The sequence below is a fragment of the Promicromonospora soli genome (genome assembly GCF_014653785.1).
In the GTDB taxonomy this organism is placed as follows: Bacteria; Actinomycetota; Actinomycetes; order Actinomycetales; family Cellulomonadaceae; genus Promicromonospora; species Promicromonospora soli.
The window spans coordinates 466,478-524,148 of sequence record NZ_BNAS01000002.1; the positions used below are offsets into that span (position 1 = coordinate 466,478).

Annotated in this window: 52 protein-coding genes (2 of these 52 running past the window's edge); 29 read left to right on the forward strand and 23 right to left on the reverse strand. The window is 72.4% G+C overall.

Annotated elements, in window-relative coordinates; translation table 11 throughout:
- The 3 genes from IE250_RS07900 to IE250_RS07910 form a co-directional block, all read right to left on the reverse strand.
- A protein-coding gene (locus tag IE250_RS07900) for a hypothetical protein (RefSeq protein ID WP_189668721.1) crosses the window boundary here: on the reverse strand, positions 1 to 252 show its start. The gene continues 663 nt to the left of window position 1, outside the view; 252 of the gene's 915 nt are visible here — the first part of the coding sequence; it begins with the start codon at positions 250 to 252; its stop codon lies off the left edge, out of view.
- A gap of 249 nt (positions 253 to 501) precedes the next feature.
- A complete protein-coding gene (locus IE250_RS07905) occupies positions 502 to 2,055 on the reverse strand; it encodes a hypothetical protein (RefSeq protein WP_189668722.1) in 1,554 nt (517 codons plus the stop codon).
- A gap of 172 nt (positions 2,056 to 2,227) precedes the next feature.
- Positions 2,228 to 3,706 (reverse strand): glutamyl-tRNA reductase, encoded by a 1,479-nt coding sequence (locus IE250_RS07910; protein WP_189668723.1) that lies wholly within the window; start codon positions 3,704 to 3,706, stop codon positions 2,228 to 2,230.
- Positions 3,707 to 3,755: 49 nt separating this feature from the next.
- Here IE250_RS07910 and hemE point away from each other — a divergent pair, with 49 nt between their 5' ends.
- The 10 genes from hemE (at position 3,756) to IE250_RS07960 (ending at position 14,849) form a co-directional block, all read left to right on the forward strand.
- Complete coding sequence (hemE, locus tag IE250_RS07915; RefSeq protein ID WP_229872253.1) at positions 3,756 to 4,841, forward strand: uroporphyrinogen decarboxylase; 1,086 nt, start codon at positions 3,756 to 3,758, stop codon at positions 4,839 to 4,841.
- A gap of 148 nt (positions 4,842 to 4,989) precedes the next feature.
- Positions 4,990 to 6,690: a protoporphyrinogen/coproporphyrinogen oxidase gene (locus IE250_RS07920; protein WP_229872254.1), complete on the forward strand. Its 1,701-nt coding sequence runs from the start codon at positions 4,990 to 4,992 to the stop codon at positions 6,688 to 6,690.
- A gap of 70 nt (positions 6,691 to 6,760) precedes the next feature.
- A complete protein-coding gene (hemC, locus tag IE250_RS07925) occupies positions 6,761 to 7,846 on the forward strand; it encodes a hydroxymethylbilane synthase (RefSeq protein WP_373301624.1) in 1,086 nt (361 codons plus the stop codon).
- Complete coding sequence (locus IE250_RS07930) at positions 7,843 to 8,628, forward strand: uroporphyrinogen-III synthase (protein ID WP_189668724.1); 786 nt, start codon at positions 7,843 to 7,845, stop codon at positions 8,626 to 8,628. The genes hemC and IE250_RS07930 overlap by 4 nt, the downstream gene beginning before the upstream one ends.
- 134 nt (positions 8,629 to 8,762) lie before the next feature.
- Complete coding sequence (gene hemB, locus IE250_RS07935) at positions 8,763 to 9,710, forward strand: porphobilinogen synthase (RefSeq protein ID WP_229872314.1); 948 nt, start codon at positions 8,763 to 8,765, stop codon at positions 9,708 to 9,710.
- An 11-nt stretch (positions 9,711 to 9,721) separates the two neighbouring features.
- Positions 9,722 to 11,134 carry a glutamate-1-semialdehyde 2,1-aminomutase gene (hemL, locus tag IE250_RS07940; RefSeq protein WP_373301625.1) on the forward strand — a complete coding sequence of 471 codons (1,413 nt, stop codon included), beginning with the start codon at positions 9,722 to 9,724 and terminating at the stop codon, positions 11,132 to 11,134.
- A gap of 144 nt (positions 11,135 to 11,278) precedes the next feature.
- Positions 11,279 to 11,578 (forward strand): hypothetical protein, encoded by a 300-nt coding sequence (locus IE250_RS07945; protein WP_189668726.1) that lies wholly within the window; start codon positions 11,279 to 11,281, stop codon positions 11,576 to 11,578.
- Between the two features lie 150 nt (positions 11,579 to 11,728).
- Complete coding sequence (locus IE250_RS24825; protein ID WP_189668727.1) at positions 11,729 to 12,103, forward strand: metal-sensitive transcriptional regulator; 375 nt, start codon at positions 11,729 to 11,731, stop codon at positions 12,101 to 12,103.
- Positions 12,104 to 12,186: 83 nt separating this feature from the next.
- On the forward strand, positions 12,187 to 12,495 hold the full coding sequence (locus tag IE250_RS07955; protein WP_189668728.1) for a heavy-metal-associated domain-containing protein: 309 nt from the start codon (positions 12,187 to 12,189) through the stop codon (positions 12,493 to 12,495).
- Positions 12,496 to 12,524: 29 nt separating this feature from the next.
- The gene (locus IE250_RS07960; RefSeq protein WP_268247793.1) at positions 12,525 to 14,849 is read left to right on the forward strand and encodes a heavy metal translocating P-type ATPase; all 2,325 of its coding nucleotides are present in this window, start codon (positions 12,525 to 12,527) and stop codon (positions 14,847 to 14,849) included.
- 84 nt (positions 14,850 to 14,933) lie between these two features.
- Here IE250_RS07960 and IE250_RS07965 read toward each other — a convergent pair whose 3' ends face one another.
- The 6 genes from IE250_RS07965 to IE250_RS07990 all read right to left on the reverse strand — a co-directional run bounded on the left by IE250_RS07965 (position 14,934) and on the right by IE250_RS07990 (position 18,655).
- Positions 14,934 to 15,770: an ABC transporter permease gene (locus tag IE250_RS07965; RefSeq protein ID WP_189668729.1), complete on the reverse strand. Its 837-nt coding sequence runs from the start codon at positions 15,768 to 15,770 to the stop codon at positions 14,934 to 14,936.
- Entirely contained in the window at positions 15,767 to 16,615 is an 849-nt protein-coding gene (locus tag IE250_RS07970; protein WP_189668730.1) for an ABC transporter ATP-binding protein, read from the reverse strand. Before IE250_RS07970 ends, IE250_RS07965 begins: the two co-directional genes overlap by 4 nt.
- Positions 16,612 to 16,914, reverse strand: a complete 303-nt coding sequence (locus tag IE250_RS07975) for a transcriptional regulator (protein WP_189668731.1) — start codon at positions 16,912 to 16,914, stop codon at positions 16,612 to 16,614. The genes IE250_RS07970 and IE250_RS07975 overlap by 4 nt, the downstream gene beginning before the upstream one ends.
- Positions 16,907 to 17,614, reverse strand: coding sequence for a hypothetical protein (locus tag IE250_RS07980; RefSeq protein ID WP_189668732.1), 708 nt, complete (start codon positions 17,612 to 17,614; stop codon positions 16,907 to 16,909). The genes IE250_RS07975 and IE250_RS07980 overlap by 8 nt, the downstream gene beginning before the upstream one ends.
- Before the next feature lie 92 nt (positions 17,615 to 17,706).
- On the reverse strand, positions 17,707 to 18,216 hold the full coding sequence (locus IE250_RS07985; protein ID WP_189668733.1) for a hypothetical protein: 510 nt from the start codon (positions 18,214 to 18,216) through the stop codon (positions 17,707 to 17,709).
- Between the two features lies 1 nt (position 18,217).
- Positions 18,218 to 18,655: a hypothetical protein gene (locus IE250_RS07990; RefSeq protein WP_189668734.1), complete on the reverse strand. Its 438-nt coding sequence runs from the start codon at positions 18,653 to 18,655 to the stop codon at positions 18,218 to 18,220.
- Positions 18,656 to 18,766: 111 nt separating this feature from the next.
- On the opposite strand from IE250_RS07990, the gene IE250_RS07995 reads away from it, so the two are divergent.
- From IE250_RS07995 to IE250_RS08005, 3 genes are all read left to right on the forward strand, one after another.
- Positions 18,767 to 20,260, forward strand: a complete 1,494-nt coding sequence (locus IE250_RS07995) for a S10 family peptidase (RefSeq protein ID WP_229872256.1) — start codon at positions 18,767 to 18,769, stop codon at positions 20,258 to 20,260.
- Between the two features lie 132 nt (positions 20,261 to 20,392).
- The gene (locus IE250_RS08000; protein ID WP_229872257.1) at positions 20,393 to 21,172 is read left to right on the forward strand and encodes a CPBP family intramembrane glutamic endopeptidase; all 780 of its coding nucleotides are present in this window, start codon (positions 20,393 to 20,395) and stop codon (positions 21,170 to 21,172) included.
- Between the two features lie 107 nt (positions 21,173 to 21,279).
- Positions 21,280 to 23,847: a lysylphosphatidylglycerol synthase transmembrane domain-containing protein gene (locus tag IE250_RS08005; protein WP_229872258.1), complete on the forward strand. Its 2,568-nt coding sequence runs from the start codon at positions 21,280 to 21,282 to the stop codon at positions 23,845 to 23,847.
- Positions 23,848 to 23,932: 85 nt separating this feature from the next.
- Here IE250_RS08005 and IE250_RS08010 read toward each other — a convergent pair whose 3' ends face one another.
- Positions 23,933 to 24,214: an HU family DNA-binding protein gene (locus IE250_RS08010; protein ID WP_020015632.1), complete on the reverse strand. Its 282-nt coding sequence runs from the start codon at positions 24,212 to 24,214 to the stop codon at positions 23,933 to 23,935.
- A gap of 274 nt (positions 24,215 to 24,488) precedes the next feature.
- Here IE250_RS08010 and IE250_RS08015 point away from each other — a divergent pair, with 274 nt between their 5' ends.
- A complete protein-coding gene (locus IE250_RS08015) occupies positions 24,489 to 25,922 on the forward strand; it encodes an MFS transporter (protein ID WP_229872259.1) in 1,434 nt (477 codons plus the stop codon).
- A 4-nt stretch (positions 25,923 to 25,926) separates the two neighbouring features.
- Here the strand turns inward: IE250_RS08015 and IE250_RS08020 are convergent, their stop codons facing one another.
- The gene (locus IE250_RS08020) at positions 25,927 to 26,574 is read right to left on the reverse strand and encodes a copper resistance CopC family protein (protein ID WP_189668735.1); all 648 of its coding nucleotides are present in this window, start codon (positions 26,572 to 26,574) and stop codon (positions 25,927 to 25,929) included.
- 135 nt (positions 26,575 to 26,709) lie between these two features.
- The gene (locus tag IE250_RS08025) at positions 26,710 to 28,785 is read right to left on the reverse strand and encodes an NAD(+) synthase (protein ID WP_189668736.1); all 2,076 of its coding nucleotides are present in this window, start codon (positions 28,783 to 28,785) and stop codon (positions 26,710 to 26,712) included.
- Between the two features lie 70 nt (positions 28,786 to 28,855).
- Here IE250_RS08025 and IE250_RS08030 point away from each other — a divergent pair, with 70 nt between their 5' ends.
- From IE250_RS08030 to IE250_RS08055, 6 genes are all read left to right on the forward strand, one after another.
- A complete protein-coding gene (locus IE250_RS08030) occupies positions 28,856 to 29,329 on the forward strand; it encodes a group II truncated hemoglobin (RefSeq protein WP_229872260.1) in 474 nt (157 codons plus the stop codon).
- An 85-nt stretch (positions 29,330 to 29,414) separates the two neighbouring features.
- Positions 29,415 to 30,650: an amidohydrolase gene (locus IE250_RS08035; RefSeq protein WP_189668737.1), complete on the forward strand. Its 1,236-nt coding sequence runs from the start codon at positions 29,415 to 29,417 to the stop codon at positions 30,648 to 30,650.
- Between the two features lie 117 nt (positions 30,651 to 30,767).
- A complete protein-coding gene (locus IE250_RS08040) occupies positions 30,768 to 32,261 on the forward strand; it encodes a sensor histidine kinase (RefSeq protein WP_189668738.1) in 1,494 nt (497 codons plus the stop codon).
- A complete protein-coding gene (locus IE250_RS08045) occupies positions 32,258 to 32,944 on the forward strand; it encodes a response regulator (RefSeq protein ID WP_189668739.1) in 687 nt (228 codons plus the stop codon). Before IE250_RS08040 ends, IE250_RS08045 begins: the two co-directional genes overlap by 4 nt.
- A 189-nt stretch (positions 32,945 to 33,133) precedes the next feature.
- Entirely contained in the window at positions 33,134 to 33,538 is a 405-nt protein-coding gene (locus IE250_RS08050) for an SHOCT domain-containing protein (RefSeq protein WP_189668740.1), read from the forward strand.
- Between the two features lie 203 nt (positions 33,539 to 33,741).
- Entirely contained in the window at positions 33,742 to 34,209 is a 468-nt protein-coding gene (locus tag IE250_RS08055; RefSeq protein WP_189668741.1) for a hypothetical protein, read from the forward strand.
- A gap of 72 nt (positions 34,210 to 34,281) precedes the next feature.
- On the opposite strand, the gene IE250_RS08060 is transcribed toward IE250_RS08055, so the two are convergent.
- The 4 genes from IE250_RS08060 to IE250_RS08075 form a co-directional block, all read right to left on the reverse strand.
- Positions 34,282 to 36,213, reverse strand: coding sequence for a penicillin-binding transpeptidase domain-containing protein (locus IE250_RS08060; RefSeq protein ID WP_229872261.1), 1,932 nt, complete (start codon positions 36,211 to 36,213; stop codon positions 34,282 to 34,284).
- Positions 36,214 to 36,554: 341 nt separating this feature from the next.
- Entirely contained in the window at positions 36,555 to 37,811 is a 1,257-nt protein-coding gene (locus IE250_RS08065; RefSeq protein WP_189668743.1) for an RNA polymerase sigma factor, read from the reverse strand.
- A complete protein-coding gene (locus tag IE250_RS08070) occupies positions 37,799 to 38,170 on the reverse strand; it encodes a YciI family protein (protein WP_189668744.1) in 372 nt (123 codons plus the stop codon). Before IE250_RS08070 ends, IE250_RS08065 begins: the two co-directional genes overlap by 13 nt.
- A 170-nt stretch (positions 38,171 to 38,340) precedes the next feature.
- A complete protein-coding gene (locus IE250_RS08075) occupies positions 38,341 to 39,048 on the reverse strand; it encodes a hypothetical protein (RefSeq protein ID WP_229872262.1) in 708 nt (235 codons plus the stop codon).
- A 305-nt stretch (positions 39,049 to 39,353) separates the two neighbouring features.
- On the opposite strand from IE250_RS08075, the gene IE250_RS08080 reads away from it, so the two are divergent.
- From IE250_RS08080 to IE250_RS08110, 7 genes are all read left to right on the forward strand, one after another.
- Positions 39,354 to 39,584 carry a hypothetical protein gene (locus IE250_RS08080; RefSeq protein WP_189668745.1) on the forward strand — a complete coding sequence of 77 codons (231 nt, stop codon included), beginning with the start codon at positions 39,354 to 39,356 and terminating at the stop codon, positions 39,582 to 39,584.
- Positions 39,585 to 39,649: 65 nt separating this feature from the next.
- A complete protein-coding gene (locus IE250_RS08085) occupies positions 39,650 to 42,685 on the forward strand; it encodes a helix-turn-helix transcriptional regulator (RefSeq protein ID WP_229872263.1) in 3,036 nt (1,011 codons plus the stop codon).
- Between the two features lie 90 nt (positions 42,686 to 42,775).
- On the forward strand, positions 42,776 to 44,971 hold the full coding sequence (locus IE250_RS08090; protein WP_189668747.1) for a SpoIIE family protein phosphatase: 2,196 nt from the start codon (positions 42,776 to 42,778) through the stop codon (positions 44,969 to 44,971).
- 72 nt (positions 44,972 to 45,043) lie between these two features.
- A complete protein-coding gene (locus tag IE250_RS08095) occupies positions 45,044 to 46,063 on the forward strand; it encodes a sigma-70 family RNA polymerase sigma factor (RefSeq protein ID WP_189668748.1) in 1,020 nt (339 codons plus the stop codon).
- Positions 46,064 to 46,087: 24 nt separating this feature from the next.
- Positions 46,088 to 46,549, forward strand: a complete 462-nt coding sequence (locus tag IE250_RS08100; RefSeq protein ID WP_189668749.1) for a universal stress protein — start codon at positions 46,088 to 46,090, stop codon at positions 46,547 to 46,549.
- A 50-nt stretch (positions 46,550 to 46,599) separates the two neighbouring features.
- Positions 46,600 to 47,067: a fluoride efflux transporter FluC gene (locus IE250_RS08105; protein WP_189668750.1), complete on the forward strand. Its 468-nt coding sequence runs from the start codon at positions 46,600 to 46,602 to the stop codon at positions 47,065 to 47,067.
- A 4-nt stretch (positions 47,068 to 47,071) separates the two neighbouring features.
- Positions 47,072 to 47,467: a fluoride efflux transporter FluC gene (locus IE250_RS08110; protein WP_189668751.1), complete on the forward strand. Its 396-nt coding sequence runs from the start codon at positions 47,072 to 47,074 to the stop codon at positions 47,465 to 47,467.
- A gap of 24 nt (positions 47,468 to 47,491) precedes the next feature.
- On the opposite strand, the gene IE250_RS08115 is transcribed toward IE250_RS08110, so the two are convergent.
- Positions 47,492 to 47,890 carry a hypothetical protein gene (locus IE250_RS08115; RefSeq protein ID WP_189668752.1) on the reverse strand — a complete coding sequence of 133 codons (399 nt, stop codon included), beginning with the start codon at positions 47,888 to 47,890 and terminating at the stop codon, positions 47,492 to 47,494.
- Positions 47,891 to 48,048: 158 nt separating this feature from the next.
- Between IE250_RS08115 and IE250_RS08120 the strand changes: the two genes are divergently transcribed.
- Entirely contained in the window at positions 48,049 to 48,981 is a 933-nt protein-coding gene (locus IE250_RS08120; RefSeq protein ID WP_189668753.1) for a 5'-3' exonuclease, read from the forward strand.
- 44 nt (positions 48,982 to 49,025) lie between these two features.
- On the opposite strand, the gene IE250_RS08125 is transcribed toward IE250_RS08120, so the two are convergent.
- Positions 49,026 to 49,808: a sirohydrochlorin chelatase gene (locus tag IE250_RS08125; protein WP_189668754.1), complete on the reverse strand. Its 783-nt coding sequence runs from the start codon at positions 49,806 to 49,808 to the stop codon at positions 49,026 to 49,028.
- 188 nt (positions 49,809 to 49,996) lie between these two features.
- On the reverse strand, positions 49,997 to 52,684 hold the full coding sequence (locus IE250_RS08130) for a phosphoenolpyruvate carboxylase (protein WP_189668755.1): 2,688 nt from the start codon (positions 52,682 to 52,684) through the stop codon (positions 49,997 to 49,999).
- A 95-nt stretch (positions 52,685 to 52,779) separates the two neighbouring features.
- Here IE250_RS08130 and IE250_RS08135 point away from each other — a divergent pair, with 95 nt between their 5' ends.
- Positions 52,780 to 53,655 carry a DNA/RNA non-specific endonuclease gene (locus IE250_RS08135; RefSeq protein ID WP_189668756.1) on the forward strand — a complete coding sequence of 292 codons (876 nt, stop codon included), beginning with the start codon at positions 52,780 to 52,782 and terminating at the stop codon, positions 53,653 to 53,655.
- 76 nt (positions 53,656 to 53,731) lie between these two features.
- Here IE250_RS08135 and IE250_RS08140 read toward each other — a convergent pair whose 3' ends face one another.
- The 4 genes from IE250_RS08140 to IE250_RS08155 all read right to left on the reverse strand — a co-directional run.
- Positions 53,732 to 54,595 (reverse strand): NAD-dependent epimerase/dehydratase family protein, encoded by an 864-nt coding sequence (locus IE250_RS08140; RefSeq protein WP_189668757.1) that lies wholly within the window; start codon positions 54,593 to 54,595, stop codon positions 53,732 to 53,734.
- Between the two features lie 43 nt (positions 54,596 to 54,638).
- Complete coding sequence (locus IE250_RS08145) at positions 54,639 to 55,424, reverse strand: deoxyribonuclease IV (RefSeq protein ID WP_189668758.1); 786 nt, start codon at positions 55,422 to 55,424, stop codon at positions 54,639 to 54,641.
- Between the two features lie 103 nt (positions 55,425 to 55,527).
- On the reverse strand, positions 55,528 to 57,183 hold the full coding sequence (locus IE250_RS08150) for an outer membrane protein assembly factor BamB family protein (protein ID WP_189668759.1): 1,656 nt from the start codon (positions 57,181 to 57,183) through the stop codon (positions 55,528 to 55,530).
- A gap of 75 nt (positions 57,184 to 57,258) precedes the next feature.
- Positions 57,259 to 57,671, reverse strand: the end of a protein-coding gene (locus IE250_RS08155; protein ID WP_189668760.1) for an outer membrane protein assembly factor BamB family protein. The gene runs 1,255 nt beyond the window's last position; only the last 413 of its 1,668 coding nucleotides appear in the window; the start codon falls outside the window, past its right edge — the gene reads right to left on this strand; its stop codon occupies positions 57,259 to 57,261.

Sequence of the window (57,671 nt, forward strand, 5' to 3'; positions counted from 1 at the left end):
CCCGTAGGAGTGGCGACCGGCCTCGTACCCGCGACCGCCGTCGGCCCCGTGGCCACCGTCGTAGGCGCGAGCGCCGTCGTGCCCACCGGCGTAGTCGACGGAGTGCCCGCCGTGCCCGCCTTGGCCGTGTCCTTCGTTCGCCATCGCCGGGCTGGCGACGGCGGTCGCCGCGGTGGCGAGCGCGATCGTCGCCACGACGCGGGAGGCCGCGGACTTAGCGGCGGACGTGGGCTTGATGGCGGCGTGCTTCATAGGAGCTGCTCCAGCTGGTCGGCTACAACGGCCCGGAACCCGGGATGGCACGACGCTACCTGATCGGGAATAGAGGGAAAAAGTGGTGGACCGGAAAAAGCCGGACTGCCTATAACGATTCGGTAACAACGGCCATGTGAATGGAACCTTCTCAAAGCGCCGGAAAACGCAAACAGGGTGGAGCGCCAATGGCGCTCCACCCTGCTACGTCAAGACCGAAGAGGCTGGGGTCCTCCCGGGGTTCTCAGATCAGGAGAGGCCTCCCAGCAGTCCGCCCACGGCACCGCCGGTGAGGCCGTCCACCGTGCCGGTCACGGTGCCGACGGTGTCCGTCACGGCACCGCCGGCAACGCCGTCGACCGTCTTCACGACGGGCTTGGCGACGCCGTCCACGACGACGTCCTTCACGACGGGCTTGGCGACGCCGTCCACGACGACGTCCTCGACGAGCGGCTTCGCGACGCCGTCCACGACGGTGTCCTTCACCGGGTTCACCACGTTGCCGACCACGCCGTCCTTGACGACACCGCCGACGACGCCGTCGAGCACGACGCCCTCCACGACCGGCTTGGCGACGCCGACGGCGCCCGGCACGACGTCGCCGGTCACGGTGCCGACGGCACCCGGGACGACCGAACCGGTCACGCCGCCCACGGTCGAGGTGACGCCCGGAACGACGCTCCCCTGCACCGAGCCGACGGCACCCGGGACGATGTCCGTGGCGACGGGCTTGACGACGCCGTCCACGGCGACATCGCCCACGACGGTCTCGAACGCACCGGCGGCCGGGGTGGTGAACTGGGCCACGACACCCGGAACGCTCTGGACCACGCCAGGAACGTTCGACACGACGCTGTTCACAACGCCGGCCACGCCACCGAGCACGCCCGGCAGGTTCGCGGCCAGGCCTGCGACCGGAGCGGTCGCGGCGCCCACGACGTTCGGCACGTTGCGGATCACGCCGGCCACGGTGGTCGGCGCGGACTCGACGGTGCCGATCGCGGCGCCGGTGGCACCGTTCACGACGTCGCCCGAGGTCACGCCGCTGACAACGCCGTTGGCGGTGCCCACGACGCCACCGGCAACGCCGGTAGCCGTGCCCACGGCGCCGGTCGCGGTGCCCGTAGCGGTGCCCACGACGCCGGTCGCGGTGCCCACGACGTTGCCGCCGAGCACGTTGGCCAGCGCCGAGTGAGCGGTGCCGGTCACGCCGGCAACCGTTGAGCCATCGGTCACGCCACCCACGACGCCGGTCGCGGTGCCGACAGCGCCGCCGGCAACGCCGGTAGCGGTGCCGACAACACCGGTCGCGGTGCCGACGACGTTGCCGCCGAGCACGTTGTTGAGCGCCGAGTGCGCGGTGCCGGTCAGGCCGCCTGCGACGGAGCCGTTGACGACGCCGTTGACAGTGCTGTTGACGGAGCCGTGGACAGCACCGTTGGCCACACCGAAGGCCGCGCCCGCGGCGCCCTGGACGGCACCGGACACGTACTGCGCCGGCTCGTAGTTCGGCGCGAGGGCCGTGGTGGGGGCGATGGAGGCGGGCAGCTCGCTCTTCACCACGTCGGTCGCGGGGAGCGACTTGGTGAGCTCGCTGAGGTCGATCGACGTCGACGAGAGGGCGGGGAGGCCCGACTTGAGGCCCTCGGCGGTGGTGCCGAGGTCGCCCAGGGAGTCCAGCGGCGAGGCCTCAGCAGCCATGGCCGGTGCGGCCATGCTCGTGGCCGCGGTCGCGATGGCGACGGTCGCGATGGTGCGCGCGCCCGCCGATGCGGTCTTCTTCTTGGGTGCTGCGTGCTTCAAAAGGTGCTCCAGCATCTCGTTGCGCAAATGCGCGTTCGGTCCTTGAGCCACCGAACTTAGTCTTCACCCCCGGGTGAATAAAATCACCCATGTTACGATTTGGTAACGATGGGCAAATTGGACACGTGAAATCGGTCCGTCCGGCTTGTTCCGGCGGCTTTGTGCTGGGGAATTATCGGCGTGCCGAGGGATCGGCGTCTCGCTGGGCGGACGCCTCCATCGTCAGGGCCTCGGCGCCCTGGACCAGCGCGGCCTCCGCGGCCCGCGCCCGCGCGGTGGCCTTCTCCCGGACGGCGACGATCTTGTCGTGCAGCTCGGCGTGCACCCGCTTGCGCACGTTGCGGGCGATGACGTCGAGGTCGGCCTCGTCCGGGGCGTGCACGCCGCGCAGGGCCAGCTCGTCGGTGAGCCGGCTCACGGCGTCGTCGATCTCCGCCACCACCCGGACCTCCGCCTCGTCCAGCAGGGCGATCACCGCGGCGTCGGCCTCCCGGCCCAGGCGCGTCTCCTCGAAGCGGCGGGCGGCGGCGTCCACGATCTGCTGCGCCTGCGCGACGACGTCGTGCGCCACGGCCGGCGCGTGCGCCTTCAGCGTGCCGAGGTCGAAGAGCAGCACGCCCTCGACGTCGGCGACCCGCGGGTCGACGTCGCGGTGCAGGGCGAGGTCGAGGATCACGAGCGGTCGGGGCTCCGGCTCGTCGCCCGCCCGGTCCGCGGCGCGCTCCCGTGCCCGCACCAGTGCGGCGGCGTCCAGCACGTGGCCCAGGCTGGCCTCGGGGGCGCTCTCGCTCACCAGGCCCGGGAGCGTCGTCGCGTAGCCGTGGCCCCCGGTCTCGCGCTCGTCCTGGGGCTCGGCGGGAGCCTCGGCCTGCGCGGCGAGGAGGCGGCCGCGGGCGCCGCTGCAGCTGACCACGAGGTCGGCGTCGGCCAGCGCGTCGACGAGCGAGGCAACGGGCTGCACGCCGTGCGACTCGGCGAAGGCTTCGGCGCGGCCGGACTGCGAGTAGACGCGGATGTCCTGGCAGCCGCGGGCTCGGAGAGCCGCGACGGACGCGCCCGCGTACGAGCCCGTGCCGATGAGTACGGCGCTCGCGCCGTCCCACGGCGGCAGCTCGCCCTCGGCGAGGTCCAGCGCGAGCGCGACGACGGATCGGCCGGCGGCGCCGAGCTCCGTGTCGGTGCCGACGCGCTTGGAGGTGCGCGACGCCGTCTGGAAGAGCAGCTCGAGCGTCTTGGACGTGGTCTCCTGTTCGCGCGCCTCCGCGAGCGAGCGCTTCACCTGGCCGGCGATCTCCCGCTCGCCCACGACCATCGCGTCCAGGCCGGACGCCACGGCGAACAGGTGCTCGGTGACCTCCGGGCCGGTGCGGACCGTGAAGCTGCGGGCGGCGACGTCGCCGGTCACGCCGGACGCGTTGGCCACGAGCTCGGCCACGTGCCGCGTCGCGTGCCGGACGCTGTCGCCGCTCAGGGGCGCGTCCACGTCCAGGTAGAGCTCGAAGCGGTTGCACGTCGAGATCACCACGGCGCCCGCGACGGGGCCGCACGTACCCACGACGACGCGACCCACTGACGACGAACCCGTGGACAGGCGTTCCAGCGCGTCGAGATCGAGCTCGCGGTGGCTGGCGGTGAGGGAGAGGAGAACCACAGTGCCCCAACTTTATGCACCCCGGCCCGGCAGGGCAGAATCGGGAAGCGTGAAGTCCACCACGATCGCCCCCGCTCATCCGCTCGCCGACGGGCGGACCTCTGCCGCGCCCCTGGTGCAGGCTCTCCGGGGTGAACGTCCTAGCCGCACGCCCATCTGGTTCATGCGCCAGGCCGGCCGCTCCCTGCCGGAGTACCGCAAGGTACGGGCCGGTACCGGCATGCTCGAGTCCTGCCTCCGGCCCGAGCTCGCGTCGGAGATCACGCTCCAGCCCGTCCGCCGGCACGGGGTCGACGCCGCGGTCTTCTTCTCCGACATCGTGGTGCCGCTCAAGCTCGCCGGGGTCGGCGTGGACATCAAGTCCGGGGTGGGCCCGGTGATGGACCAGCCGTACCGCACGGCCGACGACGTCGCGCGGCTCGTGTCCCGCGGCCTGGACGACGCGGCCCTGGAGCCGATCCGGGAGGCAGTCGCGCTGACCGTGGCCGAGCTGGGCTCGACGCCGCTCGTCGGCTTCGGCGGTGCGCCGTTCACACTGGCCGCGTACCTCGTGGAGGGCCGGCCGTCGCGCGACCACCTGGCCGCGCGCACCCTGATGCACGCCGACCCCGCCACGTGGGACGCGCTCGTGGCGTGGACCGCCGACCTCACCGGCGCGTTCCTCCGGGCGCAGGTCGAGGCGGGGGCCAGCGCGGTGCAGCTGTTCGACTCGTGGGCAGGGTCGCTCTCGCTCGCGGACTACACCTCGCGGGTCGCCGCGTCGTCCACCCGGGCGCTGGCGCACATCGCGGACACCGGGGTGCCCGGCATCCACTTCGGCACCGGCACCGGGCACCTGCTGCCCGCCATGCGTTCGGTCCTGGTCTCCGCGGGGATCGCGGACCACGCGGTGGGCATCGACTACCGGACGCCGCTCGACGAGGCGGCCGACCTGCTCCCCGGCGTTCCCCTGCAGGGGAACATCGACCCGGCGCTGCTCGCCGCCCCCTGGGACGTGCTGGAGGCGCACGTACGGGACGTCGTCTCCCGCGGGCTCAAGGCGCCCGGACACGTGGTCAACCTCGGCCATGGCGTGCCGCCGGAGACGGACCCGACGGTGCTGACCCGCGTGGTCGAGCTGGTGCACTCGTTGTGAGCTGCTGGGCGGCCGGGCCGGCGGCGGCCGGGCCAGCGGTCTTTGACCATGCACTTGCTGCCATAACCGGGCCTCGGCCGGCAGCAAGTGCATGGTCAACGAGAGCGGCTCTCGCGGGCCTCGGTCTCCGACGCGCGATCTGGCCGAGATGACCGAGATGACCGAGGCCGCCGACGCCGTCGTCGTCGGTGCCGGGATCGCCGGGCTCGTCGCCGCGCACACGCTTTCGGCGCGAGGGCTGCGCGTGGTCGTGCTGGAGGCTGCCGACAGGGCGGGCGGGCCGATCCGTGGCGGGTCGTTCGTGTCGCTGCCGGGGGTGCCCGTGGACCTCGGCGCGGAGTCGTTCGCGGTGCGAGGCGGCGTCGTCGAACGGCTGGCCGAGGAGCTCGGGCTGACCGTCGAGAGCCCCGCCGGGCTCTCTGCCTGGGGTTATGCGGCCGGCCGCGCCTTTCCGCTGCCCGCCGCCGGGGTCCTCGGGATCCCCTCGCGGCCGTGGGCCGCGGACGTGCGGCGCGCGGTCGGCTGGCCGGGGGCGCTGCGCGGCTCGCTGGACCGGGTGGTGCCGTCGCGGTTCGTCGACACCACCGACCTCGGGACGTTCGCGCGGTCGCGGCTCGGGTCCCGGGTGGCGGACCGATTGGTCACGCCGGTGGCGGCCGGGGTGCACTCGGCGCCGCTCGACCGGCTGGACGTCGCCGCCGTCGCGCCCGGGCTGCTGGACGCGTACGCGCGGACCGGATCCCTCTCGCGGGCGGTGGCGTCGCTGCGGGCGGCAGCTCCCCCTGGGTCCGCGGTGCGCGGGATCGACGGTGGCATCCATGCCCTGGTGAACGCCCTGGTGGAGCGCCTGGACGTCCGGTTGGGGGCGCGGGTCGTGGGCGTGGAGCGAGTGCCCGGCGGGGCTGGCACGACCGCGGGAGGCGGTGCTGTGCCCGGGGGGCAGGGCACTTCCGGGCAGGGCAGCTCTGGCCAGGACACTTCCGGCCAAGGCAGTGTGATGCAGGCCGGTGCCATGCAGGGCAGCGCCGGCCAGGGCACCACCGGCCACGGCACCACCGACTGGCTGGTGCGCACCGAGGGCGGCCAGGTGCTGCGCGCGCCGCGGCTGGTGCTGGCAACCCGCGCCGAGATCGGTCCGTTGCCCGCTGCCGGTCCCGAGGTCGGTCGGTTGCCTCGAGATCGGTCAATCGATGGACCGATCTCGAGGCAACCGACCGATCTCGAAGCGGACTCCCACCAAGGGACCGAGCTCGCACCAGCGCAGCCCGGCATGCCCGCCGCCGCAGAGCCGAGCGAACTCACCCCGCCGCGCGCCCCCGAGCGCGGCGCGGACATCCGCCTGGTCACGCTGCTCCTGGAGGCGCCCGAGCTGGACGCGGCCCCGCGCGGTTCGGGGATGCTCGTGGCCCCGGGCATGACGCCGGGCGATGTCCGCGCCAAGGCGCTGACCCACGCGACGGCGAAGTGGCCGTGGCTTGCCCGGCGGGTGCACGACGCCGTCGGGCCGGGCTGGCACATCGTGCGACTCAGCTACGGCCGCATCGGCGAGCCGACGCCGGACCCCACCGCCGAGGAGGCCGCGCGCGACGCTTCGGCGCTGCTCGGCGTCGACCTGACGGGGCGCGTGCGGGACAGCCTGCACCAGCGCTGGGACGGCGCGCTCCCCCCGCCGACGCCGGCCTATCGGGCCGCGATCAAGCGGTTCGAGCTGGCAGTCCTGACCGAGCCGGGCCTCGACGTCACAGGCGGCTGGATCGCTGGCACCGGCCTCGCGGCGATCGTCGGGCACGCACAGGCCACGGCCGAGCGGCTGGGCGAGCGAACAGCGCGTTCTGACACAACGTTCTGACAGCCCGCCAGCAACCCTGTGAGATGGGCCTTCGGGTTTCCTCCCGGCGGGGGTTCGGGTGGAGACTGGGATGGTGACCCCGCCCCCCCTGTCCGTCAGCACCCCTGGAAGCACTCCCGGAAGCGCCCAGGGCGACGCAGTGCCGATCCGCCTCGGCACGCGTGCGAGCGCCCTGGCCACGACCCAGAGCGGTCTGGTGGCCAGGCGCCTCGAGGAGCTGACCGGCCGTCCGGTCGAGCTGGTGCACATCAGGACCGAGGGTGACGTGAGCACCGGGAGCCTCGCGAGCCTCGGCGGTACCGGCGTCTTCGTGACGGCCCTGCGCGAAGCGCTGCTGGACGGCCGCTGCGACGTCGCCGTCCACTCCCTCAAGGATCTCCCGACCACCCCCGCGCCGGACCTCACCTTCGTGACGCCCGAGCGCGAGGACCCGCGCGACGCCCTGTGCGCGCGCGACGGGCTCACGCTCACGACGCTCCCGAGGGGCGGGCGCGTGGGCACTGGCTCGCCGCGCCGGGCCGCCCAGATCCGCGCCGCCCGGCCGGACCTCGACGTCGTCGACATCCGCGGCAACGTCGGCACCCGCCTCGACCGGGCGATCGGCCCCGACGCCGACCTCGACGCCGTAGTCCTCGCGTACGCGGGTCTGGCGCGCCTGGGCCGCACCGAGGTGATCAGCGAGGTGCTCGACGTCGACGTGGTGGCCCCCGCGCCGGGGCAGGGCGCGCTGGCCGTGGAGGTCCGTACCGCCGACATCGTGTCCGACCCTTTGACGGGCACAGGCAAGCGCGGCGGAGCGGCGCCCCGCGTACCCGATCTCGCCGAGGCGATCCACCTGCTCGACCACCGTCCGACCCGCCTCGCTGTCCTCGCCGAGCGTTCGGTGCTGGCGCGGCTGGAGGCCGGCTGCGCGGCCCCGGTCGGTGCTCACGCCAGGGTGTCGGGCACCGTCCTCGAGCTGCGGGCCCTCGTGGCCGCAGTCGACGGTTCGGAGCAGATGTCGCGCAGCGGGGAGGCGCTGCTCTCCCAGGACGTCGCGCCCGAGGCCCTCGACGACGCCGCTCGCAGGCTGGGCACCTCCGTCGCCGAGAACCTGCTGGCCGACGGCGCAGAGCGGCTCGCACCGCTGAGCACGACCGTCCCGGAGAAGGCGTGACCGAGCCGGTCCCTCCCACGGCCGAACCGCCCGGTCCGGCCGGGCAGCCCGCCGTCCTGGTCGCGCGCGCCCCGGAGCGAGCCTCCGGGCTGCTCGCGCTGCTGCGCGAGCGAGGGCTCGACCCGGTGGCGGCCCCCGTGATCGAGCGGGCGCCGGTCGAGGACCCGGCAGAGCTGGACGCCGCCCGCGAGCGCCTTGCCGACGGCGTGTACGCCTGGGTGGTGATCACGAGCGTCAACGCGGTGTACGCCCTGCTCGGCGCCCGCATCGGCGCCTCGCGCACCGACACCCCGCCCAGCGACGTCGGACGCACCACCTGGTGGGCCGCCGTCGGGCCCGCGACGCAGCGCGCGCTCGCCCGGTACGACGTCGCCGCGGACCTCGTTCCGGAGACCGCTAGCGCCGCCGGGCTCGCCGACGCCTTCCCCCGCGCCTCCGCCGGCGCCCCGCGAGTCCTGCTCCCGCTCGGGGACCTCGCGTCCGACACGCTGCGTACCGGCCTCGAGGCCAAGGGCTGGACGGTCGACACCGTCACCGCCTATCGGACGGTCGCCCGCGAGCTCCCGCAGGAGCTCCGGCGGCGGTACGACCTCGTCGTGGTCAGCTCGGGCTCTGCGGCCCGCCAGGTCGCGGCCCAGCTGGGCCCGCAGCGGGTGGTGGCGATCGGGGAGCCGTCGGCCGGCGCAGCGGGCGACGTCGGGCACACGGTGCTCGCGATCGCCGAAAGCCCCACGGACGAGGCCCTGGCCGACGCCGTGGCGCACGCACTCATCCGAACCTGATGCACCCGTCGGGCGTTCGGGTCACCGTGATGACCCGGGTGCCTGACGACTCCGTGAGCCAAACAGAAAGAGGGACAACCGTGAGCACCACCGGGATCGTGTACCGGCCGCGTCGTCTGCGTGCCACTCCGGGCATGCGCCGCCTCGTCGCCGAGACCCGACTGCACCCCGCCGACCTGGTGCTGCCGCTCTTCGTCAAGGAGGGTCTGAGCGAGCCCGCGCCGCTGGCGAGCATGCCAGGGCAGGTGCAGCACACCGAGGACTCCCTGCTGGACGCCGTGCGGGCCGCGCGGGACGCGGGGCTGGGCGGCGTCATGCTGTTCGGCATCCCCGCGATCAAGGACGCGAGCGGCTCCCAGGGCGACGCCGTGGACGGGATCCTGCAGCGGGCGCTGCGGGCCTCGCGCAAGGTGCTGGACGAGGGGCTCGCTCCGGGCGCCCCCACCCCGGTCCTCATGGCCGACACCTGCCTCGACGAGTTCACCGACCACGGCCACTGCGGGGTCCTGACCGGCGACGGCGCGGTGGACAACGACGCGACCCTCGCCCGGTACGCCTCCATGGCGGTGGCGCAGGCGAGGGCAGGCGCGGACGTGATCTCGCCGTCGGGCATGATGGACGGCCAGGTGGCGATGATCCGCGACGCGCTGGACGACGCGGGCTTCATCGACACGAGCATCCTGGCCTACAGCGCCAAGTACGCGAGCGCGTTCTACGGCCCGTTCCGGGAGGCCGTGGACTCGGAGCTCAAGGGCGACCGCAAGACCTACCAGATGGACTTCGCGAACGCCCGCGAGGGTCTGCGCGAAGCCGACCTGGACCTCGCCGAGGGGGCCGACATGGTGATCGTGAAGCCGGCCGGGTCCTACCTGGACGTCCTGCGCGCCGTCGCCGACCGGAGCGACGTGCCCGTTGCGGCGTACCAGGTGTCGGGCGAGTACGCGATGATCGAGGCGGCCGGCGCGAACGGCTGGATCGACCGCGACCGGGCCGTCCTGGAGTCGGTGACGAGCATCAAGCGGGCGGGCGCGGACGTGATCCTCACGTACTGGGCGCTCGAGCTCGCCGAGTGGATCAAGTGAGGGCGGATCAAGTGATCGAACCGATGAACGAGCCCGGGACCACCCTGGGGCAGGAACCGGCTGCCGAGGCCCACGGCCTGCGCCGCGTCCCGGAGCCGAACCACGCGGCGTTCCTGCGTGCGCAGGGCGCGATCCCGGGCGGCGTGAACTCGCCGGTCCGCGCGTACCGCAGCGTGGGCGGCGACCCGCGGTTCCTCGCCTCGGCCCGCGGCCCGTACGTCACGGACGTGGCGGGGCGCGAGTACGTGGACCTGGTCTGCTCGTGGGGTCCGGCGCTGCTGGGGCACGCGCACCCCGAGGTCGTCGCGGCGGTGCAGGAGGCCGCCGCGCTCGGCCTGTCGTTCGGCGCCCCGACGGTCGGGGAGGTCGACCTCGCGGAGGAGGTCCGCCGCCGCGTACCGGCTGCCGAGCGCGTCCGCCTCGTGTCCACGGGCACGGAGGCCACGATGACGGCGATCCGCCTCGCCCGAGGGTTTACGGGCCGGCCGCTGATCATCAAGTTCGCCGGCTGCTACCACGGGCACGTGGACGGGCTGCTGGCCGAGGCCGGGTCGGGAGTCGCGACGCTCGCGCTGCCTGGTTCGGCGGGCGTGACCGAGGCAGCGGCGGCCGAGACCCTGGTGCTGCCCTACAACGACCTCGCTGCCGTCGAGGCCGCGTTCTCGCAGCGCGGTTCCGAGATCGCCGCGGTCATCACCGAGGCGTCGCCCGCGAACATGGGCGTGGTGCCGCCCGCCGAGGGGTTCAACGAGGGCCTCCGGCGGATCACGTCGGCGCACGGCGCACTGTTCGTCATGGACGAGGTGCTCACCGGCTTCCGCGTGGGCCCGGCGGGCTGGTGGGGGCTGGAGAACGACGCCATCCGGGCCGCCGGGGGCGAGGGCTACACCCCCGACCTGTTCACGTTCGGCAAGGTCATCGGCGGCGGGATGCCCGTGGCGGCGCTCGGCGGTGCGGCGGAGATCATGAACTATCTGGCGCCCCTGGGGCCCGTGTACCAGGCGGGCACGCTGTCCGGTAACCCCGTTGCGGTCGCCTCGGGTCTCGCGACCCTGCGGCTGGCCGACGCCGCCGTGTACGCCCGGGTGGACGAGGTGGCCGCCGCGCTGTCGGACGCCGTCGGCGAGGCTTTGACCGCCGAGGGTGTGGAGCACCGCGTGCAGCGCGCCGGATCGCTGTTCTCGGTGTTCTTCGGGCCGCTCGCCGCGGCGTCCGGGGTGCGCGACTACGCGCAGGCCCAAGCGCAGGAGACCTTCCGGTACACGGCGCTGTTCCACGCGATGCTCGAGGCCGGGGTCAACCTGCCGCCGTCGGTCTTCGAGGCCTGGTTCGTGTCCGCGGCGCACGACGACGCCGCGGTGAGCCGGATCCTCGACGCACTCCCGGGCGCGGCAAAGGCGGCGGCTGCCGCCACCCCGAGGTAGCGCCTCCCGCTGGTCGAGCTTGTCGAGACCCCGGTCTCGACGGGCTCGACCACCGAGCCGCAGCCCATTGACCGCTGCCTGCCCTTCTGCCACGCTCTGCGCGCCGCGCGCACGGTGCGCGCGGTTCGAGATGAGGGAAAGAACATGGTCTTCTTCGGCTGGGGTAGCAAGAGCAAGACGGCGCCGCTGGACGCGGGGCGAGCCCTGGTGCTGCGGTACTCGTACTTCCACCTGTTCTGGTTGCTGCGGTTCTCGTGGGGCCTGAAGTACAGCCTCGCGACCGCCACCGAGGCAGGGTGGGCGACACGGCCGCTCTCGGACGACGAGGCCATGCAGCTCGACGCGCCCAACCGCCTGACGCTGAACCTGTGGTGGCGGTTCAGCCTCCTGCTGTTCGCGGCGCTGGCCGTTGTCGCCATCGTCATCGGCAACCTGACGCGCTGACCGGGCCAGGCGGCCCGGTCGGACCACTTTCCGGTGTATCCGATCCGCGGGGTGCGGCGGCCAGCCGTCCACGTACGGCGCGCCGTACGTGGACGGCAGCCGCCACCTGCACACTTGACTCACTACCCCCGTGGGGTATCTCATGGACGCATGACTGAGACGACGGAGACCACCGAGGCGGCAGTGGTCGCCGTCCCAGGCGGTCAGCATGAGCACGACGACGCGGCTGGAGAGCACGACGGGCCGCACGGCTACGCGTCCGACAAGACCGGGTACCTCAAGCGCATGCGCCGCATCGAGGGCCAGGTGCGCGGCATCGCGCGGATGATCGACGAGGACGTGTACTGCATCGACGTGCTCACCCAGGTCAGCGCCGTGACCAAGGCGCTGCAGGCCGTGAGCTTGGCGCTCGTGGAGGACCACCTGGGGCACTGCGTGGTGGACGCGGCGAAGGCGTCCGACGACGCGGGTGCCGCTAAGGTCCGTGAGGCGTCCGAGGCGATCGCCCGCCTCGTCCGCATGTGACCAGACGGCATGTCAACATCAGTCCGCATGCGACCATCGATCCGCGTGTGAACGCTAACCAGCCCGCAAACCGAGGAGACGACATGACCACCGTGACCAAGCTGGCCGTGACGGGCATGACCTGTGGGCACTGCGTGTCCGCCGTGACCAACGAGCTCCGGAGCGTCCCGGACGTCCAGGACGTGAGTGTCGAGCTGCGCGTCGGCGACGCCTCGCTGGTGCGCGTGATCTCCAAGCTGCCGCTCGCCGAGGCACCCCTGCGCGACGCCGTGGACGAGGCCGGCTACGAAGTGACCGACGTCGACGTCCTCGAGAACGCCGTCGCCGCCGAGTCCGCCGCGCAGGCCCCCGGGCGCCAGGCGCACCGCATGCTGCCGGTCATCTCGTCCTGACGCTGCCCAGAACAACCCTGCCCAGAACCGTGACCGCCGTTGAGCTGAAGCACCCGGTCGGCGAGGTCGAGCTCACCGTGTCGGGGATGACCTGCGCATCGTGCGTGGCCCGGGTCGAACGCAAGCTCAACCGGCTCGACGGCGTCACGGCGACCGTGAACCTGCCCCTGGAGTCGGCGCACGTGGTGCTCTCGGCGGAGGTCACCGACCAGGACCTGGTCGGCGCCGTCGAGTCCGCCGGGTACGGGGCGCGCGTGACGCGGCGTCGGGCGACGAACGGGGCCGGGGAGCCCCGGGCCGACGGCGAGGGCGGCGGGGCGCATGAGCCCGGCGCTGAGTACCGCGGCGAGGACCTGCTCCGCCGGCTGCGGATCTCGGCAGCGCTGACCGTCCCGGTGCTCGTGCTGTCGATGGTCCCGGCACTGTCGTTCCCCGGCAGCGAATGGGTGGTCGCAGCGCTCGCGCTGCCCGTCGTGGCGTGGGGCGCCTGGCCGTTCCACACCGCCGCCGCGCGGGCGGCCCGCCACGCGAGCTCCACGATGGACACGCTGGTGTCGATCGGCGTGATCGCGGCGACCCTGTGGTCGCTCTGGGTCCTGGTCGCCGACACGCTCCGGCCCGCGGAGGCCGACATGGGCCCCGGCCTGTACTTCGAGGTCGGCGCCGTGGTCACCACGTTCCTCCTGGCCGGCCGGTACGCCGAGCACCGGTCCCGGCGCCGCGCGGGCGACGCCCTGCGCGCGCTCCTCAGCCTGGGCGCCAAGGACGCCGAGCGCGTAGCCCTGGGCCCGGACGGCGCGCCCCTGCGGCTGCCGGACGGCGGCTGGCGGACGGCCGCCGTTCCCGTCGCCGCCCTGCGGGTCGGCGACGTGTTCGCGGTGCGTCCCGGTGGGACGGTCGCCACGGACGGGACCGTGGTGGAGGGCAGCTCCGCCCTCGACACCTCCCTGGTCACCGGCGAGCCGGTGCCCGTGGACGTCACATCGGGCGACGACGTCGTGGGCGGCACGGTGAGCACGTCCGGCCACCTGCTGGTGCGCGCCACCCGCGTGGGCGAGGACACGATGCTGGCCCGGATCGGGCGGCTCGTGGCCCAGGCGCAGACGGGCAAGGCCCCCGTGGCGCGGCTCGCGGACCGCATCTCCGCGGTGTTCGTGCCCGTGGTGCTGGCGCTGGCCGTGCTCACGCTGGCGGGCTGGCTGGCCCTGACCGGCGACGCCGAGGCGGCGTTCACCGCCGCCGTCGCCGTCCTGATCATCGCGTGCCCCTGCGCGCTCGGCCTGGCCACGCCCACGGCGATCCTGGTCGGCACCGGCCGCGGTGCCCAGCTCGGCGTGCTGATCCGCGGGCCGGAGATCCTGGAGAGCACGCGCCGCGTGGACACCGTGGTGCTCGACAAGACCGGCACGGTCACCGAGGGTCGCATGCGGGTGGTCGACGTGTGGGGCGCCCCCGAGGTGCTGCGGTACGCGGCCGCCGTCGAGTCGCTCAGCGAGCATCCGATCGCGCAGGCGATCGCCGCGGCAGGACAGGCCGCGCCCGACCAGGACACGGAACCGCCCCTCGAGGTCACGGGCTTCACCGCGCACGCCGGCGGTGGCGTCGAGGGCCTGGTCCGGAGCGCGCACGCCGGCCTGGCCCCGGGCGGCGCGCTGAACACCCGCCGCGTGCTGGTGGGCCGCCCTGACTGGCTCGCCCAGCAGGGGGTGACGGTCCCGGACGAGGTGCGCTCCGCCGTCGGGCAGCAGGAGCAGGCCGGGGCAACCGCTGTGGCCGTGGCGTGGAACGGCACGGCGGGCGGGGTGATCGCGCTGCGCGACCCGGCCAAGCCGACGTCGGCGCGGGCCGTGGCGGAGCTCCGGGAGCTGGGCCTGCGGCCCTACCTGCTGACGGGTGACTCCGCGGGTGCCGCCCGCGTGGCCGCCCGCGCCGTGGGCATCCCCGACGCGGACGTGATCGCCCGCGTGCTGCCCGCCGACAAGGCCGCGGTTGTGGCCCGGCTCCAGGCCGAGGGCCGCACGGTGGCGATGGTGGGCGACGGCGTGAACGACGCCGCCGCGCTCGCCACTGCCGACCTCGGCCTCGCGATGGGCACCGGAACCGACGTCGCCATCGAGGCGAGCGACATCACCCTGGTCCGCGGCGACCTGCGTGCCGCCGCGAGCGCCGTACGCCTGTCCCGGAAGACTCTGCGGATCATCAAGCAGAACCTGTTCTGGGCGTTCGCGTACAACGTCGCGGCGATCCCGCTGGCGGCGGCCGGCCTGCTCAGCCCGATGATCGCGGGCGGCGCGATGGCGGCGAGCTCGGTCCTGGTGGTCACGAACTCCCTCCGCCTGCGCCGCGCCCAGTGACCACCGCTCTTTGTTGTGGGCGCGATCGTTGCGCCTAAAACGGGCGCGTAGTCGCAACGATCACGCCCACAACCAAGGAGCGGGTCAGCGGAAGCGGCGGCCCTCGTCGTTCCGGTAGGACAGCACCGCCAGCACGACGAACAACAGGGTCCAACCGGCCAGGACCGGGAGCGCCAGGGGGTAGGCCTCGACGCCCGTTACGGCCTGGACCAGCAGGTCGCGGCCGGCGCGGGTGGGCGTGGCCTGCGAGATCGCGTCGAGCCAGTCCGGGAACAGCTGGGGCGGCAGGAACAGCCCGCCTGCGAAGGCCAACGGGAACAGGATGATCTGCACCACGGGCAGCGCCGCCTTGGCCGACAGTGAGTACCCGACAGCCATGCCGAGCAGCACGAACGGCACGGACACCGCCAGGATGGTCCCGATCCCGGCGAGCAGCTGCCCCGGGGTCACGGTGGCCGCCGTGAACAGCCAGCCGATGATGATCAGCGGCACCAGGCCGAACAGCGAGAAGATCCCGCCGTTCAGCACGCGCGCCACCATCTGCGGGCCGGGCCCGGCGGGCAGCGACCGCAGGAACGGGTAGAACGGCAGCTGCCGGTCCTCGGCCACGCCCAGCCCGTAGGTGAAGAGGCTGGCCGAGCACACGGCGAACAGCCCGAGGGCGGCGACGGCGGTCGTCGCGAACAGGGGGTTGCCCGCGACCGCCGTCTGCGGCACGACGAAGAAGAACATGGACAGCGACGGGAACAGCACGTTCCCGAGCACCGCTATGGGGATCCGGACCGTCTCCAGGAACTGGTACTTGAGGTGCAGCCATGCCAGCGCCCAGAACGGCTGGGTGCCCGACGTCGCCCCACCCCACGAAGCGTCCTCGCTTCGCTGCGGGTCTTCGCGGGGGTTCGAGCTGGTCGTTGCGCTCATCGCAGTGTTCCTTCCGTAGCCTCGTGCCCGACGAGCTGCCCGAACGCCTCCTCCAGGGATGCCCCGCGGATCTCCAGGTCGCGGAACTCGGTGCCGGAGGTGACCAGGTCGCGCACGAAGGCGTCCGAGTCGGCGACGAGGTGCTCCTGCCGCACCCCCGCGGCGTCGGTCAGCTGCACCCGGCGCGCGCCCACCCGGCTGAGGATGGTGCCGAGGGAGTCGTCCGCGAGCACGGCCCCGTGGTCGATCACGACCACGCGCTCGGCGAGCGCCTGCACCTCCTCCAGGTAGTGCGAGGTGAGCAGGACCGTGCCCCCGCCGGCGTGATACTCGCGGATGGCGTCCCAGAGCGCGGTGCGGCCGGACACGTCGAGCCCGGTGGTGGGCTCGTCGAGCAGCACCACGCCCGGCCGGCCCACCAGCGACATCGCGACGGCGAGCCGTCGCTTCTGCCCGCCGGACAGCGAACCGGTCTGGCGCTTGCCCAGGTCGGTGAGCCCGAACTGCTCCAGCAGCTCGGCCGTCGGCACGGGGTCGGGATAGTGGCCGCCCACGAAGTCGACCACCTCACGCACCCGCAGGGTTGCGGGTAGGCCCGTCTCCTGCGGGGTCAGACCGAGCACCGTGCGCGCCCGGGCATCCCGGGGGTCACGGCCGTGCAGGCGCACCACGCCGGCGTCGGGCCGTCGCTGGCCGCTGACCAGCGAGAGCAGCGTGGACTTGCCGGCCCCGTTGGGGCCGAGCAGGCCCACCAGCTCGCCGTGCCCCACCTCCAGCGAGACATCGTCGAGGGCGACGACGTCGCCGAAGCGCCGGGTCACCCCCCTGACCTCTACCGCACTCATCCCTGTGCTCCCTTCAGAAGGTCCATCAGTGCCGCCTGGTAGTCCGCGAACGCGGCGCGGCCGGTGTCGGTGAGAGCCAGGTAGGTCGCAGGCATCCTGCCCTCGTGTGTCTTGGTGACCCGTACGTACCCGGCGTCCTCCAGCTTGCGCAGGTGGGTCGACAGGTTTCCGGCGGTCATGTCGAGCAGCTTCCGCAGCTTGGGGAAGGCCACCTCGTCGCCGCGGCCCAGGGCCGCGAGCGAGGCCACGACGCGCAGGCGGGCGGGGGCGTGGATCACGGGGTCGAGACCGTCAGGCACCCCGCCCACCGCCCTCCGTCCTCTGCGCGGGCCCGGGTGATCGACGCCGGGTGCGGATAACCTGCTCCACCGCGACCATGGCCAGGAAGCCGCCACCGCCGGCGACGGCCATCACCAGGTACGTGTTCGGCATCCCCACCAACGCGGCGAGCACCGCCGTGACCAGCATCCACGCCCCGATGGCGAACATGCGGACCTCCTCGAAGAGCAGACCGCCCGCGATGTACATGAGGCCGACGATCAGGCACGCGAAGCCGTTCGCGGCGATCGCCTGGACCTCGGTCGACGCGCCCGCGTCGCCCATGGCGCCCAGCATGACGGCGTAGGCCGTGAACGCGAGGAACCAGGTCCACCCGTACATCGCGCCGACCCGGGCGCTCGCGCCACGCAGGCCCGCGGTCTTGGTCACGCTGTGCACCACGGTGAACGCCACGGCGCCGACGATGCAGCCGGCGAGCACCCAGCCGGCCCAGACCTCCGGGGATCCCGTGTCGCGGGCCGTGATCCACATGGCCAGGTACCCGATCAGCCAGGCGAGGCCCCACGCGCCGAACAGCAGGCGGCCGTCGGGTTCGGTGGCGTCCCGGGCCGCCTCCTGCTGCTGCTGGATCATGCGCAGGGTCTCGGCGGGATCGAGGCCCGCGGGGTCGCCGGGTTGCGCCGGATCCGCTCCGCTGCCCGACGTCGGTTCGCTTGTCATGGTGCACCTCACCTCTCAAACTGGTTTGCACTGCAAACCAGTCTCCACTGCGGCATGGCTGGAGCGCAAGAGGTTTCCGCGCGCCACTGCCCTCAGGCAGAAGCAAGGAGAGCGAGGTCCTCCGTGGGCGCCAACGCTCGAGCGCGCAGGATGTGCGAGGCGGCGGCCAGCAGGCGTGCGTTCGCATCGTGCGGCTGGACGACCACGCCGAGCTTCTCGGCGAACCAGTCCGACACCGCAGCCCACGAGTAGAGAGATGCATTGCCGGCGCCGACGGCGGCCGGGAATCCACCTGGCCCACGACGCCCAGCCGCAAGGAGCCTGACTGACTCGTGAGTTCGTCCCGAGCGTTCGGCGATCTGGCCGAGCGTAAGCAGGTCCTCCTCCTCGATCGCCACCGGGCGCAAGCCGGCACGGACCGTGTCGTGAACGGCCGACACGATCGCATCCAGCAGTCGGGGCGCTTCCCTGGTCACGGCGATATACCCATGACCGTTCTCGGAACCCGGGGAGCAGTCGTCGAGGCCCGCCTCGAACAGCCTGTCGTAGTCGTCGTCCGACAGGTCACGGTCGAGGACCATCGTGAACTCGTACACCGGCATGTCAGCCCTCCTCGTCGTGCAGGTGCTTCGCCACGAACCTGAGCAGGCTTCGCGCGTGGTTGTCAGCGTTCCGGGGTGTCGACCAGATCGCCTCGGTCGCATCGCACGTGGCACATTTCAGCGCGCCCCAGCGGTGTCCCTTGTGTATCGGCACCACCTCAACGTTGTGCGGCAGCTCTCCAATCACCGCGTTTATCGCGTTCCTGGGATGGCGGCCTGCGCTGACCACCCCTATGAGCCTAACCTGGCCGTTGGAGATTTCCAACAGGTTCCGCTCAAGCAGGGTATTGAAGACGGGGCCATGCTTGCGGACATACAGGTGTCTCCTAGAGGTAGGCGTCATGCAGGGATAAACAGATGTCAGAACGATGGATCCGCCGTCGAACATCATCACCGTGCCATCGCTGGATGGCATCTGTGGGAGCGTTTTGTTGCTCATGAGCAATAGGTCGGTGACCGCGGCGGCACACCACGCGGGCTGTCCCGTTGTGCTCGCAACCCCCGGATTAAGCCTGGAGACCGCCGGCCCCCGCGCGATAGGTTCCCCCGCGTGACCGACGACGAGATGACGAAGAAGACCGACGCCGCGACGAACGAGCCGGGGGTGTCGAAGAAGCCCGAGCCCGCCGACGACCTCGTCACCACGCGCCACACCCTGCACACGCCGGAGGGCGACCTCTCCTACTCCGCGACGACCGGCCGGATCGTGCTGCGCGAGGAGGCCCACAAGGAGGAGAAGTACGACGGCCGCAAGCCCAAGGCCGAGGTCTCGATCACGTACTACACGCTCGACGAGGCCGACGTGACGCGCCGCCCGGTGACCTTCGCGTTCAACGGTGGACCCGGCTCGTCGTCGGTGTGGCTGCACCTGGGCCTGCTCGGCCCGCGCCGGGTCGACTCGGGCGACGTCGGCAACCTGACCGCGCCCCCGTACGGGCTGCTCGACAACCCGGAGACCCTGCTGCGCGTCTCCGACCTCGTGTTCATCGACCCCGTCTCGACGGGGTTCTCGCGCGCCACCGAGGGCGAGCAGGCCAAGCCGTTCCACGGCTTCACGGGCGACCTCGAGTCCGTCGGCGAGATCATCCGCCTGTGGACGAGCCGCCACGACCGGTGGATGAGCCCCAAGTTCCTCATCGGCGAGTCCTACGGCGGCACTCGTGGGGCAGCCCTCGCCGAGTACCTCCAGCAGCGTTTCGGCATGTTCCTCAACGGCGTCATGCTGGTTGCTCCGGCGCTCAACCTGGAGGCCCTGTTCGACGGCGAGCACTCCAACCTGCCGCACCCGCTGTTCCTGCCGCTCTACGCCGCGACGGCGCAGTATCACGGCCTCCTCGGCGAGCGGACGCTGGACGACGTCGTGGCCGAGGCCCGCGACTGGTCCGAGACCTACAGCTCCGTCCTGGCGCGGGGAGCGCGTGTCCCCGACGACGAGCGCGCCGCCGCCGTCACCAAGATCGCGTCCCTGACCGGGCTCAGCGAGGACTACGTCGACCGCGCGAACCTGCGCCTGGAGCACACCCGCGTCTACGCGGAGCTGCTGCGCGCGCGCCGCCTCGTCACCGGCCGCCTCGACACCCGGTTCACCGGCGCGGCGGACCACTACATCCACGAGCAGATGCCGTACGACCCGTTCCTGACGGCGACCTCCGGCCCGTACACCGCCGCGCTGCACCACTACCTGCGCGGCGAGCTCGAGTACGAGCACGACGCGATCTACGAGGTGCTGTCCCGTCAGGTGCACCCGTGGTCGTACAAGGAGTTCGAGGGCAAGGCGGTCGACGTCGCCGACAAGCTCGCGACGGCGATGATCCTCAACCCCCACCTCCAGGTGCACATCGCCATGGGGCGGTACGACGGCGGCGTCCCGGTCGAGGCCATCGAGTACAGCCTCGACCAGATGGCGATCCCGGCGTCCTACCGCGACCGCATCGAGACCCGGGTCTACCCGGCGGGCCACATGATGTACATCCACCCTGAGTCGCGGGTGGCGCAGGCGGCGGACCTGGCGGACTTCGTCCGGCGCGCGTCCAACCGCGCCTGAGGCCAGAGTGCAGCGCAGGGTGAGGGCCGAGCGAGGCACTCGCCCGGAGCGGAACGTCGGTCTCAGGCGCCAACGGCATCGCCCTGAGGTCCCGCACGGCTCACGCTCAGCGGCGGCTGCTATAACGGGCGAGTGCTCTCCAATCGTCGCGTCGCCGCCGAGGTGTGGATAGTGCTCGGGCTCAGCCTGGGCCAGTCCGCGGTGTACGCGCTCGTCAACATCGCGGCCCGGCTCACGGCGGGCCCGCCGCTCGCCGAGCAGACCGCCACGCTCAACCCGAGCCAGTCCGAGCGCCCGTATCTGGACCTCGTCTACCAGCTGCTGAGCATCGGGTTCGCGCTCGTGCCGGTGGCGCTGGCGCTGTTCCTGCTCAGCGGGCAGGGCCGCAGCGCCGTCCGCAGCCTCGGCCTGGACCGGACCCGCCCTGGCCGCGACCTCGGGTGGGGCGTCGCGCTCGCCGCCGCGATCGGCATTCCCGGTCTCGCGTTCTACGCCCTCGGGCGGGCGCTGGGCATCACCGTCGAGGTGCAGGCCAGCGCCCTGGAGGCGTACTGGTGGACGGTCCCGGTGCTGCTGCTCAGCGCGTTGCAGAACGGCCTGCTGGAGGAGGTCGTCGCCGTCGGCTACCTGTACGAGCGCACGCGGGACCTCGGCTGGAGCCGGGTGAAGTTCATCGTCGCCAGCTCGCTCCTGCGCGGTTCGTACCACCTGTACCAGGGCATCGGGCCGTTCCTCGGGAACGTGGTGATGGGCGTGGTCTTCTCGTGGTTCTACACCTCGCGCAGGTTCCAGCCCGAGGGCCGGCACCGCCTGATCCCGCTGATCGTCGCGCACACGCTCCTCGACGTGGTGGCGTTCGTGGGCTACGCGCTCGTGCCCGCCGAGTGGCGCGAGGCCCTCGGCATCCGGTGAGGGAGCGCGGGCGCGCGCCTGGGAGATCCCCGACCTGACCGGGGCATCCCGGGCGTCACCCGTGGCCTTCCGGTCAAGGAAGAGCCAACCGTCCTAGACTCCCGAGTATGTCCAACTCGCGCACCGGCCGGGCTGACGCCGGTGCCGACGTCTCCGACGTGGCGCAGACAGTGCCCGAAGAGACCGGCCTCGTCCACGTCGTCGACACCCCGGAGCAGCGCGTGCGGCACCCCCGCGCGCTGGTCTGGATGATCGCGTGCGCAGTCGGCATCGCGGGCGTCATGTTCCTGTCGGTCGTCGCGCACGGCACCACGGCGGGGGTCACGGAGGACGTCCGGAGCTTCAACGACCTGCTGGCCGCGATCCTGTTCGTGCCGGTGGCGGTGCTGCAGGGTTTCGTCAGCCTGCTCGCACCGGTCGCCGTGACGATCGAGCTCGGCGTCCGGCGCCTGGGCCGGCAGATCGTCGAGTCCATCGTCGCGGCCGCCCTCGGGCTGCTGATCGGCGTGCTCACCACGATCCTGGTGCGCTACCTGGGCTCCGACGAGCTCGTGCGCGGCATGTCGGTGTGGGAGCGCGGCCCCGGGTACGTGCTGACCATCCCGGAGTACGCCGTGGCCCTGACCGCGATGCTCACGGTCGCCGGGCCCGCGACCCGGCGTCGGACCGTCCGCATCTCGTGGAACCTGATGTTCACCGCCTTGCTGATCGTGCTGATCACGGGCCAGGTGTCGCTGCCCGGTGTCCTTGTCGCGCTGCTGCTGGGCCGCCTCGCGGGCTCGACCGTGCAGTACGTGTCGGGCATCCGCAGCGAGCGCGCCTACGGACCCGACCTGGTCGAGGCAGTGCGGCGCGCCGGGTTCGCACCGATCTCGCTGGCCCGCGTGCACGCCCTGTCCGACCAGGGCGACGGCCATGCGTCCGTGTCCGGCCAGGCCGCCGACGCCGCGCCCGACGACGACGCGCCCGACCACGGCGCGCCCGACGACCCGGCGGCGCGTGCCCTGGGGCGCGCCGGCGCCAACCGCGTGTACGCCCTGTACTGCGACGACAACGTGCGCCGAGACGTCATGGTGCTCGACGGCGACCGCCAGGTGGTCGGCCTCATCACGCGCCTGTGGCGGGCCTTGCGCCTGCGCGGCATCGAGGGACGGGCCGCGATCTCGCTCAAGGCCGTCGCCGAACGCACGGCCCTGCTCTCCTACGCCGCGTCCGCCGCCGGCGTCCGTACGCCCCGGCTCCTGGGGATCGGCGAGTTCGGCGACTCGATAGCGCTCGTCCTGGAGCACGCGTCCCAGGCCGTCTCGCTCCGTGACCTGCCCGACGACGAGGTGCACGACGACGTGCTCGCCGAGGCCTGGGACCAGCTCGCCCGTGCACACGCCGTGGGCCTCACGCACCGCGCGCTCACGCAGGACGTCCTGCTCACGCACCGCGACCCCGATGGCAGGCCGCACGTCTGGATCACGGGCTGGGAGCAGGGCGACATCGCCTCGTCGCCGCTGTCGCGGCGCCTCGACCTGGTGCAGATGCTCGTGCTCATCGGGCTGCGGGTCGGCCCGCGCCGCGCCGTCGCCTCCGCGGTACGCGCCCTGCCCGGCGCCGACATCGCCGCGATCGGTCCTCTGATCCAGACGATCGCACTGCCCCGGACCACCCGCGAGGAGGTGCGCCGGGTGAAGGGACTCGTCGGGGAGCTGCGAGAGGCCCTGGTGGAGCGCCTGCCCGAGGCCAGCGTGCAGCCGCAGCGCATCTCCCGGTTCAGCGCGCGCACGGTCCTCACCACGACGCTGATGATCATCGTCGTCGCCGTGGTCGTCACCACCATCAACTTCGAGGAGATCGCCCAGGCGGTGCGTGAGGCCAACCCGTGGTGGATCGCACTGGCTTTCGCGCTGGTCATCCTCACCTGGCTGGGCGCCGGCCTGACCCTCGTCGCGTTCTCCCCGACCCGCGTGCCGATCAGCCGGGCCACGCTCACGGCCGCCGCCGGCTCGTTCGTGGCGCTGGCGGCCCCCGCGGGGATCGGTCCGGCGGCACTCAACCTGCGGCTGCTGACCCAGCGCGGGGTCTCGATGTCGATGGCCGTCGCCACCGTGGCCCTGGTGCAGGTGTCCCAGTTCGTCGTCACCGTGCTGCTGCTCGTGGGGCTCGCGATCTTCACCGGGTCAGGTGCGCTCGTCGAGCTGCCGTCGCCCGCGGTGCTGATCACGCTGGCGGGTGTCGCGCTCGCCGTCGTCGCGACGCTGCTGGTGCCGCCGGTGCGCCGGTGGGGGCTGGGATTCATCGGGCCGAGGCTGCGCCAGGTGTGGCCACGCCTGGCCCAGATGCTGAGCCACCCGGGCCGCTTGGCGCTCGGTGTGGCCGGGAACCTCATCATGACGCTCGGCTACATCATCGCGCTGTGGTGCTGCCTCGTGGCCTTCGGGGAGTCGCTCTCGCTGGTCGACATCGCCCTCGTCAACCTGGTCGGCAACGCCCTCGGCGCCCTCATCCCGACGCCGGGCGGCCTGGGCGGCGTCGAGGGCGCCCTGACGGCCGGCCTGTCGGCTGGGGGTGTGCCGGCCACCATCGCGTTCTCCGCGACGATCCTGTACCGCCTGTGCACCTACTGGGGCCGCGTCCCGATCGGCTGGGTGGCGATGCGGTACCTGGAGCGCAAGGGCGACCTCTGAGCCGCGTCCAGCTGCGAACATGCGAAGGCCCGGCCCCTTGGGGGGACCGGGCCTTCGCGTCGCTGTAAAGATCAGCGGCGAAGCGTCACTTCGCGACGGCCTTCTTCAGCAGCGAGCCGGCGCTGATCTTGACACCGAAGTTCGCCGGAATCGAGATCTCCTCGCCGGTGCGCGGGTTGCGGCCCGTGCGGGCGGCACGCTCGACGCGCTCGGCCGAGAGGAAGCCCGTCACCTTGACGGCCTCGCCCTTGGCGAGCGACTCGATCAGCACCTCCTGGAAGGCGTTGAGCGCGGCCTCGGCCTCGGTCTTGTTGATCTCAGCCTTGCTGGCGATGGCCGAGACGAGCTCGGACTTGTTGAGCGACATGCGGTTCCCTTCTTCGGTCACGTCGTGCGGCGGTACCCGCCCGACGACGAGGCCCCATACTGCCAGCAGATCGGCAGGAATTCGCGGAGAACGGGCACTTGACCGGCGAGTCGTGGATAACTTTCTGCTCTCAGAGCACGCGTACCTGTGTACGACCCTGTGGACGACGACGGTGAACCGCCTCCCGGGGCAGTGTCACCCCGCATTATTCGATGACTTCCGCAACCCATAGCGGTCTACCGTTCCAGTAGTGCTGCGCTAATGAGAGGAAATCGTGGAGAAACCGCCGTCCGAGGTCCCAGCCACCGTCGAGGGCGCTGTGAACACCGCCGACGAGGCCGCGGAATCCGTCGCACCCACCCCTGAAAACGCACCGCACTCGCGCCGCAACCTCGTCGTGCTGGTGTTCAGCAACCTCCTGGCCGGGGTCGGCGTCGCATCCGGTGCCGCCGTCGGCGCGCTGCTCGCCGAGAGCCTGGGTGGCACGTCCATGGCCGGTCTCGCGCAGGCCGTCGGCGTGCTCGCCGCCGCGGTCGCCTCGATCCCGCTGGCGACACTCGCGCAGCTCCGCGGACGCCGCTGGGCCCTGTCGCTGGGCTACGCGCTGTCCACGGTCGGCGCGCTGCTCATCGTGACGGCGGCCGTGCTGGGCCAGCTCGTCGTGCTGCTGGTCGGCCTCACGCTCTACGGCGTCGCGAACGCGACCAACCTGCAGTCCCGGTACGCAGCCGCCGACAACGCCGGTTCGGGCACGCGTGCCCGGACCATGTCGATAGTCCTGTGGTCCACGACCGTCGGCTCGGTCGTGGGACCCAACCTCGCGGCGCCGGGCGCGGTCGTAGGCAGCGGGTTCGGCGTGCCCGACCTCGGCGGCCCCTACCTGTTCTCGGTCGTCGCGTACCTCCTGGCCGGGCTCCTGCTCGCCGCCCTGTACCGGGATCCGGCCGGCGCCGTGGTGGGCCGGGTGACCGGCGGTGGGGCCGCCGGGCACGGGCGGACGACGAGCCGCGCCGTCGGGCAAGGCCGCGGGCACGACGACGGGGCGCTGCGTGCCGAACCGCGGACCGGCGCCCTCGCCGCGCTGCGGTGGGCGTCGGCGCACCCGCGGGCGCGGTTCGCCGTGGTGACCACCGCCGTGGCGCACAGCGTGATGATCATGGTGATGGTGATGACGCCCGTGCACATGCAGCACGGCGGGATGTCGCTGCAGCTCGTCGGCATCGTGATCAGCCTGCACGTGCTCGGGATGTTCGCTCTCAGTCCCGTGTTCGGGTGGCTGGCCGACCGCTTCGGCCCGCTGCGCGTCGCCGTCGGCGGCATGGTGCTGCAGGGTGCGGCGGTCACCCTCGGGTTCACTGCCGCGGCCCTGACCCCAGCCGCCGGAGTGCATGCCGGGCACGGTGCCACCGGCCCGGCCATCAACACGGAGGTGCTCACGGCGGTAGCGCTCGTGCTGCTCGGGCTGGGCTGGTCGGCGTGCGTGATCGCGTCGTCGGCGGTGCTGGCGTCCGTGGCGGAGCCGCACGTCAAGCTGCCGCTGCAGGGCGCGACCGACGCGCTGATGAACTACTTCGGCGCGGGCTCCGCCGCGCTCGCCGGGCCGCTGCTCGCCTGGGGCGGGTTCCAGGCGGTGAACACGGCCGGCGCGATCCTGCTGGTGCCTGCCGTCGTGACCGTGATCCTGGCCGCCCGGGCGCCGAAGCCCTGACCCGTCACGGCTTCGGCTTGTCTTCCGGGTTGTCGTTGGGCTTCTCGGCGTCCGGGTCCTCGGGGTCGGGCTCGTTGGCCTGGCGCAGCTTGTCGTTCTCGAGGATCTTGCGGCGCATCATCACCACGACGCCGAGCACGACGAGCACCGACGCGAGAATCCCGCCGGTCACCGCGAGCCCGCTGAGACCCGCGCCGTCTCCGGCACCGGCCAGCTCGGTCGGCATGCTCGGCTGGTCGGTCGCGTCGGCGGGCTGCGCCGCGTCCGGCTGGGCCGTGTCGGTCGGCTCGGCCTCACCCTCCACCACGTAGGTGAGCTCGCCTTCGATCGGGTGACCGTCGGAGGAGACGACGTGCCACGCGACGTCGTACTTGCCCGGGGGCAGGTCGGGGGCGAGCTGGGCGGTCACCACCTCGTCGGTGACCTGGATGTCGTGGCCCTGCGCCGTGGTGCCGTCGGGGCCGACCAGGGTGACCTCGATGCCCGTGTCGAGCGGCGGCGCGCTGAAGGTGAGCGAGATGCTCGTCGGCTGCTCGTCGAGCGTGGCGCCGTCCTCCGGGTCGGACGACAGGAGCTGGTCGTGAGCGCTCGCCGGGCCGGCCACCAGCAAGAGGGCGGCGAACGTCAGGACCGCCGCAAACACAGTGATCACTCGGACGACGAGACGACGGTTCACGGGCCGAGCAACGGAGACAGCAGGCATAACGGCACCCTACCCGTCCGTGTTGTGGGCGTGATCGTTGCAACCTTCTGTCCGTTGTAGGCGCAACGATCGCGCCCACAACGGTCAGGACAACGGGACCTTTTTCAGTTCTGCCAGCCAGGCCGCGGCCGTCGCGTCCGAGGGCATTCGCCAGTCGCCGCGCGGCGACATCGTGCCGCCCGGCGACACCTTCGGGCCGTTCGGCAGGGCCGACCGCTTGAACTGCGAGGCGAAGAACCGCCGCACGAACACATCGAGCCAGTGCCGGATCGTCGCCAGGTCGTAGGCGGTGCGCAGCGCGGCGGGAAAGCCGGGAGGCCAGTCGCCGGCGTCCACCGCACGCCAGGCGTGCCAGGCAAGGAACGCGATCTTGGACGGCCGGTAGCCGCGCCGCAGCACGTGGAACAGGGTGAAGTCCTGCAGGGAGTACGGGCCCACCATCGCCTCCGTGGACTGCGGCGTCTCGCCCTCCTCGTGAGGGATCAGCTCGGGCGTGATCTCCTGCTCGACGATCTCGGTCAGGACGGCGTTGACGGGGCTGCTCGCCTCCGCCGCGAACTGCCCGCTGTCGACGGTCCAGCGGATGAGGTGCTGGATCAACGTCTTCGGCACGCCCGCGTTCACCGCGTAGTGCGACATCTGGTCGCCCACGCCGTAGGTGCACCAGCCGAGCGCCAGCTCCGAGAGGTCGCCCGTGCCGAGCACTATCCCGCCGCGGTGGTTCGCGAGCCGGAACAGATAGTCCGTGCGCAGCCCGGCCTGGACGTTCTCGAAGGTGACGTCGTACTGCTTGGCTCCGTCGGAGAACGGGTGGTCCAGGTCGCGCAGCATCTGCTCGGCGGCAGGCCGGATGTCGAGCTCCTGGAACGTCACGCCCAGGGACTCGGCGAGCCGGATGGCGCGGTCCTTCGTCTCCTTGCCCGTCGCGAAGCCCGGCATCGTGAACGCGTGGATGTCGGTGCGCGGCCGGCCCAGCCGGTCCATCGCCTTGGCCGCGACGATCAGCGCGTGCGTCGAGTCCAGACCACCGCTGACGCCGATCACCACCTTCGGCTGCCCGATGGCGCGCAGGCGCTGCTCGAGCCCGGTGACCTGGATGTTGTACGCCTCGTAGCAGTCCAGGGCGAGGCGCTCGGCGTCGTCCGGCACGAAGGGGAATCGGTCCACCTTGCGGCGCAGACCGATGTCGCCCTGCGGCGGGTGCACGCTGAACGTGATCTCCCGGAACCCTCCGTTGGTCGAGCCTGTCGAGGCCCCCGCCGCTCCCATCCCCAGCCCGCGCCGGTTGTCGTCGAAGGTGCCCTGCCGCAGGCGCTCCTGGCGCAGCCTGTCCAGGTCGACGTCGACCACCGTGGCGCGCGCGCCGTCGGGGAACCGCTCGGTCTCGCCGAGCAGGTCGCCGGCCTCGTAGACCATGGTCTGGCCGTCCCAGGACAGGTCCGTGCTGGACTCGCCCTGGCCGGCCGCCGTGTAGACGTACGCGGCGTTGCAGCGGTAGCTCCCGCTGCGGACGATCAGACGGCGATCCTCGGCGCGCGCCACGGTGATGGGGCTCGCCGACAGGTTCAGCAGCACCGTCGCACCCGCGAGAGCCGCCAGCGCACTCGGCGGTACGGGCACCCACATGTCCTCGCAGACCTCGACGTGGACGTCGAGCCCCGGCACGTCGTCGGCCCGGAAGATGAGGTCCGAGCCGATCGGCACCTCCTCACCGAGCAGGGTGAAGGTCCCGCGGTGCTCGTCGCCGGACGCGAACTGCCGCTTCTCGTAGAACTCGCGGTAGTTCGGCAGGTAGGACTTGGGCGCGACGCCGAGAATCCGCCCGCGGTGCACGACGACGGCGACGTTCAGCAGGCGGCTGCCGACCAGCAGCGGCGCGCCGACGACGAGCATCGTGGTGAGGTCGCGGCTCGCATCCCGGATGACCCCGAGCGCCTCGAGCACGGCCTCCAGGAGGGTGTCCTGCATGAGCAGGTCGTCGATCGCGTAGCCGCTCAGGCACAGCTCGGGGAACACCGCGACGGCCACCCCGTCGTCGTGGAGCTGCCTCGCCTGGTCCAGGACCGCTGCGGCGTTGGCCGCGGGGTCTGCGACGGCGACGGGGATGGTGCAGGCCGCGACCCGGGCGAACCCGTGGGCGTAGGCGGAGTAGAAGTCCACGAGGTCGAGTCTATGGATCTGCGCGCTGGGCTCGCCGTGGTGAGAGTTCGGCCTGTCCGCAGGAGGTCCCGTGCGTAGGCTGATCGGCATGACGCCGGAGCCCTCGCTCTACGACTCACTGGGTGGCATGCCCGCCCTCCGCCGACTCAGCGACGCGTTCTACGAACGGGTTCTGGCCGACGAGCTGCTCGCGCCCGTGTTCGCGAACTTCAGCCCGCGCCACGTCGAGCATGTCGCTGTGTGGCTGGCCGAGGTGTTCAGCGGACCGGCGGAGTTCACGACGTCGCTCGGCGGCCACCAGTCGCTGTTGCACAGCCATCTCGGTCTCGGGATCCGCGACGAGCACCGGCAGCGCTGGCTCGAGCTGATGTCGGCGGCCGTAGATGACACCTTCCCGGACTCACCGGACCTGCACGCCCCGCTCATGTCCTACTTCGATTGGGGCACGGCCATCGCGCAGCAGGTCTCCCAGGACCCGGTCGGCACCGACCTCGGCGACCCAGGCCCGACGCCGCGCTGGGGCCGCGAGGGCTTGCAGACCTGAGGCTGGAGGCGACGTTCTGGCAGAGGTCCGCCCTCGCGACCATCGGCCGCTCGACCGTCTCGTTACCTGGGGCAATGATGTACCCATGACAACCCGCTCCAGCATCGCCATCACCCATGCCTACGTGGTCCCGGTCGCCGCCGAGCCCATCGAGGACGGGACGGTCCTCATCCAGGACGGCGTGATCACCGCCGTCGGGCAGGGCGTCGCGATTCCCGAGGGCACCGAGACCATCGACGCCCGGGGCAAGTGGCTCCTGCCGGGATTCGTCGAGGCGCACGGGCACCTGGGCGTCCACGAGGAGGGCGAGGGGTGGGCCGGCCAGGACACCAACGAGATGACCGACCCCGACGGCTCCGCGCTGCGCGCGCTCGACGCCATCAACGTGGACGACGAGGGGTTCCGCGACGCGCTGGCCGGCGGCGTGACGACGGCGGTCATCAAGCCGGGTTCGGGCAACCCGATCGGCGGCCAGACCGTCGCGATCAAGACCTGGGGCGGCCGCACGGTCGACGAGCAGATCGTCAGCGACAGCGTGTCGGTGAAGTCGGCCCTCGGCGAGAACCCGAAGCGCATCTACGGGGACAAGAAGCAGCTCCCGTCGACGCGCTTGGGTGTCACCAACGTGATCCGCAAGGCCTTCGTCGATGCCCAGAACTACGTAGCGAAGCGCGACGCCGCGGCGGCCGAGGGCAAGCCGTTCGAGCGCGACCTCGGCAAGGAGACCCTGGCCCGCGTCCTGGCCGGCGAGCTCGCCTGGGACCAGCACACGCACCGCGCGGACGACATCGCGACGGCGATCCGCCTGTCGGAGGAGTTCGGCTACCGGCTCGTCATCAATCACGGCACCGACGGCCACAAGGTCGCCGACGTCCTCGCAGAGAAGGACATCCCCGTCATCTACGGCCCGATGTTCACCTCGCGCTCGAAGGTCGAGCTCCGCGACCGTTCGATCGTCAACCTGGTCAAGATGGCCGACGCCGGCGTGCGCGTCGCCATCACCACCGACCACCCCGTCATCCCGATCAACTTCCTGGTGCACCAGGCGACGTTCGCCCTCCGCGACGGGCTGCCCTGGACCACCGCTCTGGCGGCGATCACCTCCAGCCCGGCGTCGATCCTCGGCCTCGACACCCGGGTGGGCACCATCAGGGAGGGGCTCGACGGCGACGTCGTGCTCTGGTCGGGCGACCCCCTCGACACCACCGCCCGCGCCGAGCGCGTCTTCATCACCGGCACCGAGGTCTACGCCTGGGACCCGGCCGCCGACGGCGGTCGCGGCGCCGGCCGCGTGGTCGAGCGCTCGGCGCGCTTCGCCTGAGGCCCGCCGAAGTAGAACCAGGGCGAAGTAGAACCAGGGCGAAGCGGCACTCCGGTACGACACGCGCCGGCACCGCGGTCCGACGCGGCGGGCCCGGGCGCGGCGTAGCGTGCGAGCATGCTGGGCACCACTCGTCCGAACAGCGCCGCACCCGCGGACCCTCCCCCCGCCGGGCCGTTCGACCGCATCCGGCCGCGCGCGTTCGTCGCTATCGCCGTGGCGGTCGCCTCCAACGTGGGTTCGCTCGGCGCCGCACGAGGCCAGTCGTGGACAACGGAGCCCGGCCTGGCCGGAGCGCTCCTGCTGCTGGTCGCGCCCGCGGCGCTGCTGTTCCTCCTGCCACGCCGCCCCGCGCTCGCGACGGCCCTGTCCGTCGTCGCGACCATCACGTTCCTGCTGCTCGGGTACCCGTGGGGCCCGGTCTTCCTCGGGCCGGTCGCCGTGCTGGTCGGCGTCATGCTCAGCGGTGACGCGCGCCGGGCCCGGCTGATCGCGTGGTCGGGCGCCGGCCTGCTCGCCGGGGGAGTCGCAGCGTCCGCCGTGCTGCTCGCCCCGCGCATCGAGCGGTCCCTGGTTGACCAGCCCGTGAACCCGCACGGCAACTGGGGACGCGGTCCTGGTTCCTACGGGCCCGCCTGGGGCGGTTGGGACGGCTCGTGGTTCCTGACGCCGGGCGCGCTCATCGCTGGGGCCGCGTGGCTCACCGTCGTGCTGCTGATCGCGAGCGCCGCCCGGGACCGGATCACACGCCGGGTGGCTGCCCGGGCCGCTGCCCGGGAGACGGCCGCCGAGCGCGAGCGCACCGCCGTCGCCTCCGAGCGCCTGCGGATCGCGCGCGAGCTGCACGACGTCCTCGCCCACTCACTATCCGCCATCAACGTCCAGGCCGGAGTGGGCCTGCACCTGCTCGAGAGGAACCCCGGACAGGCGCGCGAGGCCCTGTCCAACATCCGCGACACCAGCAAGGAAGCGCTCGCCGAGGTCCGTACGGTGCTGGGGATAGTCCGCGAGGGCACGTCCCCGCCGGCGCCCGGCCCGCTGCCCGACGCCGGAGTCGCCATCGGGGCCCCCGTCGGCCCCGGCAGCGAAGGGGGGAGGCCGACGGGGTGGGGCGACGCCGCGCCGCTCGCCCCGACCTGGGACCTCACCGGGCTGCGCCAGCTGGCCGACCAAGCCCGCGCGGAGGGGCTCGACGTCGCCGTCGACCTCGCACCGGACGTCCGGGACCTGCCCGACCACGTCGCCGGCGTCGTGCACCGCGTGGTCCAGGAGTCACTGACCAACGTGCGCCGGCACGCGCCCTCGGCCCGCCGGGTCACCCTGCGGGTGACCAGGGGCGACGGCGTCGAGGTGGTGGTGGCCGACGACGGCGTGGTCTCCGGCGGGCCGATCGAGCCCGGCTACGGGCTGCTCGGGATGCGCGAGCGGGTCGAGGGCGCCGGCGGCACGCTCACCGCCGGGCCCCGCGGGGACGGGACCGGCTGGGAGGTCCGGGCCAGGCTCCCGGCACCGCTGGTGGAGCCGGTCGAGACCCGGTCACAGGTTTCGACGGGCTCAACCGGCGCGCCCGCCACGCCGTCAGAAACACCGGAGACCGGAGAGACCGCATGATCGACGTCCTGCTCGCCGACGACCAGGCCCTGGTGCGCGGCGGGTTCCGCGCCCTGATCGACTCCGAGGACGACATGCGCGTCGTCGCCCAGGCCGCGACCGGCGACGACGCCGTGGCGCTCACCCTCGAGCACGTGCCCCAGGTGGTACTCATGGACATCCGCATGCCCGGCCTGGACGGGCTCGAGGCGACGCGGCGGATCATCGCCGAGCCCCGGGCGGCGGGTGTGCACGTCGTGGTCGTGACGACGTTCGAGCTGGACGAGTACGTCACGGAGGCGATCCGGGCCGGGGCCTCGGGGTTCCTGGTCAAGGACACCGAGCCGGCGGAGCTGGTGCGGGCCGTGCGGGTGGCGGCGTCGGGCAACGCGCTGCTCTCGCCCTCGGTGACGCGACGGTTGCTGGCCAAGGTCGCCGAGGCGACCCGCACCGTTCGGCCGGTGCCCGCGCTCGCCGACCTGACGCCGCGCGAACGCGAGGTGCTCGTCGAGGTGGCGGGCGGGCTCGCGAACGACGAGATCGCCTCCAAGCTCTACCTCTCGGAGTCGACGGTGAAGACGCACGTCTCCCGGGTGCTGATGAAGACCGGCTCACGCGACCGCGCGCAGCTCGTGGTGCTCGCGTACGAGGCAGGCCTGGTGCGCCCCGGGTGGGCCGGAGGTGCAGCGCAGGGTGGGGGCTGAGGAACGAGGCACCCGCCCGGAGCGGGGCCGCAGGCCCACCCGGTATCGGCGGAGCGTGGGCCGGAGGTGCCGACCCGGCACCACGGGGGTACGTGAGCAGGTACGCGGGGGTGACGACCCCGGCGTCGGGCAGCGGCAGCCTGGTGGTGTGGCCGGAACGACCGGCCGAACCGAATGCTGGAGGTCGACATGCTCACCGCGACGACAGAGGTCCTCGCCAACGGGCCCCACTACGGCTGGGGCGGACCCGGCCCGTTCTTCTTCATCTTCCCGCTGCTGTGGTTCCTCCTGTTCGCGACAGTGATCTTCCTGATCGCGCGGCGCGCCCGGCGGGGTCCGCGCGGCGGATGGGGCGGCCCCTGGGCCGCGCACGCGTCGGCGGGCGCCGACCCCGTGACGCTGCTCGGCAACCGCTTCGCCCGCGGGGAGATCGACGAGGCCGAGTACCGGTCCCGTCTCGCCGTGCTCCGCTCGGCGGGCCCCGCGCCGAGCGCAGGTCCGAGCCCCCACCCGAGCGCCGGCCCGACGGCGACCGACGCACCTCCCGCGGCCCCCACGCCGCAGGACCAGCCGCCGGCCGACGACAACCGCTGACGCTTCCCGCCGATGTGTCGGACGCTCAGGTCATCCCGATGACCTGAGCGTCTGGCATGTGGGACGGTTCGGGCAGAAAGCCGGTGCCCGAGCCGGGCTGTCACTGGGCAGCGATGGCGTTCCGCTGCGGCCGTGGCGCTAGACTCGCGGGCGAGTGCGCCGACCCGCACTGTTCTGAATCGTTGACGTGAGGGAAGTAGATCGTGAGCACCAGCAAGAACTGGGCAACCGCCGCACTGGTCTCCTGTGCACTTCTGTTGTCCGGATGTGCGGCCCTCGAGGACATGGCCAGCGACTTCACGCCCACCGGCGAGGAGGTCCCGCAGGCCGCCCCGTCGCCCGTGGCCGAGGGCCCCGTCAGCACCGGCGAGTACGACCTCGTCGAGTCGTGCAACGCGTTCTTCACCGGCCCGCTCGTGTCGAACATCACGGCGGCAGCACCGGCCGTCCAGGCCCCGCTGGACGAGGAGCGGACCGGCGCCGTCAGCGGTATCAGCCAGACCATCGGCCTGCTCATCGGCAAGGCCGACGAGGTCAGCATCGGCCACCTCGAGGCGGTCCGTGCGCCGTTCGACCAGGCGCTCGACGGCTCCATCGCCCGGCCCAGGGCGGTCACAGGTGCGATCAAGGACTACCAGGCCGCATGCAAGGAAGCCGGCTTCAAGGGCTGACGTGGGAGCCCCTTGGTCGGGCTTGTCGAGACCGGTCTCGACAAGCCCGACCCACGGATGGACCGGCCGGCCCTAGTTCCCCGTCAGGAACTTGTGCATCACCGGGCCCGCCGTCGTCGAGCCGAGCTCACCCTCCTCGATGAACACGACCGCCGCCAGGTCGTCCGCGATAGCGAGCATCCAGACGTGTGCCTTGTTGCCGTCGCCGAACTGGGCGGTGCCCGTCTTGGCGCCGACGATCCCGGGCACGTCCTGCAGCGCCGTGGCCGAGCCCTCGCGCACCACGCCGCCCATGAGGTCGCGCAGCGTGGCGGCCTCGTCGGCGGTCAGGTCGCCCGACGGCGTCTCGGCCGCCTCCTCGCCGGACGGCTCCACGAGCCACGGAGACACCGTGTGGCCTGCGGAGACGCTCGCGGCCACGGTGGCCATCGCGAGCGGGGTCGCCAGCACCTGACCCTGCCCGATCATCGACGCCGCATGCTCAGTGCCCGCCGCCTCGGCCGGCACGTCGCCGAACGTAGCCGCGGCGCCGAAGGCCTCGGCGTCGACGCCCAGGCCGAGCGACGCCGCGGCGTCGTGCAGCTGCTGCTGCGAGATCGCACTGTGCTGCGAGATGAAGGCGGTGTTGCACGAGTTCGCGAACACGGTCCGGAACGGCACGGCGTCGCCCATCGCGGACTGCGGGTACCCCGGCACGTTCTGGAACTCGCGGCCCTCGACGTCGATCGTCGCGGTGCAGGGCAGCGTGGTGTCCGGCGTCGTCCCGGAGCGGAGCATCGCCAGGGACGTCGCGATCTTGAACGTGGAGCCCGGCGGGTACTGCCCGAGGGTCGCCGTGTTGTACCCCTCGGAGCCCGGCCCCGACGCCACCGCGAGCACCTCGCCGGTCGACGGCTTGATCGCGACGATCGCGCTCGCCAGCTTGTCGATATCTGCCAGCGCAGCCTCGGCGCGCTGCTGCGTCTCCAGGTCGAGCGTGACCGATACCGGCTCGCCGTCCTTCTTCTCGATGGTGAACGCCTCGCGGCCCTCGCCGCCCTCGGTCGGCTCGATGGTCACCGCCAGGCCGGGTACGCCGCGCAGCTGCTCGTCGTAGGCGGCCTGCAGGCCGGAGAGCCCCACCGTGTCGCCCGGCTTGATCTTGCCCTTGGAGTCCTCGACGATCTCCGCCGTGGCCTCGCCGACCGAGCCGAGCAGTGGCTCCGCGAAGTCGCGCTCCCGCGCGAGCGGCAGCTCGTCCGGGATCCCGACCACACCGTCGATCGCCATGGCGGCGTCGAAGTCGTACTCCGGGTCGTTCTCGCGGATCGTGATGACCTCGACGAACGCCTTCGCACCGGCGGACTCGACCCGCGCGGCGATGTCGTCGGTCGTGGCCCGGTCGAAGTCGAAGACGTTCCCGAGCTTCGCCGCTGCGGTGTCCCAGCCCGGGCGGGTCTTGTCGATGCCTACGTGGTGCACGGGGGTGAGGCCCACCAGCGTCTCGCCGCTCGTCGTGACGATCTCGCCGCGCGCCGGTTCGGTGCGCTCGACGGCGAGCCGCTCGCCCGGCTCCAGGCCAGGCACCAGCAAGCCCGTCTCCCACGCGGCCTCCCAGGTCCCGGCCTCGCCGTCCGTCGCACCGGGGTAGGTGAGCTGAGCGACGGTCTCGTACTCCCAGGCGGTCTTCGCCGCCACGGGCCACGTCCAGGCGAACGTCGCCGTGGCGGTAGCCGTGCCGTCGTCGCCCTCCTTCAGCGGCGTGACGCTCTTGACCGTGACGGTCCCGGCGTCCTCGCCGACGGCGGCCACGAGCTGCTCGAACACCTGGGCGTACTGCTCGTCGGGCGACGCCGACGTCTCCATGGTGAGCGGAAAGTCCGCGGGTTTGCCCGCCTGGAGCGCGGCAGCGAGCTCCTCAGCGGCCGGCTCGGGCTCAGGGATGGGCGGTTCGCGAAACAGGTACCAGACCCCGCCGCCCGCAGCCAGGAGAAGGACGACGAGGGCGACGACGATCAGCGCCACGCGGCCCTTCCGCCGGGGCGCCAGAGCGGGAGGAAGCAGCGGCCCGCCTCCCGGCGGCGTCGGAGCGTACCCACCTGGCGGTTGCGGGACGGGTGCATGACCATCCGCCGGCAGGTGAGGTGAAGGGTATCCGCTCATGCCCAGGAGCCTAAGGGGCAGGTCATGATCATCACGGTTAATTTCCTGGGTGAAATGAGACGGGGCCGCCGAACCCCCTGGATCTGCGGCCCCGCCCTGCCCCGCCACGCGTCCCGGATCCCCCCAGCAGTCCCGGGGCGCGTGGCGAGCCTTCGTTGGTAAGGAGAGACGGCGCCCAGGGTTCGTGACCGGGGCAACAGACTTCACCCGCTCGCCGCGCCCCGGTCCGCCAGGAACGCCCGCAAGGCGGGGTCGGTCGTGAGCGAGCGTGCCTTGTCGTAGGCGGCGCGGGCGGCGTCCCCCGCGCCGGCCTGAGCCAAGAGGTGCGCCCGGGTGGCCCACAGCGGCTGGAACCTGCTCGACGCCGGGTCCGACGCCGCCACCTCGTCCAGCTCGGCCAGCCCGGCCTCCGCACCCTCGACCCGCGCGACGGCTGCCGCGAGCGCGACCCACCCGCCGAGCGTGGGGGCGACGCGGAGCAGCGCCCGGTGCAGGGTGACCAGCGCCGGCCAGTCGGTGCGCCCGGTTCGTGCCCGCGCGCAGTGCACCGACTGGATGGCGGCCTCGAGCCGGAACCGGCCGGGCGGCCCAGCCGGCTCGGTCTCGGACCCGGCGAGGGCGCGGCGCAGCAGCGCCTCGCCGCGCTCGATCAGCGCGGCGTCCCAGCGGGTGACGTCCTGCTCGTCGAGCGGCACGAAGGCTCCGTCGGCCTCGCGTGCGCCAGCACGCGCCAACGAGAAGCAGAGCAGCGCTGCCAGGCCGAGCACCTCCCGATCGGGCAGCAGGTCCGCCAGCAGCAGGGCGAGGGTGAGTGCGTCGCCGGTGAGCGATCCGCGGACCTCCGGGGCGGCGCCCCGCCAGTCGATCGCGTACGCGCCGTACACCGCCTCCAGCACGGGTGGCAGCCGGTCGGGCGCCTCCTCGCGGCCAGGGATGCGGAACGGGATGCGCGCATCGCGGATGCGGCGCTTGGCCCGGACCAGGCGCTGCGCCATCGTGGGCGCGGGTACGGCGAACGCCGCCGCGATGTCGCGGGCATCGACGCCGAGCACGGTCTGCAGCATGAGCGGCGTGCGGATGCCGGCCTCGATCGCGGGGTGGGCGCAGACGAACATGAGCTCCAGGCGGCGGTCCCCGATCGCGTCCGGGTCGGGTTCCTCGGGCGGGACGGCGGGTTCAGGCCCGGCGTCGGGCGGCGCCGAGGTGCGGTAGGCGGTGGAGCGGTACAGGTCGCGCAGCCGGTTCCGGGCGACGGTGAGCAGCCAGCCCTCGGGGTTCTGCGGCACCCCGTCGTCGGGCCAGTGCCGCAGGGCGCGTTCGAAGGCCTCGGCGAGGGCGTCCTCGGCGCGCTGGATGTCGCCGTCGCGGGCCGCGAGCAGGGCCAGCAGGCGGCCGTACGACGTGCGTGCCGCCACCTCCGCGGCGGCCCGCACGTCAGCCGGGTCGGTCAGCGCGTCCACGCGCCGTTCTCGAAGTGGGTGGCGGACGGACGCACCTCCACGGCGCCCCACTGGACCGACGGCGCCTTCTGCGCCCAGGCGAGCGCGGCGTCGAGGTCCGGCACGTCGACGACGAACGTGCCGCCCAGCTGCTCCTTCGTCTCGGCGAAGGGGCCGTCCTGGATGCGCAGCTCGCCGTCGCGCACCGTGACGGTAGTGGTGGACGACGACGGCTGCAGCACCTCCGCCGAGATGAGCACCCCGGCCTGGTCGAGCGCCGTGGCATAGGCGTCGAACTCGCGCTCGCCCTCTTCCCAGCCGCCGGGGCCGAGGTCCTCCGGCGTCATCTCCGGGTAGTGCAGCAGGATCGTGTATCGCATGGTTCTGTCCTCCGGTCGGTGTCTGTCTGACACCGTGGTGACGATCCCGCGGTTGCCCGATCGACAGGTTCGCACAACTCGTCGGACACGAATCGGGCTCGCCCGGGGCGCGGCTCGGGCCGGGGCGCCCCCTGGTGCGCCCCGGCCCGGTCACTGTTCAGCCGGGTGAGTCAGGCAGGTGTCGGCGCCGCCTTCACAACCGGGCCCCACGCCAGCGGGTCGAGCGTGCGGGCGTCGTCCTCCGCGTTCCCGGCCCAGCGGCGCGCATCGGCGATGGTCGCCTCGAGCAGGTCACGAAGGCGTGCGTCGACGTCGGGCACGAAGGCCTCCGAGATGCCCTGCACCGCGGTGGAGACCACGCTCGGCGCGGCGTCGCGCACGAACCGCTTGGGCCGCACGCTGGTGCCGGCGCAGAACCGCTCTGCCCACGCCGCCGTCTTCGGCACGGCTGCCAGCGCGTCCTTGCTCTCGGGCGCGAGCGTGCCTGCCGGGCGGTCCTCCAGGACGTCGAGCATGCGCTCGGAGCCGAGGATCGCGACGGCCAGCGTCTGCTGACGGTCGGCGGGCGAGACCGGCAGCGCCGTCTGTGCGGCGCGCAGCGCGATGCGCACGTCCCAGCGCGGGTCGGTGCTCGTCAGGCCGATGACCGACGGGATGAGTGGCGCGAGCTGCGGGCGTGCGTGGTCCGCCGTCAGGTCGTTCACCGCACGGGCCAGCATCGCGATCAGCGGGTGCGTACAGGCGGGGTGGTCACTCCACTTCTCGCCTGCGAGGAAGGAGGCAAGCTCCATGAAGCACGCGCCCTTCTTGGGGTTACGGTGCTTCCCACGGCCCAGCATGGGCAAGATGTCGTACGTTCCAGCTTCGGTTCCGGTCACGATTCCACCCCCGAATTGGGTCCGCTACTAGTTCCAGTGTGCGTCTCCTGTGACGTAGATCGCAATAGTGAGGCTGTGAACTGCCTGAATCTCGCCCGCCCTGCCCCTCGCGGGGCGGGTCACGCGCCACCTCAGGCCGTCCGAGGCCACCTCAGGCCACCTCAGACCCACCTCAGCCGCCGGTCTGAGGTACCCCGCCGCTCAGGACTGCCCGACCTCCCGATCCGCAGGCCCACGCCTCAGGACGAGTGTCTTCCTCATCAGCCGGACGGGCACACCGCCCGCCGGGGACATCCGGAGGAATCATGTCGCTGTGGGGACCCGCGCTCGACGCGGAGATCGAGTACCGCCAGACCCAGGCCAAGAAGTCCTGGGGTGGCAAGCAGACGAGCTGGTCGGCCCGCACGGACCGCATCTCTCGTCGCGAGAAGGCCCAGGAGGAGCGGCCGGCGCGGCCGAGCCGCACCGAGCAGATCAAGAAGGGCATCGCGGGCATGCGCCCGGTGAGCACGCCCGCTCGCGGCCTGTTCGCGTGATCCAGGTGAAGGCAGGAGCGCAAAAGGCCGGGGGGATTGTCGGTGACCGGTGGCACGATGTGCATGTGCGACGGTCCACGACGATCCCCCTGGTCTCCCGGCAGGAGCAGGTCGCCTCTCTCCTGCTGGCAGTGGGGCGCGCCTCGGCGGGCCGTCCCGGCTTCGCGCTCGTCGGTGGCGACGCCGGCGTCGGCAAGACGCGTCTGATCAGCCACGTCGCCGAGGCGGCGGAGCAGGCGGGGGCGAGCGCCGTCGTCGTGCACTGTGTGGACCTGGGGCAGGTGGGCATCCCGTACCTGCCGTTCACCGAGGCCCTGACCCAGCTACAGGCCGGCGCCGCCGGGCCGGAGGCCGCCGCGCGGGTTACCGAGCTCGTGGCGGAGCGGCCGGCGCTGTGGCGCCTGCTGGAGCCGGGCGGGACCGGCGATGCCGACCACGACGAGCGGCTCCAGCTCTTCGAGGGCATCGGGCGCAGCCTCGCTCTCTCCGGCGTGCCCGAGCGACCGCTCGTGCTGGTGATCGAGGACGCGCACTGGGCCGACGCGTCGACGCGCGACGTGCTGCGGTTCCTCGCGGCCCGCGCCCGCTCCGAGAACGTCCTGATCGTGGTGACCTACCGGTCGGACGACGTCGACCGGCGTCATCCGCTGCGCCCGCTGCTCGCCGAGCTGTCTCGGCTGGAGCACGTCGAGCGGATCGACCTGCAGCCCTTCAACGAGGACGAGCTGCGCGAGTTCACCACTGCCCTGGCCGGCCGGCCGCTGGCGCCCGCGGGGTTCGCCGAGGTGCTGGACCGGTCGGAGGGCAACGCATTCTTCGCGGAGGAGCTCCTGGACGCAGGCCCGGACTCGGCCAGCCTGCCCTGGACGCTCACCGAGGTGCTCCGCACCCGGCTCGAACGGCTGGACCCGGAGGTGCAGCAGGTGCTGCGCATCGCGTCGGTCGCCGGCCGCCGGGTGCGCGAGGAGCTGCTCCGGGCCGCCGCCGCGCGCTGGGGCAAGCTGGACGTCGACGCCGCACTGCGCGAGGCCGTCACCGCGCAGGTCCTCGTCGTGTCGGGCGCGCACCTGGAGTTCCGGCACGCGCTGCTTGCCGAGGCTCTCTATGCCGACCTCCTGCCGGGCGAACGGTCAGCGGTACACCGTGCCTACCTCGCGGTGATCGAGCAGGACGGGCCTGACGGCATGCCGATCGGCAGCGCCGCCGAACGCGCCCACCACGCCTTCGAGGGCCACGATCTGCCCGCGGCGCTGAGCGCTTCCCGGGACGCCGCCCTGCAGGCGCGCCAGCTGCTCGCCCCGGAGGAGGAGCTGAGGCACTGGGAGCAGGTGCTGGCCCTGTGGGAATCCGTGCCGGACGCCGAGGAGCGGATCGGCCGCGACCGGGTTGACGTCGCACTCTCGGCGGGCGAGGCGGCCGCCAGGGCGGGTGACCCGATGCGCGCGGTCAAGCTGACGCAGCGCGCGGTCGACGGCGTCGACGACCCCGTGCGGCGAGCCGGACTGCAGCACGTGCTGGTGCACCGGTACCTCGACCTGCCGGACTGGGACGAGGTGCCCGGCCGGCTCGAAGCCGCGGTGGCGGAGCTGCGGGCCGCGCTCGAGATCCTGCCGGAGCGCAGCCCGGAACGGATCTGGACGAACGCACTGCTGGCGCGGGTCACGATGATCATCGACCTGGACGACGACGCGCGCGGGCACGCCGCGTGCGCCATCGACGAGGCGCGGAAGATCGGCCAGTCCGGCGCCCTCGCCGACGCCCTGTCTACCCTCGCGGTGCTCGACGTCGCCGACCCCGACCGGGCCGCCGCGCTCCTCGACGAGGCCCGCACCGCCGCCGCCGACGCCGGTGACGTGCTCACGGAGATGCGCGCGCTCTACAACGCCGCGGCCAACCGCTTCTACGCGGGCGACCTCGCCCCCGCCGAGCAGCGCGTGGGGCAAGCGCTCGCCCGGGCCGAGGAGCTCGGCCTGGCGTGGAGCACGTACACCGTCAACCTGCGGATCCTGCAGGAGATCATGCTGTACTTCCGCGGTGACCTGACGCCGCGCCCGACCGAGGGCGTCCCCGCGACGTCCAAGCAGGTCATGGACGCGAGCCGGATGTACGCGGCGGTCGCCCGCGGCGACGACGACGTGATTGCCCGCGGCGAGGCCCTGTTCGACCACTGGCGGAGCGACGGCATGATCGCGCTCCTCGGCGGCGGCTGCCTCGTCGATGCCCTCACCTGGGCCGGGCGGTACGACGACGCTGCGGCACTGGCGGAGCGGATCACGACCCACCTCGGCGAGGTGTGGTCCGAGCTGTTTCTCGCCCGGATCTGGCTGTCCTCGCTCGCGATCGCCGCGCTGGCCGACGCCGCGGAGGCGGACCGGTCCGCCGGACGCGCCGGCGCCCCCGGCTCGGCCGCAGCTACCGCTGTCGTGGCCCGCGCGGCCGAGCGGCTGGACCGCGGCGACTCGCTCCTGGCGACCGCCCGGGAGACGGCCCAGCGGGGACGTCCACGCGGCGGCGTGCTCGGGCCTGAGGGGCAGGCCTGGCTGCAGCGGGCCGCCGCGGAGAACGCCCGCCTGCACGCGGTGGTGGGCCACGCCCCGGGAGCGGCAGGCGCCTACTCCGAGGGCGGCGAGTCCGTGTCCGGCGAGCTGTGGCGGGAGGCCGCCGCCAGCTGGCAGGACACGGTGAACGCGTTCGACTTCGGGTATCGCTACGAGGTGGCGCGCTCGCGCTACCGCTGGGCCGAAGCCCTGCTCGGCGCCGGCGAGCGCGAAGCGGCGGAGGTCGAGGCCGCCGAGGCGCTCTCGGAGGCGGAGGACATGGGCGCGAGGCCCCTGGCCGACGCCGTCCGTGCGCTGGCCCGGCGTGCGCGGCTCGACCTGCCTGGGGTACGCCGCGCGACGGCGTCGACCCTCACCGAGCGGGAGGAGGAGGTGCTCGGCCTGGTCGCGCAGGGGCTGTCGAACCGGCAGATCGGCGAGCGGCTGTTCATCTCGACAAAGACGGTGAGCGTCCACGTGTCCAACCTGCTGGCCAAGCTCGGCGCCTCGGGGCGCGCCGAAGCGGTGAGCCTCGCGCACCAGCGTGGGCTGCTCGAAGTGTGACCAGAACACGGCAGGCTACCTGCCCGACGCAAAAGGGACACATCCGGTACATCTATCGCGCCCACCGAGTTCTCTCGCAATACTGAGTAGATGCCGACGGACCTCCAGGCGTTGCGAGACCTCGAGCACGTCGGTCTCGGCGCTCCCACTGCGGACGAGGCCTTTGACCGGTTTGCCCGTCTGGTTCGGCGCCACCTGCAGGTGCCGGCCGCCGTCGTCTACTTCGTGGTTCGCGACGGGCAGGTCCTCGCCGGCGCGTCCGGGGTGCCGGAGCCCATGCAGTCGAACCGCCTGCTGCAGTACCCGGGCAAGCTCACGAGCGTCATCGCGACGCGCGGTGAGCCGGTCGTGACGTCGGACGCCCGCGTGGATCCCTTGCTGCACGACAACTATCTCGTCCGCGAGATGGGCCTGGTCGCGCTCGCCGGCTACCCCGTCTTCGACATGCGTGGACGTGCCGTCGGGGCGCTGTGCGCCGTGGTGGACGAGCCACGCGAGTGGTCGGACGACGACCTGGCCTCCCTCGCCGACCTCGCCGCCGCCTGTACCGCCGAGCTGCGCCTGCGCGCCGAGCGGGAGCGCGCGCGCCGCATCCAGGAGACGGCGGTCAGGGCGAACCGCCGCAGCCGGTTCCTGCTCTCCCTCAGCGAGGCGTTCGCGAACGCGAACACGATGGACCAGGTCGAAGAGGTGATCATCGAGGTCGCCACCGCCGGGATCGGCGCGCGGTACTGCGCGTTCGCCGTGACCGACGCCGACGGGCGGGGCATCACCTACCGGTCCCTCGTCCACGCCGAACCGCAGTTCCCGCAGCGGCTGCGGCAGGCCAAGCTGGAGGACGAGCGTCCCCTGGCCGAGGCGGCCCGTACCGGCCGTCCCCTGTTCTTCCGGACCAGCGACGAGATGTTCTCGGCGTACCCCGCGGTCAAGGATCTCTGCGACCCGGAGGTCGGCGCCCGGGCATTCCTTCCCGTCGTGACGGCCGGCGCCGTGGTCGCCGTCATCGCGCTGGCCTGGGATCGCGACCGGGGGCCGGACAAGGACTCGTACGCGCTCCAGACCGGCCTCGCCCACTACACCGGCCACGCCCTGGAACGCGCCCGGCTCCTGGAGGAGCGCCGCGAGTCCGCGAAGACGCTGCAGCGGGCGATGCTCAGCCGCCTGCCCGAGGTGCCGCACCTCGACATGGCGGCGACCTATGCGCCGGCCACGCGCTCCGACCAGATCGGCGGCGACTGGTACGACGCCGTGGCTGTGGACGACGACGCGACCATGTTCATGATCGGCGACGTGACCGGCCACGACATGCGCGCTGCGGCGAAGATGGGCCAGCTCAGGTCCCTGCTGCGCGCTTTCGCGTGGAGCCACGACGAGTCGCCGTCGGCCCTGTTGTCGCTGCTCGACAAGGCCAACTCGGGCCTAGGGCTGCTGGCCAGCGGGACCGCCGTGGTGGCCCGGCTGGAACGCGTCGCCGGGGCCTACCAGCTCATCTGGTCCACCGCCGGCCACCCGCCGCCCCTCGTGCTCCGCGAGGACGGCACCGTGGAGCGCCTGGCGGTGCTGCCCGACATGATGCTGGGCGTGCGGCCGACGGCGAAGCGAACCGACCACGTCACCACGCTGCACCCCGGCGACACCCTCCTGCTCTACACGGACGGGCTCGCCGAGCAGCGCGGCACCACCCCCGACGAGTGGTTGAACCGCCTGCAGATGACGCTCGGCGCGCTCGGCGAGACGGCGACCGCCGCGCTTCCTGTCACCCTTGTGCGCCGCCTCGCCTCGGACGACCAGCGCGACGACGTCGCCGTGCTCGCCGTCCGCGTGCGGGCCGCGGCCCCGTCGGGCCCGCCGTCGCCCGGGCGCCCCGCCACGGCGGAGCGCAAGCTGGCCCCGTCGCTGTGCGACGTCGGCCCGGCCCGCATCTGGGTCGACGACGTTCTGGAGAGCTGCGGCGTGCCGATGCCCTTGCGCCGCACGGTGATGCTGCTGACGTCGGAGGTGCTGACCAACGCCGTCGACCACGGGCAGGCGCCGTTCACGGCCACCGTCGAGGTGGACATGGACCGGCTTCGGGTCGGGGTGCGGGACTCGTCGACCGTGCAGCCCGAGCTGCGCGACCCGACGGTCACCGAGTTCGGCGGGCGCGGCGTGCAGTTCCTCGAGCGGCTGGCCTCCCGGTGGGGCGTGGACCGGCACGGTGGGGCAGGTCCGAGCCACATGCAGGGCGGGCCGCGCGAGGACCGGCGGACGGGCAAGACAGTCTGGTTCGAGCTCGACCTCGGGTGAACTTCGCCGGCGACTTCGGTCAGGATCGAATCCGCCAGGAGGGTGTCAGTGGTGCCGCGTACGGTGTGAGCTATGGCACAGACAGCGTCACCCAAGCAGAGCACCGGTGAGGCCCGCACCGGGGACGAGCTCTCCGCGCAGCTCGAGGTGTACCGCCGGGAGCTCACCGGATACTGCTACCGCCTGCTGGGCGGCACGTTCGACGCCGACGACGCGGTCCAGGAGACCCTCCTGCGCGCGTGGCGCTCGTACGAGCGGTTCGAGGGCCGCTCCTCACTGCGCACCTGGCTGTACCGGATCGCCACCAACGTGTGCTTCGACCAGCTCGGGTCCAGCCGCGCCAAGCGCGAGCGCCCCATGGGCCTCGGCGCTGCGGCCGACCCGGTCGAGGAGAGCCTCGCGGCAGTGCTGCCCGAGTACGCATGGGTCGAGCCGGTACCCACCGAGCACGTGCTCCCGGGTGCGGGCGACCCAGCGGACACCGCCGTCGCACGGGAGTCCGTGCGGCTCGCGTTCGTCGCCGCGCTGCAGCACCTGCCGGCCAAGCAGCGCGCGGTGCTCATCCTGCGCGAGGTGCTGCGCTGGCCCGCGACGGAGGTCGCCACGCTGCTCGACACCTCGGTGGCCTCGGTGAACAGCGCGCTGCAGCGGGCGCGGGCCACGCTCGCCGACAAGGCGCCGGACCGGTCCGGTACCTCGGAGTCGGCCGAGCCGGCGTCGGCCGACGAGTCCGAGCTGCTGGAGCGGTACGTCGCGGCGTTCGAGCGGTACGACATGACCGCGCTGGCCAACCTGCTCCGCGAGGACGCGGTGATGAACATGCCGCCGTACTCGATGTGGCTGGAGGGCATCGAGAACATCCAGGCCTGGATGACCGGTCCGGGCAACGGCTGCGAGGGATCGCGCTGTGTGCCGATCCATGTCAACGGCACCCCGGGGTTCGCGCAGTACCGCCCCGACCCGAAGGGGGGCCACTTCCCGTGGGGCATCGTGGTGCTGGAGAACGACGGCCGGCACATCACCGGCATCACCACCTTCATCGACACCGAGAAGTGGTTCCCCCGGTTCGGCCTGCCGGACCACATCGACTGAGCATTTGGCAATACCCTCACAAGGGTGACTGTGCGATCCGTGGTGGTCGGCGTTGACCACAAGCACCCGGAACTGGCTCGGCGAGCAGCGTCGCTCGTCCAGTCCCTGGGTGGAAGCCTGATCGAGCTCGTATGCGTGTGGGTCGACGAGACGGCAGTCTCGGACTCGCGGGGATTCACCGTGTCGGTGGATCCGGACATTGCCGTGTCCTCCGACGCGTACGGGGCCGACGTCCTGGCGGGGCTGAACCGGGCGATGGCCGACGTCGGCCTGCCGTGGACCGCCCTGCGCGGCGCCGGCGACCCCGCGACCGAGCTGGCTCGCGTGGCCGACGAGATGGGGGCCGCGATGATCGTCGTCGGCACCCGGCAGCCCGGCCTGCGCGGCTGGGCGACGAACCTCGTGGGCGGGACCGTCGCCGGACGGCTCATCCACAACCAGCCGCGCCCCGTGCTGGTCCTCCCGGAGACGACGTCGGCCTCGTGAGCGATAGGTTCTTCCAAGACCTGTCGAGCGTCCACGAGGGGGCACGCCGCGTGACCCGAGCACCGCACCGAGACTGGCGGTACGTCGGACTCGTCGCGCTCGGCGGAGCCGCCGGCTCGCTTGGCCGGTACCTGCTGGGCGGGTGGGCGGGGGCGCTCCTGACGCCGCTGACCGTCCTGTTCCCGAGCACGGCCGACACGGTGCTCTGGTTCCCGATCGGGACGCTCGTGGTCAATGTGGTCGGCGCGCTCGCCCTGGGATACCTCCTGGAGGCGCTCGCCCGCCGCGGCCGCGAGACCGTACGACGCCGCAAGATCCGCATCGGGATCGGGACCGGCGTGATCGGCGGCTTCACTACCTACTCGACCCTGGCGCTGGAGACCCAGCAGCTGCTGGCCGATGGGCTCGGCTGGCTTGCCCTGCTGTACGTGGTCCTGTCTCTCGCCGGCGGCACGGCGGCGTGCCTCGGCGGGATCGCGATCGCGGCGCGCGCCGCCCGACGTCGGAAGGGCAGGTAACGGGATGATCGAGCTCCTCGTGGTGGCCGTCGGCGGTGGCGTGGGCGCCGCCGCCCGGTTCATGGTCGACGGCGAGATCCGCGCCCGACACTCCGGTGGGTTCCCGTGGGGGACGTTCGTCGTGAACGTCGTGGGCTCGTTCCTCATCGGGGTGTTCTCGACGCTGTTCTTCACGCTGACGCACTACGGCGTGGCCGCGGAAGACGCCCGCATGCTTCGGTTCGCCCTGACGACCGGCCTGTGCGGCGGGTTCACCACGTTTTCCACAGCCACTGTGGAGTCGATCCGCCTGGCCCAGTCCGGCCGGATGCGCCTCGCGCTGGCGAACGCCCTGGGCACGCTCGGACTGACGGTCGCGGCCGCAGGGCTCGGCATAGCGGTGGGCGGGGTGTTCGGCTGACCGGGATGGGCCGCTCGAGCCGCTCTACCCCACGTCGGCCTCGTCGGCCTCGTCGGCCTCGTCGATCTCGAACCAGCCGAGGAACAGCGAGGCCAGCGACGTCCACTCGCCGAGCGGCCGATCGCCCACAAAGCGGGCCGCTTCCTCGGGCGTACGGTTTGACAACGCGATGTCGACGATGAAATGACCGCCGCCTTCCTTCCAGACGACGGCCGCATTTGTCCGCCGGTTCGACTCCCTGATCCCTGCCCAGAGCTCGCTCTCCGGCCTCTGCGCTCGCTCGATGGACGGGTAGTCGCTCGTGTGTTCCCAGTGCGACCACGCGTGGCTCAGCGCACGCTCGAGATCGGCCTGCGCGGAGGCGACGCGCGTTTCACCGACGGCCGCCATGCCCAGGCCGAGGCCCTCGATGACCTCGTTCACCTGCTGTTGTCTGCTTGCCATGTCCGGACCTTACGCCCACACCTCATTCCGGGCCCCAGGCGCAATCGCACGCCGTACCCGCCGCCGTACGCCTGGCGATGTGCGGCTCTCGGTCCGCGACAGCACGCGTGTCGGTGGGCCGTGGCAGGCTTCGCTGCATGAGCCTCATGCTCCTCGACTCCGCCTCGCTGTACTTCCGCGCATTTTTCGGAGTGCCCGACTCGCTGCGCGCGCCCGACGGCATGCCGGTGAACGCCGTCCGCGGCCTGCTGGACACCATCGCCTGGCTTGTCACGACCCATGGTCCCGACCGCATGGTCGCGTGCTGGGACGACGACTGGCGCCCCGCCTTCCGCGTCGAGGCCATCCCGAGCTACAAGGCGCACCGCGTCGCGCAGGAGGTGCCAGGCACCACGGGCATCGAAGAGGTACCCGAGACGCTGCTCGCCCAGGTTCCGGTCATCGTGGACCTGCTGGCGGCACTCGGCATCGCGCGCGTGGGTGTGCCCGGCTACGAGGCCGACGACGTCATCGGAACCCTGACCACCCGCGCTGTCGAGCAGGACGCGGGACCGGTGGACATCGTCACGGGCGACCGCGACCTGTTCCAGCTGGTCGACGACGCCGCCGGCGTCCGGGTGCTGTACCCCGCGCGCGGCATCCGCGACCCCGACGTGGTGAACGAGGAGCGGCTGGCCGAGAAGTACGGCGTCGCGTCGGGGCAGGCCTACGCGGACATGGCGACGCTCCGGGGCGACCCCAGCGACGGCCTGCCGGGCGTGCCCGGCATCGGCGAGAAGACGGCGGCGAAGCTGCTCGCCCAGTACGGCACGCTGGCCGGGATCCTCGCGGCCCGGGACGCCGGCGACAAGGGCCTGACCTCGACGCTGCGTCACCGTCTGCTGGAGTCCGACGCCTATCTGCAGGTCGCACCCATCGTCGTGCAGGTGGCACGGGACGTGCCGCTGCCCGCATTCGATCCGACGATCCCCACGGCGCCCGCAGACCCCGACGCGCTGGAGGCACTGACTGCGCAGTGGGGCCTGAAGTCCAGCGTGGAGCGGGTGCGGACGGCGTTCGGCTGGGCCTGATTTCCCTACGTGTCAGACGTGCCGGCCACTGAAGGCGAGGTGCGTCAGGAGCTGATCGCCGCGTCGTAGCGGTCCAGGACTACCTGCACCAGGCGCGGGTCGGCCTTTTCGGCGGCCGCCGGGCCGGCGACCGGGTCGGTCACGACGTCGGCGCCCGCCTCCAGCACACGGTCCAGGAAGTACCCGGGTGCGAGCAGGTAGGACACGACGATCACGCGTGCGGCGCCGGGAGCTCCCGATGAACCAGCGGCTCCCGGAGCACCAGCCGCCCCGCCGGCAGCCCGCGCCGCGGCCACCGCGGCGGGTACGCGCGGTTCCGCGCCCGCCCCGTACGACGGCGTCACGAAGCGTCCCAGTCGCTGGGCCAGGGCGCTCGTCACCTCCTCGACGGCTGTCGCAGCAGCCGCCACCGAGGATCCGGCGGCGGCGAGCACCACGGCGTCGTCGGACTTGAACGGGCCGTGCGCCGCCTCGGCCGCGGCGTACCGGTCGGCCAGGATGTCGACGAGCAGGGGGTGCGGCCCGAGCGGCTCGGCAGCGACCGCCACGCCGCCGTCGGACGCGTTGACCGCGGCGACGGCCTGCGCGATGTCATGCCGCACGTGGTACCCCGTCGACAGGAGCAGCGGCACGACGACGGCGGCGCCCGCGTCGCGCACCGCCCCGGCCAGGACCTCGCCGACCTCCGGCTTCTGCACGTCCACGAACGCCTCGCGCACGTCGAGCCCCGGCCGGGCCGCGCGGACGCCGTCGAGCAGGGCGCGCACGGCGGCCTGACCTGCAGGATCGTCGGTCCCATGGGACGTCCCGACCAGTACCGCGCTCATCGTCTCTCCCATCGGTCCACCGGATAGTCCCTCGAATGGTGCCCCAGGTCGGTCAATTGCACTGCGGCATCTCTGAGTTCGGTCGGTTGCACCGAGATCGGTCCGTTGATGGACCGATCTCGGTGCAACCGACCGAACTCGCTGGCAGGCCCGCGCAACCAGCCGCCCGCGCCGCCGGCCCGCCCGGGTCACCCCGTGTTCTGCAGGCCCGCCGAGACACCGTTGACCGTCAGCAGCAGCAGGTGCTGCAGCCGGCCGGCGTAGTCACCGTCCACCGCGGAGCCGCCGTCGGACCCGGTGCGCAGGCCGCGCAGGGCGCGGACCTGCAGCAGCGACAGGGCGTCGACGTAGGGCGACCGCAGCTGCACGGCGCGGCCGAGCACCCGCTTGGAGGCCAGCGGCCACTCGTTGCCGCTGATCTTCAGCACCCACTCGCGAGTGAGGCGCAGCTCGTCGAGCACCATCGCCGCGAGGTCATCGCGCGAACCCAGGGCGAGGTACTGCGCGGCGATCCGCTCGTCGGTCTTGGCGAGCGACATCTCGACGTTGTCGAGCAGGGTCGCGAACAGCGGCCACTCGGCGCGCGCCGCCCGCAGCAGCTCGACGTCGCCGCACGCGGCGAGCGCCGTGCCCAGGCCGTACCAGCCGGCGAGGTTGATGCGAGCCTGCGACCAGGAGAAGACCCAGGGGATCGCGCGCAGGTCGTCGAGCGAGTTCACCGAGAGGCCGCGCTTGGCGGGGCGCGACCCGATGGGCAGCAGGCCCACCTCTTCCAGGGGCGTGACCTGCGCGAACCACTGCGGGAAGCCGTCGGCCTTCACGAGCTCGTGGAACCGTGCACGGGACGTCGCGTCGAGGGCCTCGGCGAGCGGGGCGAACTTCGCGGTCGCGTTCTCGTTGATGGCCTCGACCGACGGCGCGGACGCGAGCAGCGTCGCCGCGGCCACCTGCTCGATGTGCCGCGACGCGATGACCGGGTCGCCGTATCGGGCGAGGATGACCTCGCCCTGCTCGGTCAGCTTGAACCGGCCGTCCACCGAGTGCGGCGGCTGGGCGAGCACGGCCCGGTTGGCGGGGCCGCCGCCCCGGCCGAGCGCTCCGCCACGACCGTGGAAGAGGGTGAGCTTCAGGTCGTTGTCGCGCGCCCACCCCGCGATGCGCGACTGCGCGTCGTGGAGGGCGAGCGTCGCGGCCACGGGGCCGACGTCCTTGGACGAGTCCGAGTAGCCGAGCATCACCTCGACGCGCCGGCCGTTCTCGTCCAGCCGCTTCTGCACGGCGGGCAGAGTCAGCATCGCGTCCAGGATCGGCACGGAGTTCTGCAGGTCCGCAAAGGTCTCGAACAGCGGGATCGCGTCGATCACGGGCCCGGCCTCGGGGTCGTCCGCGAAGGCGTAGGAGGCCAGCTCGTACACGGCGGCGAGGTGTTCCGGCGCCTGCGTGAAAGACACGATGTAGCGGCGCGCGGCCCGCTCGCCGAACCGGCGCTGGATGGCGCCGAGGGCACGGTAGGTGTCGAGCACCTCGCGGGTGCGGTCGCTGAGCGCACCGCTGACCCCGAGCTCGCGGATCTCGTCGAGCGCCGCGGCGTGCACCTGCGAGTGCTGGCGCACCTCGAGCTCGGCCAGGTGGAACCCGAAGGTCTGCACCTGCCAGACCAGGCGCTGCAGGTCGCCGTACGCGGCACGCGCCGCGCCGGCCGCCACCAGCGAGTCCTGCACCACGAGCAGGTCCGCCTCGAACTGTTCAGCGTTCGCGTAGGCGAGGTCGGCGTCGCGCGAGCGCGTCGCGGCGATCCGCTCCGCGAGCGCGAGCATGACTGCACGGTGCGGCTCGTTCGGCGATGCCCCCTGGGCCCGGAGGGCCGCCTCTTCGGACATCTGCCGTATGCGCTGCCACAGCGCATTGAGGTCTGTCGACGGAGGGGTGCCGTCGGCGTCCAGCGTCAGCTTGCGCCCGGTCTCGACCGTGAGGCGCTCCAGCGCCGCGAGGGCGTGGTCCGCCGCCAGGGTCGCGGCCTGGCGCGTGACCTCGGCAGTGACGTTCGGGTTGCCGTCGCGGTCGCCGCCGATCCAGGTACCGAGCTTCACGAACGGCTTCGCGACGGGGGTGTCGCGGCCGGCGTCGTCGGCGAGGAGCCAGTCGTCGAGCCGCCGGTACACGTCGCCGAAGACGTCCACGAGGACGGCGTCGAACACGCCCATGACCGTCTTGACCTCGTCGAGCACCGACGGCTTGCTGGTCCGCACGGGCGCGGTGCGCCACAAGGTGTCGATCTCGGCGAGGATGCGCCGCTCGTTCTCGGCGAGGGTCACGCCGCCGAGGCGGCGCGCGTCCCGCTCGGCGACGAGGTCCGAGATGCGGCGGATGGTCCCGCTGATTGCCCGGCGGCGAGCCTCGGTCGGGTGCGCCGTGAGCACCGGCCGGAACTCCAGCTCGCCGAGCCGGCGCAGTGCTTCGTCCCGCCCTACCTCCTCGGTGAGCCGCGCGAACGCCGCCGGGATGGTGTCCTCCAGGACGGCCGGACCGGTCCGGGTCTGGGCCTCCCGAGAGCGCAGCACGCGCACGCGGTGGTACTCCTCGGCGAGGTTCGCCAGGTGGAAGTAGCAGGTGAAGGCGCGGGCGACCTGTTCGGCACGGCCGACGGAGAAGGACGCCACCACGTCCGCGGCCTCGTCCAGCGCGTGGGACGACGGGTCGCCGTAGGCACGGATCGTCAGCTCGCGGAGACGTTCGACGTCGTCCAGCAGATCCTGGCCCCCGTCCTCGCGGAGGATCCTGCCGAGAAGGCCGCCGAGCAGGCGCACGTCCTCGCGCAGCGGGTCAGGTACCTCGTGCCGGGCGTTTCCGCGGACGGTCTGAGTTGATTCACTCACGGGCTAGAGCCTAGGACCAGATTGCCAATACCCGTTCATCGCGTCCGGTTGTTGGTCTGGTCATGACCTGTCCGACTCTGGTTGGCTGTCTCCCTGTGACCGGCTATGACACAGAGTTCCTCGGTTTCACCGTCCCGCTCCCGGTCTCCCCCGTCGAGGTTCGTGTGCTCGACTACACACATTTCTCCGTCCTGCTCGACCCGGACCGCCGGCTCGCCGCGGCCACGGCCTGCACCGTCGACGGCGCCACGCTCCTGGCCCTGCGCCGCTCCGGCCGGTGGCGGCTGGACGGCCGTGTCCCCACCGGCGAACAGTCGGGTAGCGAGCTGTACTCCGGCAACCCGCTCGACCGCGGTCACCTCGTGCGTCGCCTCGATCCCGTGTGGGGCGACGCCGAGACCGCTGCCCGGGCCAACCACGACACGTTCACCTATACGAATGCCGCGCCGCAGGTGAACAGGTTCAACCAGTCGAAGGAGCTCTGGAACGGGCTGGAGGACCACGTGCTCAAGTACGCGGCCGCCCACGACCACCGCCTGGCTGTCCAGACCGGGCCCGTCTTCGCGGCCGACGACCCGCCCTACCGGGGCGTCCGCATCCCGCGCCTGTTCTGGAAGGTCGTCGCGTGGGTAGGCCCGGGCGATGTGCTGCAGGCGACCGGTTTCGTGCTGGACCAGACCCCGCAGCTCGACGACGCGCGCCTCCAGGAGATCACTGCCCAGGCTCTGGCCAGGGACGACATCCCGCCACTGGGCCCGTTCCGGACCTACCAGGTTCCGGTGTCCGACGTCGCGGCGCTGACCCGCCTGGGCCTTGGCCCCCTGCCCGGGTCGGACGTGCTCGCGGAGCCGCCACCGACGCCGTCGGGCAGCCGGCCGACTGACATCACCATCCACCGGCTCCCGCGGGCGCGGGCCTGGTCGGAGATCCGGACCCCCGACCAGATAGCCCTCCCCCTCCCGCCGAGCTAGCCCTCTTTGTTGCGGGCGCGATCGTTGCGACTACACGCCCGTTTTAGGCGCAACGATCCCGCCCACAACCAACGGGTCAGAGGTTGTCCTGCCAGTGGTGCTGTGGCGCGTAGCCGAGGATGCGGCGGGCCTTGTCGATGCTCAGGAGCGTCTCCCGGCCCTGCAGCGGGCGCTTGACCGGCACATCGGGGAACACCTCGGCCGCGAGATCTGCCGACTCCCGCTCCATCACCGTGTCCTCGTTTGCGATCACGAACGCCTCGAACCCCGTGAAGTCCGCCTCCAGGGCTCGGCGCACGGCCTGCGCGCCGTCCCGTCCGTCGATGTAGCCCCACAGGTTCCAGCGCCGAGCCGTGGCGTCGTCCTGCCAGGACGGGAAGGCGGCGTAGTCGCTCGGCCGCATCACGTTGGAGAAGCGCAGCGCCGCGACCTTCAGCTCGGGGTCCCATCGCGTGAAGTGCTTGCCCATCTCCTCCTCGAGCGACTTGCCGAGCGAGTAGGTGGACTGCGGCAGCACGTCGTACTCCTCGTCCACCGGCAGGTACGGCGGCGGCACGTCGAACGGCAGGCCGAGCACCGTCTCGGACGACGCCGTCACGACGTTCCGGATGCCCACGACCTGGGCGGCCCGCAGCACGTTGTACGTGCTGGGCACGTTGTTGCGGAAGGTCGCGGCGTTGGTCGCCAGACCAGGTGCGGGGATCGCGGACAGGTGCACGACGGCGTCGGCCGCCCGCCCCTCGTCCACGCCGGACAGCAGCTCGATCACCTGGCCGAGGTCCGTCAGGTCCGCGACGGTGAAGCGGCCCGGGCTGCCGGCCGGGGGCGCCACACGGTCGGTCGAGACCACGTCGTAGCCCGAGTCCGCCAGGTGCTCCACCACGAACTGGCCGAGCTTCCCGCTCGCACCCGTCACCACTACCCGCTGCTTCGTTGCCATGCGTCCGATCCTGCCAGTTGGTCTCGACAAGCAGCGGATGGGGTCAGCCCAGGCGTTCGCGCAGCCAGGCGATGTCCGGGGCCATGTCGCCCTTGGTCTCGCAGATGACGGGGGCGTCCGCCGCCGCGATCACACCTACCAACAGCTCCTCGGGAATGGTGCCCTCGCCGAAGTGGGTGTGCCGGTCCGCGCCCGACCCTGCGGGGTCGCGCGAGTCGTTCGCATGCACCAGGTCGATGCGGCCCGTGATTGCGCGAACCTGGTCGACGGCCGTCGCGAGGTCGAACCCGCTGGCCCAGGCGTGGCACGTGTCGAGGGTGAACCCGACGTTGTCCCCGCCGTTGGCCGTGGCGATCGCCGCCCACAGCTGCTCGATCCGCTCCAGGCGGCGGGACATGGAGTAGTCGCCGCCCGCTGTGTTCTCGATGAGCACCGGGACGTCGGTCTCGAGGGCGTCGATGGCCTTGCGCCAGTTGTCGAACCCCTTGGCCGGCTCGTCGTTCGCGGTGACATGCCCGCCGTGCACCACCACGCCCTTGGCGCCGATCGCGCCGGCGCCGTCCATGATCTGCTGCAGCAGCTTGCGGCTCGGGATACGGATCCGGTTGTTGGTCGACGCCACGTTGATCACGTACGGCGCGTGCACGTAGAGGTCCAGGCCGGCCGCCGCGGCGTCGGCGCGGAGCGCCTCCGCACCGCCCTCGTACGGAAGGTCCGGGACCTTCCACGCCTGCGGGTCGCTGAGGAACACCTGCACCGTGTCCGCGCCGAGCGTCTTCGCCGCGCCGATCGCGTCGGTCAGGTCCACGTGTGCGCCGATCTTCACCATGGCCCCACCCTAGAACGGCTCACCGACACGCGACGGCGGGGCGGCTGCCTGCGGCGGCCGACGACGGCCGACGACGTGCGACGGCCGACGACGGCCGACGACGTCAACCGATCCCGCGGATGCCGACCGGGGTGACCTCCAGCAGGTTGCCGTCCACCGCGACCAGCCGGGCGGCCTGACTCTGGCTGACGACGCCGGCCGCGGTCCCGTCCCAGACCAGCGCGCCCGACGCGGCGTCGAGCGACACCAGCCCGGACCCACGGGACTCGCCCCGCAGCACGAGGAGCACGGACTGCCCGTCGCTGAAGGCCTGGGACACGTACGCGTTGCCGTAGCGCCAGTCGTCCACGCCCTCGGCGGGATCCCACGCCCACCGCAGGTCGCCAGTGGCGAGGTCCAGTCCGTGGACCCTCCCGTCCCAGACCGTGAAGGCCACTGCCATCCCGGCGACCTGGGCGAGGAACTGCGGGCTTCCGGCCTCTATCGCGGCTTCCCAGCGCCGTGTCCCGTCAGCCGAATAGGACAGCAGGTGCTGCCCGGACCGGTCGGCTGCGAGGAGCGTCGCCGCATCGGGCTCGTCCGTGGTCTGCGGACGGCTCACCCGCCCGGCGATCTCGCCGACGACGTCACCGTCGGGGGAGAACAGCAGGCTGTTCATCGTGCCGTCGGACGCGCGGACGATCGTCTGCGCGACATACCCGCCTGTGTCGAGGCTGAACACCGAGCTCGACCCCGGCTCACCGTCCCTGGTGAGCACCACACCGTCCGAGGTGACTGCAGCGCGGAGGCCGCAGCCCCGCACGTCGACGAGATCCGCCTCGATCTGCGCGCCGAACGCATCGGGGTCGAGCTGGTCGGTGGTCCTCGACCCGTCCCAGAGCACGCCGAGCCCGACCCAGCAGGCCTCGGCCGCCATCGCCCGGAACGGAACGGTCACGCTCCAGCGCACCTCGCCCGTTACCGCGTCCTCGGCACGCAGGAGCAGGTCCCGGCCGCCCTCGATCGTCAGGGTGCATCCCATGTCGGTGCACTCGGCGGTGCCCAGGTCCACAGGTGTCCGGGGCCCGACTCGCTTGGCGCGCAGCACGGTCGCGTCCGGCCCGGGGCGGGGGCTCCCGTACCGCCCCGCGTCCCCGGCTTCGAGCACCCGAGGGGCCGAGGCCACACCGTCGGGCCCCACGGTGATGACTGCACGGCTCGCGCCAGAACCCTGCAGGCATACCAGGGCCGACGCCGCTATCTCGGATGCCCCCGGGTAACCGGTCGGCCCGCAGTCCGGGTCCACGCCGAGCGGGACGGTCCAAGCCTCCTCGCCGGATGCCGGGTCCAGTGCGACCAGCTCGCCGTCGGACTCGAAGACGAGCAGGTCGCCGAGGGCGGCCACCTTGGTCCGGCTTCGGTCCGCGAAGGCCCCGAGGGAACCGACCTCGCCCTCCCAAGCCCACGTCTGCCGCATGGGCGTGGACACGTCCACGACACCCCCGCGGACGTCGCGTATCCGCTCCATCCGGGCGTTGTCCCGCACGCCGTCGACGACGAACCCCGTCCCGAGCGCGATCGCCAGCACCGCTGCGACCGGCCCGAGCGTACGTAGTCCGCGGCCCAGGCCGGACACCGGCGGCCGGCTCGCCGCTGAGTCGTTCTCGTCCGGGACTTCCGTGCCGCCGGGACGCGGCGGGGCGACGGGCGCGTCCGGGTCGCCCGCATCGTCGACCAGGTCGAAGACGAACGCATCGCCCCCGCCCGGATCAGTTGCCATGGGGCCGAGAGTATGCCTGGCAGGTCCCAGTCACACCCAAGAGGCGCGGCCGCTCATTCGGCCCGGCCCACTCACTCACCCCAGCCCGCGGACGCCGGCGGGCGTGACCTCCAGCAGGTTGCCGTCCACGGCGATCAGCGACTTGTCGAACTCCTGGGCCGTGGCGTCGGTGACGGCCTCCTGCGCGTGCTGCTCCCAGACCACCTCGCCCGAGTCCACATCGAGCGACACCAGCCCTGCGCGGCCGGAGCCGTTCTCGGTGAGGAGGAGGACGGACTGCCCGTCGGTGAAGGTCCGGGACACGTACAGGTCCTCGAGGTGCGTACCGTCGGCGTCGGCCGAGCTGTCCCACACCCACCGCTCGTCGCCGGTGGCGACGTCCAGCCCGTGCACCGTCCCGGAGCCCGTCATGACCACCGCCGTCCCGTCCACCTGAGCGAGGAAGAGCTGGGTGTCCGCCGCCGGCGTCTGGACCACCTCCCAGCGCA

Coding starts and splice junctions, on each gene's coding strand:
- IE250_RS07920 (WP_229872254.1), top strand. CDS start 4,990: ATGACCGAGATGACCGAGGCCGCCGACGCCGTCGTCGTCGGTGCCGGG.
- hemC (WP_373301624.1), top strand. CDS start 6,761: ATGGTGACCCCGCCCCCCCTGTCCGTCAGCACCCCTGGAAGCACTCCC.
- hemB (WP_229872314.1), top strand. CDS start 8,763: ATGCGCCGCCTCGTCGCCGAGACCCGACTGCACCCCGCCGACCTGGTG.
- IE250_RS07945 (WP_189668726.1), top strand. CDS start 11,279: ATGGTCTTCTTCGGCTGGGGTAGCAAGAGCAAGACGGCGCCGCTGGAC.
- IE250_RS24825 (WP_189668727.1), top strand. CDS start 11,729: ATGACTGAGACGACGGAGACCACCGAGGCGGCAGTGGTCGCCGTCCCA.
- IE250_RS07955 (WP_189668728.1), top strand. CDS start 12,187: ATGACCACCGTGACCAAGCTGGCCGTGACGGGCATGACCTGTGGGCAC.
- IE250_RS07965 (WP_189668729.1), bottom strand. CDS start 15,770: ATGAGCGCAACGACCAGCTCGAACCCCCGCGAAGACCCGCAGCGAAGC.
- IE250_RS07970 (WP_189668730.1), bottom strand. CDS start 16,615: ATGAGTGCGGTAGAGGTCAGGGGGGTGACCCGGCGCTTCGGCGACGTC.
- IE250_RS07980 (WP_189668732.1), bottom strand. CDS start 17,614: ATGACAAGCGAACCGACGTCGGGCAGCGGAGCGGATCCGGCGCAACCC.
- IE250_RS07985 (WP_189668733.1), bottom strand. CDS start 18,216: ATGCCGGTGTACGAGTTCACGATGGTCCTCGACCGTGACCTGTCGGAC.
- IE250_RS07990 (WP_189668734.1), bottom strand. CDS start 18,655: ATGAGCAACAAAACGCTCCCACAGATGCCATCCAGCGATGGCACGGTG.
- IE250_RS08005 (WP_229872258.1), top strand. CDS start 21,280: ATGTCCAACTCGCGCACCGGCCGGGCTGACGCCGGTGCCGACGTCTCC.
- IE250_RS08010 (WP_020015632.1), bottom strand. CDS start 24,214: ATGTCGCTCAACAAGTCCGAGCTCGTCTCGGCCATCGCCAGCAAGGCT.
- IE250_RS08035 (WP_189668737.1), top strand. CDS start 29,415: ATGACAACCCGCTCCAGCATCGCCATCACCCATGCCTACGTGGTCCCG.
- IE250_RS08040 (WP_189668738.1), top strand. CDS start 30,768: ATGCTGGGCACCACTCGTCCGAACAGCGCCGCACCCGCGGACCCTCCC.
- IE250_RS08045 (WP_189668739.1), top strand. CDS start 32,258: ATGATCGACGTCCTGCTCGCCGACGACCAGGCCCTGGTGCGCGGCGGG.
- IE250_RS08050 (WP_189668740.1), top strand. CDS start 33,134: ATGCTCACCGCGACGACAGAGGTCCTCGCCAACGGGCCCCACTACGGC.
- IE250_RS08070 (WP_189668744.1), bottom strand. CDS start 38,170: ATGCGATACACGATCCTGCTGCACTACCCGGAGATGACGCCGGAGGAC.
- IE250_RS08080 (WP_189668745.1), top strand. CDS start 39,354: ATGTCGCTGTGGGGACCCGCGCTCGACGCGGAGATCGAGTACCGCCAG.
- IE250_RS08090 (WP_189668747.1), top strand. CDS start 42,776: ATGCCGACGGACCTCCAGGCGTTGCGAGACCTCGAGCACGTCGGTCTC.
- IE250_RS08095 (WP_189668748.1), top strand. CDS start 45,044: ATGGCACAGACAGCGTCACCCAAGCAGAGCACCGGTGAGGCCCGCACC.
- IE250_RS08110 (WP_189668751.1), top strand. CDS start 47,072: ATGATCGAGCTCCTCGTGGTGGCCGTCGGCGGTGGCGTGGGCGCCGCC.
- IE250_RS08120 (WP_189668753.1), top strand. CDS start 48,049: ATGAGCCTCATGCTCCTCGACTCCGCCTCGCTGTACTTCCGCGCATTT.
- IE250_RS08125 (WP_189668754.1), bottom strand. CDS start 49,808: ATGAGCGCGGTACTGGTCGGGACGTCCCATGGGACCGACGATCCTGCA.
- IE250_RS08140 (WP_189668757.1), bottom strand. CDS start 54,595: ATGGCAACGAAGCAGCGGGTAGTGGTGACGGGTGCGAGCGGGAAGCTC.
- IE250_RS08145 (WP_189668758.1), bottom strand. CDS start 55,424: ATGGTGAAGATCGGCGCACACGTGGACCTGACCGACGCGATCGGCGCG.
- IE250_RS08150 (WP_189668759.1), bottom strand. CDS start 57,183: ATGGCAACTGATCCGGGCGGGGGCGATGCGTTCGTCTTCGACCTGGTC.